Below are 57,671 nucleotides of genomic sequence, written 5' to 3'. Positions count from 1 at the left end.
GCGCAGTTTGATATCGACCCGATGATCGCCGGTATCATTACCCTGGGCTTTATCTATGGGGCCTATTTCACCGAGACCTTTCGCGGCGCGTTTATGGCGGTGCCGAGAGGGCATATTGAAGCCGCGACGGCCTTTGGCTTTACCGGTGCGCAAACCTTCCGCCGTATTCTGTTCCCCGCCATGATGCGCTATGCGCTGCCGGGCATTGGTAACAACTGGCAGGTTATTCTTAAAGCGACCGCGTTGGTCTCGCTGCTGGGGCTGGAAGACGTGGTGAAAGCCACCCAACTTGCCGGGAAAAGCACCTGGGAGCCGTTCTACTTCGCCATCGTCTGTGGCTTGATTTATCTGCTGTTCACTACCGTTTCCAATGGCGTGTTGCTGCTGCTCGAACGCCGCTACTCCGTGGGCGTCAAGAGGGCTGACCTGTGATTGAGATCATTCAGGAGTATTGGAAATCGCTGCTGTGGACCGATGGTTATCGCTTCACCGGCGTGGCGATTACGCTGTGGCTGCTGGTGCTGTCGGTGGTGATGGGCGGCGTAATGGCGCTGTTCCTGGCGATTGCACGCGTCTCCAGCAATAAATACATCAAGTTTCCGGTGTGGCTGTTTACCTATATTTTCCGCGGTACGCCGCTCTACGTGCAGCTGCTGGTGTTTTACTCCGGTATGTACACGCTCGAAATTGTGAAAGGCACCGAGCTGCTCAACGCGTTCTTCCGCAGCGGCCTCAACTGTACGGTGCTGGCGCTGACGCTCAATACCTGCGCTTACACCACCGAAATTTTTGCCGGGGCGATTCGCTCGGTACCGGCAGGAGAAGTGGAAGCGGCTCGCGCTTACGGCTTTTCGTCGTTTAAGCTTTATCGCTGCATCATTCTGCCGTCGGCTCTGCGCATTGCGCTGCCGGCCTACAGCAATGAGGTTATCCTGATGCTGCACTCGACGGCGCTGGCGTTTACCGCCACCGTGCCCGACCTGCTCAAGATTGCGCGCGATATCAACTCGGCAACCTATCAACCCTTTACCGCCTTCGGCATTGCGGCGGTGCTTTATTTGGTCATCTCTTATGTGCTGATTAGCCTGTTCCGCAAAGCGGAAAAGCGCTGGTTACAGCACATGAAACCGTCTTCTACGCACTGAGAATATGATGTCTGATAAAAAACTAAACGTAATCGACCTGCACAAACGCTATGGCGAGCACGAGGTGCTGAAGGGCGTATCGCTGAAGGCGAACGCCGGGGATGTGATAAGCATCATCGGCTCTTCCGGTTCCGGCAAGAGTACCTTTTTGCGCTGCATTAACTTCCTTGAGAAGCCAAGCGAAGGCACCATTATTGTTAACGGCGAGAACATTGGTCTGGTGCGCGATAACGACGGCCAGCTGAAGGTGGCGGATAAAAACCAGCTCCGTCTGCTGCGCACGCGCCTGACGATGGTGTTTCAGCACTTCAACCTGTGGAGCCATATGACGGTGCTGGAAAACGTCATGGAAGCGCCGATTCAGGTGCTTGGCTTGAGTAAACAGGAAGCGCGCGTACGCGCGGTGAAGTACCTTGCAAAAGTGGGTATCGACGAGCGCCAACAGAGTAAATACCCGGTGCACTTGTCCGGCGGTCAGCAGCAGCGTGTTTCTATCGCCCGTGCGCTGGCGATGGAGCCGGAAGTGCTGCTGTTTGATGAACCGACTTCAGCGCTTGACCCAGAACTGGTGGGTGAAGTGCTGCGCATTATGCAGCAGCTGGCGGAAGAGGGGAAAACCATGGTGGTGGTGACCCATGAAATGGGCTTTGCTCGTCACGTTTCCTCGCACGTGATTTTCCTGCATCAGGGCAAAATTGAGGAAGAAGGCAATCCGGAAGAGGTGTTTGGTCATCCAAAAAGCCCACGCTTGCAGCAGTTCCTGAGCGGTGCGCTCAAGTAAGTCTTAATCGCCCTCACGCGTGCGTGGGGGCATTTTCCCGCCGATAGACCCAATCATCGTAATCTTTGCCGTTCAGCCGATAGGCTTTTGTAAGCACCTGCGTGCGGATAAAACCGTGCTTTTCCAGTAGCCTTGCCGAACCTTGATTATCGCCTAGCACCCAGGCATTGATGGCCCATAGGCCAAGCTGCTGAAAGCCATAATCGCATATTGCACCGAGCGCCTCGCTGGCAAACCCTTTACCTTGCGCTTCTGTGAGTAGCGCGTAGCCGACATCCGCCTCATGGGGATTTTTACTGCTGATCTGCAGCCCTATATCGCCAAGCGGTGTACCGTTTTCATCACGGATAACAAAGATTGCGGGGGAGTTGCAGCGTCGGGTAAAAATTGCACGTATCGCCGCTTCGTCCAGCACTTCCCCCATAAACTGCATCACCGCATGGTTTTGTCGCAGCTGAAGAAAGAAGGGCCAATCGCCTTCGTTAAAGGGGGAAAGCCGTAGCCGCAGGGTGGTGAGGATTGCCATTTTCCTATGCCATTAAGCCAAATCTGAAGCCGTACTTTAGCATCGGCGGCGAGGGAGTGGTACGGAATATATAAGGTGATAGACACATGCTATCACCGTTTCGAGGAGTATTAATGGGCGAGAATATCGCCCAGCGCTTCGTCTAAATCGTACCAGCGAAACGCGAACCCGGCGGCTTCCAGCCGTTTGGGGAGCGCGCGCTGACCGCCCAGCACCAGCACCGAAGATTCGCCCATCAGCAGGCGGATAACGGTAGCGGGAACGCGAAGAATCGCCGGGCGATTTAGCGCCTGACCAAGGGCATGAGAAAACTGTTCGTTGTGCACCGGGTAAGGTGAAACCATGTTGAAAGGCCCGCGTAAATCGTTATCCAGCAGCCACAGAATACCGTTGACCATATCGTCGATATGGATCCACGCCAGATACTGCCTGCCGTTGCCGATAGGGCCGCCGAGGCCGAGCTTAAACGGCGGCAACATTTTGCCAAGAATCCCGCCTTTTGGCGCCAGCACCACCCCGGTACGCAGCAGGCATACTCGGGTGCGGTCGCTCTGCGCTGTGCAGGCAATTTGCTCCCAGCGCGCGCATAGCTTATGGGTAAATTCGTTATGCGGCGGCTCTTCTTCCGTCACCACGACTTCACCAAGGTCACCGTAATAGCCGGTGGCCGATCCAGAAATCAGTACCGAAGGAGGGGTTGTGCTCGCCTGGATCAAATCGCTAATCCGCTGGGTGATACCCCAGCGGCTGTCGCACAGTTTCTGCTTTTGCTGCGCCGTCCAGCGCTTGTCGGCGATAGGTTCACCGGCAAGATTGATAACGGCGTCAATGCCGTCGAGCGATGAGATATTCTGTAGCCCTGACCAAAGCTCAACGCGCGGGTCGAGCGTCTGGCGGGCTTTCTCCGGCGAGCGGGTCACGACGCAAACCGTATGCCCAAGCGTCAGTAAACGCGGAACTAAATGGCGGCCAATCAACCCGGTGCCGCCGGTAATCAGAATTTTCATGCCACCTCCCGAAGGGAGCGCTTAGCGTTGCCAGCTCAGGGTAATGGATACCGAATCGGCGTAGCGCAGCGCGTGAACTTTATCGACTTCCACTTCAGCATAAGTGACCCAGTGATGTTCGCGTGCGATATCGAGCACATCCTGAGTTAATTTTTCCAGCAAAGAGAAACGGTTATTCTCAACGTGACGAATTATGCTTTTGGTGATGGTGCGGTAGTTCAGCGCATCGTTAATGTCTTCGCTATTGCGTGATTTGTCCGCCGGGTAGCGAATCTCAAGATTGATAACCACGTCCTGGCGGTTGGCAATCTCCTCTTCCTTAATGCCGATAAACGTACGCAGGCGTAAATTTTTGATGCGAATGATGGCGTCAGACTGAGACATTGCAGGTGTTCTCCGTAATTTTTGTTTTCCTCTACATCATACACTAAAGCATCTTCAGCGCGGCAGCGTCTGGCGCGCGTTCAGTTCGTGCGCCAGTTCAATAAATGCGCGGAGAGCGGGAAGCACGTGCCGGTGCCCCGGATAATAAAGGCGCAGGCCACCAAAGGTTGGGCACCACTCATCCAGCACGCTGATAAGTTTGCCGCTGCGGAGTTCGTCCTGAATAAACCATTCCGAAATAAACGCCAGTCCCAGCCCGGCGAGCGCAGCGCGGTGGATGGCCTGCATTTCGCTGACGATTATCCGCGGAGGAATATTCACGGTAAATTTTTGCTGATGGTACTCAAGCTCCCAGTGGTAAACGCCACCGTGGGACATGCGCATGCCGATGCTCTGATGCTGCTGGAGGTCGTCAGGCGAACGTGGCGTACCGTGGCGCGCGAAGTAGTCCGGCGAACCCACAATCAGCATGCGTGCATCGGGCGTCAGGGCGACGGCAATCATATCCTGCGGGACGGACTCGGCGAGACGGATGCCCGCGTCAAACCCTTCTGACACGATGTCGATAAGTCGTGATTCGGTGGTGATATCAAGTCGCATCTGCGGGTAGCGTTGCAGATAAGTTTCAAACAGCCGGAATAGCAGCGACACGCATTCGCGCGGGGCGTTGATGCGCAGCGTCCCCATTGGGTTTCCCGGCTCTGCGGCAATCTCCTCGGCGGCGCGCTGAATTTCCGCCAGCGCGGGAGCAATACGTGAAACATAGCGCTGACCCTGTTCCGTCAGCGCGACGCTGCGGGTCGTACGGTTGAAAAGCCGGACGTTAAGCCGCGACTCCAACCCGGCGACGGCATTGCTGACGGCAGTCGCCGACATGCCTAACTCGCGCGCGGCGGCGCGGAAGCTTTGTCTGCGGGCGACGGCAAGGACAATTTCCAGTTCGGTAAGGCCGCTACGATGCATGATTATCCCGATTTTCGTGACAGGTCGTCCATATTATACCCTCTTATCGCAATGATGCGCCGTTCCTATACTGTGAAACATCCAAGGCGTAGAGAACCGAATCATGTTGCACATCGACAAAATTTATATCAACGGCGAGTTTGTTACCCCACACGGCAGCGAGCTTTTTGACCTGTTCAACCCCGCGACCGAAGCGGTTATTGGCCAGGTTCGTCTGGCGGATGAAGACGATACTCGGCGTGCCATTGTGGCGGCGAAAGACGCTTTTCCGGCCTGGTCGCGGACGACTCGTGAAGAGCGCATTGCGGTGCTGGAGAGAATGTACCTGGCCGTACGGGCACGAGAAGCGGACCTGCTGGAAGCGCTTATTACCGAGTACGGCGCGCCATCGGCCCGCGCAAACTGGATGGCGGCCTGGCCGGCCCAGACGATTCGCTGTGCCATCGATGCACTGAAACAATTTAGCTTTGAAGAGCGGGTAGGGCGCGCAACAGTGGTAATGACCCCGGTCGGGGTGGCCGGTCTGATTACCCCGTGGAACAGCGATGCCGGTTTTATCTGCAGCAAGCTGGCGACCGCGATGGCTTCTGGCTGCACTGCGGTTATCAAACCGAGTGAAATGAGTGCCTGGCAGACGCAAATTATTACCGAAGCGCTGCATGCCGCCCGGATTCCGGCGGGTGTGTTTAACATTGTCACCGGGCGGGGTGAGGTGGTGGGAGAAACCATCAATCACCATCCCGACATCGCCAAAATCTCCTTTACCGGCTCGACTGTGGTAGGCAAACACATCGTGGAAAGCGGTGCCCGTACGCTCAAACGCGTCACGCTGGAACTTGGCGGTAAATCGCCTACGGTTATCCTCGATGATGCGGACGTGAAAACGGCGGTGCATCTGGCGCTGGAGGCCGGGTTTATGAATAGCGGGCAGGCGTGCATTGCCGGGACGCGTATTCTGGTGCCTGCCTCACGTCAGGCGGAGTTTGAACACGCGTTTGTCGACGCTATTACCGCGTTCACCGCTGGCGACCCGAGAGACAGCCAGACGGTGATTGGCCCGATGGTCAGCCAGAAACAGTGGCTGCGCGTGCAGGGCTATATTCAGCTCGGCCAGCAAGAAGGCGCGCGAATTCTGGCCGGTGGTGAAGGGCGAATTGCGGGCAAGGAAACCGGCTGGTTCGTGAGGCCTACCATTTTTACCGACGTGAATAACCAGATGCGAATCGCCCGCGAGGAGATCTTTGGGCCGGTGCTGGTGTTGATCCCCTATCGTGACGAGGCTGAAGCGCTGGCGATTGCCAACGATACCGACTACGGCCTTAACGCCATGGTACTGAGCGGCTCACGCGAACGTGGTGAAGCGCTGGCGTTGCAGATTGAGTCAGGTCGCGTGATGGTCAACACGCTTGAGCATGAGCCGCTGGCGCCGTTTGGTGGCGTTAAGCAATCGGGGCTAGGTCGTGAGATGGGTAAATGGGGAATGCAGGCCTATCTGGAGCCGAAAACGCTGGTCGTGGGGTGATTGCAAAATCCTCATGTTGCGGGCAAGTGACATAGTCTGTCAGACAGGCTATGTTGGCTATTATGTTGGATGGGCGCGTCCTGCGCCCATCGTTCGTGCATCTCTTGCCTGTGATTGAGGACGCTATGAGCCAGCCTGTGATAACGCTTTGGTCTGATTCTGATTTTTTCTCGCCTTACGTGATGTCCGTCTATGTCGCCCTGCAGGAAAAAGGGCTGCCGTTTACCCTCAAAACCGTCAACCTTGGTCTGGGTGAACACCTTCAGCCGGGTTGGCGAGGCTATTCAGCGACCCGTCGCGTTCCCTTGCTGGATGTTGATGGTTTTGAGCTGAGCGAATCGTCCGCCATTACCGAATATCTTGATGAACGATTCGCGCCGCCGGAGTGGGAGCGTCTCTACCCTCACGACCTCCAAAAACGCGCCCGTGCGCGCCAGATTCAGGCATGGCTTCGCAGTGACCTGATGCCCATCCGCGAAGAACGATCCACGGCGGTCATTTTCGCCGGAGAGAAAAAAGCACCTTTGACTGAAGCAGGACGCAAAAGCGCGGCTAAACTGTTTGACACCGCCAGTGTATTACTCGCTGATGACCGCCCAAACTTGTTTGGCGAATGGTGTATTGCCGATACCGACCTGGCGCTAATGCTTAATCGCTTGATACTGAACGGTGACGATGTGCCGGATAGACTGGCAGACTACGCGACATTCCAGTGGCAGCGGGCCTCCGTGCAGCGTTATGTTGCACTCTCGGCCAAACGGGCAGGCTGAAAAAAGTGTGAAAATCCATTATGATGGCAAGGTTATCATTGTGGGGATTTGATTAATGAAACTGATGTTTGCATCGGATATTCATGGTTCGTTACCGGCCACGGAACGGGTACTGGCGCGCTTTGCTGAGAGCGGTGCGCGCTGGTTGGTTATTCTGGGCGATGTGCTCAATCACGGGCCGCGTAACGCGCTGCCGGATGGTTACGCCCCGGCCCAGGTTGCCGAGCGACTGAACACGGTCGCTGACCGCATTATCGCGGTTCGCGGTAACTGCGATAGCGAAGTCGACCAGATGCTGTTGACGTTTCCTATCACCGCCCCCTGGCAACAGGTGCTCACTGAAACACAGCGCCTGTTTTTGACCCACGGGCATCTTTATCACCCTGACAATCATCCGCCGCTGGCGGCTGGCGATGTATTGGTTTATGGCCATACACACCTGCCAGTCGCAGAAAAACGAGGCGACATATTCTTATTTAATCCTGGTTCGGTTAGCATTCCTAAAGGCGGTTTTGCCGCGAGCTTCGGGATGCTTGACGAGGGTAAGCTGCAAGTTTTCGCACTCAATGATCAACAGGTTATTGCAGAGGTTGCCATTAACCCGTAAGTTACCCATCAATCATAAAACGCGCCGTAAGAGCGCTTTCAATTTAAGGTTTACGGATGGTCGAGCAGAATCATTTGGCAAGCACGGAATGGGTCGATATTGTCAACGAAGACAATGAGGTCATCGCGCAAGCGAGCCGTGAACAGATGCGCGCACAGTGTCTGCGTCACAGGGCAACCTACATCGTCGTTCACGACGGTATGGGGAAAATTCTGGTGCAGCGCCGTACGGAGACGAAAGACTATCAGCCAGGTATGCTGGACGCCACCGCTGGGGGTGTTGTTCAGGCTGATGAACCGCTGCTGGAGTCCGCTCGCCGCGAAGCGGAAGAAGAGTTAGGTATTGCTGGCGTGCCGTTTGCCGATCACGGGCAGTTCTACTTTGAAGATAAGAACTGTCGCGTCTGGGGAAGCCTGTTCAGCTGCGTTTCTCACGGGCCGTTTGCGCTACAGGAAGAAGAGGTGAGCGAAGTTCGCTGGATGACGCCGGAAGAGATCACCGCGCGCTGCGATGAGTTTACTGATGATTCTCTGAAGGCGTTGGCGCTGTGGATGACCCGCAATGCCAATAACGAAGCCCACGCTGAAGAAGAAGCGGAATAAGCGCGACCAAAAGACAGATACAAAAAATCCGGAGCGGCTTCCCGTCTCCGGATTTTTTTTGCCTTTGAACCGCCTGCGAACGGGCGGAATAAGTATTGGTGCTGCTGCTATGAAGTCTGGATCGCGGTCATGACTGCCACGAAAATTATCTCAGCTATTTTTGCACAAAAAAACACTATCCACTGTCTCATCTTTAATTTTCTGACTGATGACCTTACCACCCATACCAAGGGATAGTTATTATCGGATATCATATTTCCATCAACAGAAATTATCCCCCTGATATCTGTCGTTGGTGGTGCATAAATATATATCACATTATTGTTTTTGATATGACTCAGCAATGCCCGTCCGTCTATTGTTTTCTGGCACTAATGCAAAACTATTTCTGGAGAAAACAATATGATTATTAGCACTGATTTAATTGTGAACGGCGATTTCGAAAATACGACTGATAAAGTATGGGTTCTTTCTGGTTCGTCTCAGATTGAATATGAAGGTGATGCAGAAAATCATTACTGTGAGATCAACTCTACTGCATCAATTATGCAAACCATTACCTTAAAACCGAATACTAAGTATCAGGTACAAGTGGATTGCCGCGGCAATGCCACCGGAACGCTTTCGCTAGTGACGCTGGGGCTCTATCCAGTGACGCTGGGTGAGTGGAAAATTAATACGGCAAAAAATGCGGAATGGCATACAGAAACTTATTCATTTACCACACAGGATTTCGAAGGTGGTGCACGCCTGCATATTCAGGTGCCGTGGAATTCGGCTGGTGCGCCAGTTGATGTTGATAATGTTAAATTGCTGGAAACCGAATTCGAGTGCCATGCTCCGCAATGGGTTGATTTAGTTGACCAGGCCGATGGTACAGAGATTTTTGAGTTCCAGTCTCGCTCTGATGTGAATACCCAACACTATCAACTATATCGTGATGGTGTAATGATCATGGATTATCCGCAGGTAGAATCAGATGTTATCTATGATACCGATAAAATGGGTATTAATAGTGTGTTTATTCTAAAAGCAATTGATGATAACAGTGGTGAAAGCTACGTCGTCTTTGAAGGTACGGAAAAAGATCTGTATGAGAGCGGCGTTATTGAGGTTGATGATATCTAATATCTTCATGTAAATAAAAAGCCCCGCGCAGAAATGCACGGGGCTTTTTTTACAACGGTAAGATTAGTGCTGTTGCTGTGAAGACTGGATCGCGGTCAGAGCGATGGTGTAGACGATATCGTCTACTAGCGCACCACGAGACAGGTCGTTCACCGGCTTGCGCATACCCTGCAGCATCGGCCCGATGGAGATCAGGTCGGCAGAACGCTGTACCGCTTTGTAGGTGGTGTTACCGGTGTTCAGATCCGGGAAGATGAACACGGTAGCGCGACCTGCAACCGGAGAGTTCGGCGCTTTGGATTTCGCAACGTCAGCCATTACCGCAGCATCGTACTGCAGCGGGCCGTCGATCATCAGGTCAGGACGTTTTTCCTGTGCCAGACGAGTCGCTTCACGTACTTTCTCTACGTCGCTACCTGCACCAGAGGTACCGGTGGAGTAGGAGAGCATCGCAACGCGCGGTTCGATACCGAAGGCAATCGCGGATTCAGCGGACTGAATAGCGATTTCTGCCAGCTGTTCTGCGGTTGGATCCGGGTTGATTGCGCAGTCGCCGTAAACGTAAACCTGTTCTGGCAGCAGCATGAAGAACACGGAAGACACCAGAGAGCTGCCCGGTGCAGTTTTGATAAGCTGCAGCGGCGGACGAATGGTGTTCGCAGTCGTGTGGACCGCACCGGAAACCAGACCGTCAACGTCGTCTTGTTCCAGCATCAGGGTACCGAGAACCACGTTGTCTTCCAGCTGTTCGCGGGCAACGGTTTCGGTCATACCTTTGTTCTTACGCAGTTCGACCAGGCGAGCAACGTAGCTTTCGCGAACCACTTCTGGGTCAACGATTTCAACGCCAGCGCCCAGTTCAACGCCCTGAGACGCTGCAACACGGGTGATCTCGTCTGGGTTACCCAGCAGCACGCAGGTTGCAATACCGCGTTCAGCACAGATAGCAGCCGCTTTAACGGTACGTGGTTCGTCGCCTTCCGGCAGAACAACGCGTTTGCCTGCTTTACGTGCCAGCTCGGTCAGCTGGTAGCGGAACGCTGGTGGAGACAGGCGACGGCTGTGTTCAGAGGTCGCAGTCAGGGAATCGATCCACTCTGGATTGATAAAGTTTGCTACGTATTCCTGAACTTTCTCGATGCGCTCGCGGTCATCAACTGGAACTTCCAGGTTGAAGCTCTGCAGGCTCAGAGAGGTCTGCCAGGTGTTGGTGTTCACCATGAATACCGGCAGGCCGGTTTCGAATGCACGTTCGCACAGTTTAGTGATGCGCGCGTCCATTTCGTAGCCGCCGGTCAGCAGCAGGGCACCGATTTCCACGCCGTTCATGGCGGCGAGGCACGCTGCAACCAGAACGTCAGGACGGTCTGCGGAAGTCACCAGCAGGGAACCTGCACGGAAGTGCTCCAGCATGTGCGGGATGCTGCGTGCGCAGAAGGTGACGGATTTCACGCGGCGAGTATTGATGTCGCCTTCGTTGATCACGGTCGCATTCAGGTGACGTGCCATATCGATAGCACGAGTCGCGATCAGGTCAAAGCTCCATGGTACCGCGCCGAGAACAGGCAGGGTGCTGGTGGTTTTCAGCTGATCGGCATCGATTTTAACCACTTTCGCTTTGGAAGAGTCGTCGAAGATCTCGGACAGATCCGGGCGAGTACGGCCCTGTTCATCAACCGGTGCGTTCAGTTTGTTAACGATAACGCCGGTGATGTTGGTATTTTTCGCGCCACCGAAGCTGTTGCGAGTCAGTTCAATGCGCTCGTTCAGCTGTTCTGGGGTATCGGTACCCTGAGACATGACGAAGACGATTTCTGCGTTCAGCGTTTTCGCGATTTCGTAGTTCAGAGACTGAGCAAACTGATGCTTACGGGTTGGGACCAGGCCTTCAACCAGAACCACTTCAGCATCTTTGGTGTTAGCGTGGTAGTTAGCGATGATCTCTTCCATCAGCACATCTTTCTGATTGCTGGAGAGCAGGGCTTCTACGTGGCTCATCTTCAGCGGTTCAGCTGCTGTGGTGGTAGATGAGTTAGCGCGAACGATAGTGGTCGTCTGGTCAGGTGCATCGCCACCGGTGCGCGGCTGAGCGATTGGCTTAAAGACGCTCAGACGAACGCCTTTGCGTTCCATAGCACGGATAACGCCAAGGCTGACGCTGGTCAGGCCGACGCTGGTTCCGGTAGGGATCAGCATAATAATACGGGACACGGTTTATCCTCTTTCGTTACCGCCAGTTTCAGGCGGGATACAAAACAGCACCGCCAGCTAGGCTGGCGGTGTGATATTAGGCAGTCAGACGGCTCGCGTCTTGTGCGATGACCAGTTCTTCGTTGGTCGGGATAACGATGGCAGGACGGGTGCCTTCTTTGTTGATGAAGCCAGACTTGCCGAAACGGGCAGCCAGGTTACGTTCGTGATCAACTTCGAAGCCCAGAACGCCCAGTTTGCCCAGGGACAGTTCGCGAACCATTGCGGCGTTTTCACCGATACCACCGGTGAAGATAACCGCGTCCAGACGACCTTCCATCAGTGCAGTGTAAGAACCGATGTATTTCGCCAGACGGTGGCAGTAAACGTCCATTGCACGTTTAGCGTCAGCTTTTTCTTTGTAGTTGTCTTCTACATAACGACAGTCGCTGGTCACTTCGGTCAGACCCAGCAGGCCGGACTCTTTGGTCAGCATCTTGTTGATCTGGTCGATGCTCATGCCCAGAGTGTCATGCAGGTGGAAAATGATTGCCGGGTCGATGTCGCCAGAGCGAGTACCCATGACCAGGCCTTCCAGCGGGGTCAGACCCATGGAGGTATCAACGCATTTACCGTTACGAATAGCAGATACAGAACCGCCGTTGCCCAGGTGGCAAGTGATGATGTTCACTTCTTCAACCGGCTTGTTCAGTACTTTAGCGGCTTCCTGAGTCACATAGAAGTGGCTGGTGCCGTGTGCGCCGTAGCGACGAACGCCGTGCTCTTTGTACAGGCTGTACGGCAGAGCATAAAGGTAAGATTCTTCCGGCATGGTCTGATGGAACGCGGTGTCGAACACAGCAACGTTCTTGTCTTTCAGGTTAGGGAAGGATTTCAGCGCTTCAGCGATACCGATCAGGTGAGCCGGGTTGTGCAGCGGTGCGAAGGACGCAGAGTCTTTGATACCCTGGATAACGGAATCGTCGATCACAACGGAGCTGGTGTACTTCTCGCCGCCGTGTACGATACGGTGGCCGATTGCGGTCAGCTGAGCGGACAGTTCTGGTTTTTGTGCCAGAATAGTATTAACGATGAAGTTCAGCGCTTCACTGTGAGCGGCGCCTGCACCTAAAGCGGCCTCTTGTTTACCGCCATCCATTTTCCACTTGATACGTGCTTCTGGAAGATGGAAACATTCGGCTAAACCAGAGAGGTATTCTTCACCGTTCACTGCATCAATGATGGCAAATTTCAGGGAGGAGCTACCGCAGTTCAGAACCAGTACTAACTTACTCGACATGGAAGTACCTATTTATGATACGTGGCTAAAAAAACGTCAAAGAGTCATAAGCGTAGCGCAGGATGACATCGACATTTATGATTAACATCATGCCCAGAACACTTTTCAGGCATGATCTAAGAAATACATATTGATTCTAAGTCATTTTGCATAATTTTCCGCCAATGGCAGAATATGCGATAATTTGATATGCCGGAGCGTATAGGATCGCGCTATCTCAGGCTGGCACAGGATACCCGATTGCAGGGTGTATGCCAAAATTTTTTGAACGATGTCATACTCAGTTGTTGTTTTAAAAAATATTTTAATTTTTATGTGTGAAGTTGAGGTAAGCCATGTCGACACCCGAGCAACGCCCGGTTAGTTTCTTCAGTTTGTTTAGCCGTGGGCAGTATTATGCAAAGACGTGGCCGCTGGAAAAACGTCTCGCGCCGGTGTTTGTTGAAAACCGCGTGATCCACGCAACGCGCCATGCCATCCGGCTGATGCCGCCGCTGGCCATTTTTACGCTGTGCTGGCAAATCGCCCTTGGTGGGCAGCTTGGCCCGGCGGTCGCCACCGCGTTATTTGCGCTTAGCCTGCCGATGCAGGGGCTGTGGTGGTTGGGTAAACGTTCCGTCACGCCGTTGCCTCCTTCTATATTACAGTGGTTTTATGAAGTGCGTGGCAAGCTGCAGGAGGCGGGGCAGGCGCTGGCGCCGGTTGAAGGCAAGCCGGATTATCAGGCGCTAGCTGACACGCTTAAGCGCGCCTTCAAACAACTGGATAAAACTTTCCTCGATGATTTGTAATTGAGGGCGAAAAACGCATATAAAAGAAGACACAAACATTGTGTCTTTTTTTATGCTGCAAAGCGCAACAGGAGTCGAAGAATGGAAATGACCCATGCTCAACGTCTGATTTTGTCTAATCAGTACAAGATGATGACTATGCTTGATCCCGACAACGCTGAGCGCTACCGCCGCTTGCAGACCATTATCGAACGTGGTTATGGTTTGCAGATGCGTGAACTGGACAGGGAATTTGGGGAGCTCAAAGAAGAGACCTGTCGTATTGTTATCGACATTATGGAGATGTACCACGCGCTGCACGTCTCCTGGACCAACCTGAAAGACGCCGATACCATCGATGAACGCCGCGTCACCTTCCTCGGCTTTGATGCGGCTACCGAAGCGCGTTTCCTCGGCTATGTGCGCTTTATGGTCAACGTTGAAGGTCGTTATACCCACTTCGATGCGGGCACCCACGGCTTCAACGCGCAGACCCCGATGTGGGACAAATACCAGCGCATGCTGAACGTCTGGCACGGCTGCCCGCGCCAGTATCATCTGAGCAGCAACGAAATCAATCAGATAATCAATGCCTAAGGAGACCGACGTGCAGTGTAAAGGTTTCCTGTTCGATCTGGACGGCACGCTGGTTGATTCGCTGCCGGTGGTGGAACGTTCCTGGCAGTTCTGGGCCGAAAGCTATGGCGTAGACCCACAGGCGGTGCTGGATTTTATTCACGGTAAGCAGGCCATCACCACGCTGCGCCACTTTATGCCGGGCAAGTCGGAAGCGGAAATTCAGGCTGAGTTTCTGCGCCTGGAGCATATTGAAGCGACCGACCTTGACGGAATCCAGGCTCTGCCGGGGGCTCTTGAGCTGCTGGAACATCTGGAAGCTAACGCAATTCCATGGGCGATTGTCACCTCGGGCTCTATTCCCGTAGCCCATGCGCGTCACCGCGCTGCGGGTCTGCCGCAACCGGCAGTGTTTGTCACCGCCGAACAGGTCAAGCGCGGTAAACCGCAGCCGGATGCTTATCTTTTAGGCGCTGAGCTGCTGGGTATCGCTGCACGGGATTGTCTGGTGGTTGAAGATGCGCAGGCTGGCGTGCAGTCGGGTCTGGCGGCCGGTTGTCATGTGGCGGCCGTCAACGTGCCACCGGAAACGCCTGAACTGCGCGAAGTTGATTTTGTGCTCTCTACGCTTGCGACGTTATGCGTTGAGAAACTGCCGGATGGCACCATCAACGTCACGCAGAATGCATGATCTTATGATTTAGCCCCACACCGTTGGGGCTTTTTTCTGTCACTATGGTCAACGCCTTATAGTTGAAAACCTTACCGATTATCTGATGACAAGGAAATGTTGTGAACGGTGAACTGATTTGGGTGCTCTGTCTGTTAGCGATTGCGGTTGTGCTGTTTGCCACCGGCAAAGTACGCATGGATGCGATTGCTTTGGGCATTATTGTCGCTTTTGTTCTTAGTGGTACGCTCACGCTGAGTGAAGCTTTTTCTGGCTTCAGCGATCCTAACGTCATTCTGATTGCCGCACTGTTTATCATCGGCGATGGGCTGGTGCGAACCGGCGTGGCAACCAACATGGGGTCCTGGCTGGTACAAGCGGCAGGCAGCAGTGAAACCAAAATGCTGGTCTTCCTGATGCTGACTGTGGCCGGGCTTGGCGCATTCATGAGCTCGACGGGGGTCGTGGCGATTTTTATCCCGGTGGTGCTTAGCGTCTCGGCACGCATGAATATTTCGCCTTCACGTCTGATGATGCCGCTCAGCTTTGCCGGCTTGATTAGCGGCATGATGACGCTTGTGGCTACACCGCCCAACCTGGTTATCAACAGTGAGCTTATCCGCGAAGGGCTGGAGGGGTTTAGCTTCTTCAGCGTCACGCCAATAGGTTTGGTGGTATTGGTGCTCGGCGTTCTTTATATGCTGGTGATGCGCTTTATGCTTAAAGGCGATGAAGGCAACCTGACGCGCGATGGCCGCAAGCGTAGTACTTTCCGCGATCTGATTCGTGACTATCATCTTACCGGCCGCGCGCGCCGCCTCGCTATTCGCCCCGGCTCCCCGATGATTGGCCAGCGTCTGGACGACATGAAACTGCGTGAACGCTACGGCGCTAACATTATCGGCGTGGAGCGCTGGCGTCGTTTTCGGCGGGTGATTGTGAACGTGAACGGGGTCTCTGAATTTCGCGCCCGCGACGTGCTGCTGATTGATATGTCCGCCGCGGAAATTGACCTGCGCCAGTTCTGCAGCGAGCAGCTGCTGGAGCCGATGGTGCTGCGCGGTGAATACTTCTCTGACCAGGCGCTTGATGTCGGCATGGCGGAAGTGTCGCTTATCCCGGAGTCGGAGCTGCTGGGGAAAACCGTGCGTGAAATGGGCTTCCGTACCCGCTATGGCCTGAACGTGGTCGGCATGAAACGCGACGGCGAGGCGCTGGACGGCTCGGTGGTTGATGAGCCATTGCAGCTTGGTGATATCGTGCTGGTGGTGGGCAACTGGAAATTAATTAGCCAACTGGGGCAAAACGGCCGCGACTTCGTGGTGCTGAATCTTCCCGTCGAGGTGAGCGATGCTTCCCCGGCTCACAGCCAGGCGCCTCACGCGATCTTCTGCCTGGTTCTGATGGTCGCGCTGATGCTGACTGATGAAATTCCCAATCCCATTGCGGCGATCATCGCCTGCCTGTTGATGGGGAAATTCCGCTGTATTGATGCCCAGAGCGCCTACAAATCGATTCATTGGCCGAGCATTATTTTGATTGTCGGCATGATGCCGTTCGCCCTCGCGCTGCAAAAAACCGGCGGTGTGGATCTGATTGTGAAAGGGCTGATGGATATCGGCGGCGGGCAGGGGCCTTATCTGATGCTCGGCTGTCTGTTCGTGATGTGCGCGGCGATTGGCCTGTTTATCTCGAATACGGCGACGGCGGTACTGATGGCGCCTATTGCGCTGGCCACGGCAAAAACGATGGGCGTGTCGCCCTATCCGTTTGCGATGGTGGTCGCGATGGCCGCATCCGCGGCGTTTATGACGCCGGTTTCCTCTCCGGTGAATACGCTGGTGCTGGGGCCGGGGAAATACAGCTTCAGCGATTTCGTCAAAATCGGCGTGCCGTTTACCGTGCTGGTGATGATTGTCTGCGTGGTGCTGATTCCGATTTTGTTCCCGTTCTGAGGCTCACCGGCGGGCCGGGCTACAAGTTGAAGGTAGCCAGGTCGAGCGCAGCGACGCCGGGAACGTAGACAATTACAGCGGTGAATCCTGGCTTATTTCATCGAGCGAAAGATGGAAGCTCGGCACAAACACCGCCATAAAGTAGTCCATCTCCTCGCTGCGGCGTGAGGCCAGCGTCTTCTCCAGACGGCCTTTTGCCAGCAGGAATTCGTTGTTTCCCGCCGACAACTCCTCCAGACACTTCAGATAAGCACACAGCGCGTCAGCCTGTTTCACGATCGCTTTTTCTTCATCGCTGCTCTGATGCTCGTCGATAAGCGGCGCAAAAATATCGTGCAGCTCTTCCGGCACCATATCGATAAGCTTCTGCTGGGCGATTTTCTCGATGGCTTTGTATTCCTGCGCAATCTGCGAATTGAAATACTTTACCGGGGTAGGCAGATCGCCGGTTAACACCTCAGAGGCGTCGTGATACATCGCCAGCAGCGCAATGCGTTCGGCATTAACCTGACCATTGAATTTACGGTTTTTAATCGCCGCGAGGGCATGGGCGACCATGGCAACCTGCAGACTGTGTTCAGAGACGTTTTCGGTGCGCACATTGCGCATCAGCGGCCAGCGGTTGATTAACTTGAGGCGGGAGAGGTGGGCAAAAAAATGACTCTGATTCATAACAACCCTTACGCGTTAACAACAGTAAAGGCATTGTGCGCAGAGATGACCGCCGGATGCAAATTCCAGCGGTCATGAGCCGCATTAAAGCTGATGGTAGCCAGACAGGAAGCGGCCAAAGCGGGTAATCGCCATTTCCAGATCGTCTTCACGCGGCAGGGTCACGATACGCACGTGATCCGGCCACGGCCAGTTAAAGGCGGTACCTTGAACCAGCAGTACTTTTTCCTGTAGCAGGAAGTCCAGCACCATGCGCTGATCGTCATGAATGTTAAAACGTTTAGCATCAATTTTCGGGAACATATACAACGCACCCTTTGGTTTCACGCAGGAGACGCCAGGGATTTCATTGATAAGCTCCCACGCACGGTTGCGCTGCTCGTACAGACGACCGCCCGGCATGATGAATTCGCTAATGCTCTGATAGCCACCTAACGCAGTCTGAATAGCGTGCTGTGCCGGGACGTTGGCGCACAGACGCATGGACGCCAGCATTTCCAGCCCCTCAATATAGCCTTTAGCATGTTTTTTAGGTCCGTTCAGCACCATCCAGCCCTGACGGAAACCGGCGACACGGTAGGTTTTGGACAAACCGTTAAAGGTAATGGTCAGCAGATCCGGCGCTAACGCCGCGATCGAATGATGCTGGGCTTCGTCGTAGAGGATCTTGTCGTAGATTTCATCGGCGAAGATTATCAGGTTGTGCTCGCGGGCGATCTCAACAATCTCCAGTAGCAGCTCTTTGGAATACACTGCGCCGGTTGGGTTGTTCGGGTTAATGATGACAATCCCGCGGGTACGTGGGGTAATTTTGGCGCGAATATCGTCTAAGTCCGGGAACCAGTCGGCGGATTCATCGCACAGGTAGTGCACCGCTTTGCCGCTGGAGAGGGACACCGCTGCCGTCCACAGAGGATAATCCGGTGCGGGAACCAGCATTTCGTCACCGCTGTTCAGCAGTGCCTGCATCGCCTGGACGATAAGTTCAGATACGCCGTTGCCGATGTAAATGTCTTCTACCGTCACGTCGCGCATGCCGCGTGCCTGGTAGTGCTGCATGATGGCTTTACGGGCGGAGTACAGCCCTTTGGAGTCGCAGTAACCCTGTGCGGTAGGCAGGTTGCGGATCACGTCGACCAGAATCTCATCCGGCGCGTCAAACCCGAAAGGTGCTGGGTTACCGATGTTAAGTTTGAGAACTTTATTGCCTTCTTCTTCAAGGCGTTTTGCCTCTTTAAGAACCGGGCCACGAATGTCGTAACAAACGTTGTCTAACTTGCTGGATTTTTCAATCGGAGACATGAACCTTTAACCTTTTTAGCTGTTATTGCCACTCCCTGCCGTGGAAGTCAGCACGGAACAATGTACTCCGCATCCCCGTGGTTTTGAAGGGTTAACAGTAGAAGATTTCGTGCTTCCTTCGTTGTTGGTACATTCTTTTTCGCCACTCTTTGGTGACTATCGTTGCGTGATGTTTTGTTAATTTATTGTTCAATAGATTAAATCACTGCTGCTGCGGCAATATGCAGCTTTTATCGCTGTTAAAAAGAAAATGGTTTAGCTTAGGTGCTAATATTGCTGGATATACTTTAAGCATTCTTCAACATTTTTAATTTTTAATTAAATAATGACGAATAAGGATTAGAGATGATACTCATTTTTGTGAAGTTGATGTTAAGGATGGCTTATGATCAATATTAATATTTTCTTATATTTTGAAAAGTAATGCCGGTGATTTGTTAGTTTTCTTAAATTGTTTTGATTCTAAACCTTTTTCGTTATTGAGATAGATCTTATTTAGGCTTATAAATTCTATGGTTTTCAGTTAATATGGAAAAGAGCGTCAGACTCCCATTAGCAGTTTTTGTTGATGATTATCAAGATTGATATCATAACTTGATGTTATTCATTGGATTTATTGGCTTCTTTTATAAGTCCTGTTTTCTCTCTGAAGCATTATCGCGATGTCGCTACCTACAACTTCTTACGCGAGACGGTTATCAGGGTGAAAAGGATTATTAGCCTCTGGGTCGAAGGATATATTGCAAAAGGAACTGTTGCTCACGGTAGTAACAGAAAATTTAATACTGACACTCATCAGGCAGTCATTCGTCAATGATTGGTGAAAGATGATTTAAAAGGATTTGCCTGAACTTTTGAGTGCAGCATCAATAAGGCAGGTCGGTCCCCGAACCTGTAAGTGGATTAATATGATAAATGCCAATCGTCCGATACTGAATCTCGATCTCGATCTGCTGAGAACCTTTGTTGCTGTAGCCGACCTAAGCACTTTCGCAGCGGCGGCGGCGGCAGTTTGCCGTACCCAATCCGCCGTAAGCCAGCAAATGCAGCGTCTGGAGCAGTTGGTGGGTAAGGAACTGTTTGCCCGTCATGGGCGTAACAAACTGCTTACCGAACATGGCATCCAACTGCTGGGCTACGCGCGTAAAATCCTGCGTTTCAACGATGAAGCATGCACATCGTTAATGTTTAGCTCTCTTCAGGGACAGCTGACTTTAGGGTCGTCTGATGAATCTGCCGATACCATCTTGCCGTTCCTGTTAAACCGCATCAGTTCGGCCTATCCGAAGCTGGCGCTTGACGTACGAGTCAAACGGCATGGCGAGATGGCCAGTATGCTAAGCAATAAAGAGATCGATCTGGCGCTGACGACTCATCCATTGGAAGGCTTCGAGTCGACGATTCTGCGTACCTCGCCTACGCTTTGGTACTGTGCGGCAGAATTTACGTTGCGCCAGGAAGAGCCGGTACCGTTGGTACTGCTGGATGATCCTAGTCCGTTCCGCGATATGATTATTAAGACCCTGGATGCCGCCGGCATTGCGTGGCGACTGGCGTATGTCGCTTCAACGCTTTCAGCCGTTCGCGCGGCGGTCAAAGCGGGGTTGGGCGTCACCGGCCGACCGGCTGAAATGATGAGCCCGGATCTGCGTGCGCTTGGCAAAGGTGAGGGCATGCCCGATCTGCCGGAGACCGAGTATATGCTGAGCTACAACGTAGCCAGTGAAAACGAGCTGGCGCAGATGATTTTCCAGTCCCAGGAGCAGCGGTACGAACCCTGGCCGAACGGTGGGAGCTATACCACTGAAGGGGGAGATAATTCCCTCATACATGAAAGGGATTTGGATTAACAATTCGCTTGAAATGTAGTAACAAAATGTAAATGTAAAAAAGAATCGTAGACGATGAAAAGCGTGTTTGCGGTTCTTTTTTCGTACTTCTGCGTAGATAGTTTAAAAATAAATCTAATAATGTGAGAGTAATCATGTAATTAGAAATATTTTTACCCTCAACTATCCTATCATCATACCTAAAGTCTTATCTCCTGCTAATGTTAAAAAAACGGATAGATTGTTGCCGTTTTTCGGGTCGAATTAACAAAAGCGTGTCTTAGATCAAGAAAATACTCCTCATTGGGGGGAGGAATCATTAGTAAATCCTGTCAAAATAGAAGGGTAATTCTTGTCATTGCTACAAAACGGACACGATTCAACAACAGGTAAACCGCAGGGTCTATTGAGCTGAATCAAATCAAAGGGCACGTAATGTTAATGAAATGCTTTTGATGTAAATTAATGTGAGGAAACTTTTGTTAAAGTTGACAAAAGGTTATAGAAAGGAGTAAAAAACCTCAACATTTTGCGGTCTATGTTTCGAATTGGGCTGTTTGTAGGTTTTTTAATCCTCCCCATGAATCGATGTAGCGTCCATCTGCCGGTAAGAGCAGAGGTGGTAATGCTACCTATTTGGTAAAGCTTTGTGTATGTCAACATCCACTGAAATCATCGCCCATCATTGGGCATTCGCTATCTTTCTGATCATTGCCATTGGCCTGTGCTGCCTGATGTTAATCGGCGGTTGGTACTTGGGTGGTCGCGCACGCGCAAGAAGCAAAAACACTCCGTTTGAATCGGGTATCGACTCCGTTGGCTCCGCACGTTTGCGTCTGTCGGCGAAGTTCTATCTGGTCGCCATGTTCTTCGTCATCTTCGACGTGGAAGCGCTTTACCTCTACGCCTGGTCAACGTCCATTCGCGAAAGCGGTTGGGTTGGCTTTATCGAGGCCGCCATTTTCATATTTGTGCTGCTGGCCGGTCTGGTTTACCTCGTTCGCATTGGCGCGCTTGATTGGACGCCTGCGCGTTCTCGCCGCACGCTGGCTAACCCAGAATCCGACAGCGTCACTAACCGTAATACGCAGTAAAAGCGAGGCAATAAGATGGATTATACGCTCACCCGCATAGATCCTAACGGTGAGAACGACCGTTATCCCCTGCAAAAACAGGAGATTGTTACCGATCCCCTGGAGCAGGAGGTGAACAAAAGCGTGTACATGGGGAAACTCGAACACGCGCTTCACGACATGGTCAACTGGGGCCGTAAGAACTCAATCTGGCCTTACAACTTCGGCCTTTCTTGCTGCTACGTTGAAATGGTGACGTCATTCACTGCGGTGCATGACGTTGCGCGTTTTGGTGCGGAAGTACTGCGAGCGTCCCCACGTCAGGCTGACCTGATGGTGGTTGCCGGTACCTGCTTCACCAAGATGGCTCCGGTTATTCAGCGACTGTACGACCAGATGCTGGAACCGAAATGGGTTATCTCAATGGGCGCCTGTGCCAACTCCGGCGGCATGTACGATATCTACTCCGTCGTGCAGGGCGTGGATAAATTCATTCCTGTCGACGTGTACATTCCAGGCTGCCCTCCGCGTCCGGAAGCTTACATGCAGGCGCTGATGCTGCTGCAGGAATCCATTGGTAAAGAACGTCGCCCACTGTCGTGGGTCGTTGGCGATCAGGGCGTTTACCGCGCCAACATGCAGTCGGAACGCGAGCGTAAACGCGGCGAACGTATTGCTGTGACGAATCTTCGGACGCCGGACGAGATTTAATTTGCGCCTGCGGGCGGTGGCATCTTTTCGACTTCGCAAATCAATATACAACAGCGCGAAGGCCACCCCGGCAGTCACCACGGACCTTTTGCAATGGTGAACAATATGACCGATTTAACCGCGCAAGACGCAGCCGCATGGCAAACCCGCGATCACCTTGATGATCCGGTCATCGGCGAGTTGCGCAACCGTTTTGGGCCGGATGCTTTTACCGTTCAGGCCACTCGCACCGGGATACCCGTTGTTTGGGTTAAGCGCGAACAGCTGCTCGAAATTGTCGACTTCCTGAAGAGATTGCCAAAGCCTTACGTCATGCTTTTCGATCTCCACGGCATGGACGAACGTCTGCGTACGCACCGCGAAGGTTTACCTGCCGCGGACTTTTCCGTTTTCTACCACCTGATCTCAATAGACCGCAATCGCGATATCATGCTCAAGGTGGCATTGTCTGAAAACGACCTGAACGTCGCGACAATCACCAAACTTTTCCCGAACGCCAACTGGTATGAGCGTGAAACCTGGGAAATGTTTGGCATTACCTTTAACGGCCACCCGAATCTGCGTCGCATCATGATGCCGCCGACCTGGGAAGGCCATCCGCTGCGCAAAGACTACCCGGCGCGCGCCACCGAATTCGACCCGTTTGAGCTGACCAAAGCCAAGCAGGATCTGGAAATGGAAGCGCTGACCTTCAAACCGGAAGAGTGGGGTATGAAGCGCGGGACCGAAAACGAGGACTTCATGTTCCTCAACCTCGGCCCGAACCACCCATCTGCGCACGGTGCATTCCGTATTATCCTGCAGCTTGATGGCGAAGAGATTGTCGACTGCGTACCGGACATCGGCTATCACCACCGTGGCGCCGAGAAGATGGGCGAGCGTCAGTCCTGGCACAGCTACATTCCGTACACCGACCGTATCGAGTACCTCGGCGGCTGCGTGAACGAAATGCCGTACGTGCTGGCGGTAGAGAAGCTGGCGGGTATTACCACGCCGGACCGCGTGAACGTGATTCGCGTGATGCTCTCCGAACTGTTCCGCATCAACAGCCACCTGCTGTACATCTCGACGTTTATTCAGGACGTCGGCGCGATGACCCCGGTCTTCTTCGCCTTTACCGACCGTCAGAAAATCTATGACCTGGTAGAAGCGATTACCGGTTTCCGTATGCACCCAGCCTGGTTCCGCATCGGCGGCGTGGCGCACGACCTGCCTCGTGGCTGGGATCGTCTGCTGCGTGAATTCCTTGAGTGGATGCCGAAGCGTCTGGACTCCTACGAGAAAGCCGCACTGCGTAACACGATTCTGAAAGGCCGCTCCGTCGGCGTTGCTGCTTATACCGCGAAAGAAGCGCTGGAGTGGGGCACCACCGGTGCTGGCCTGCGTGCCACCGGTATCGGCTTCGACGTGCGTAAATGGCGTCCATATTCTGGCTATGAAAACTTCGACTTCGAAATCCCGACCGGCGGTGGCGTTTCTGACTGCTACACCCGCGTGATGCTGAAAGTGGAAGAGCTGCGCCAGAGCCTGCGTATTCTTCAGCAGTGTCTCGATAACATGCCGGAAGGCCCGTTCAAGGCGGATCACCCGCTGACCACGCCGCCACCGAAAGAGCGCACGCTGCAGCACATCGAAACCCTGATCACCCACTTCCTGCAGGTTTCCTGGGGCCCGGTTATGCCAGCACAGGAATCCTTCCAGATGGTGGAAGCGACCAAGGGGATTAACAGTTACTACCTGACCAGCGACGGCAGCACCATGAGCTACCGCACCCGTATCCGTACGCCGAGCTATGCGCACCTGCAGCAGATTCCGTCGGCGATCCGTGGCAGCCTGGTATCAGACCTTATCGTCTATCTGGGTAGTATTGATTTTGTTATGTCAGACGTGGACCGCTAATTATGCACGAGAATCAACAACCACAAACCGAGGCTTTTGAGCTGAGTGCGGCAGAGCGTGAAGCTATTGAGCACGAGAAGCACCACTACGAAGACCCGCGTGCGGCGTCCATCGAAGCGCTGAAGATCGTTCAGAAACAGCGTGGCTGGGTGCCGGACGGTGCGATTTACGCGATAGCCGAAGTGCTGGATATTCCGGCGAGTGACGTAGAAGGTGTCGCCACCTTCTACAGCCAGATTTTCCGCCAGCCGGTTGGCCGTCATGTGATTCGCTACTGTGACAGCGTGGTGTGTCATATCACCGGCTATCAGGGCATTCAGGCCGCGATTGAGAAGAAGCTCGACATCAAACCGGGTCAAACCACCTTTGATGGTCGCTTCACCCTGCTGCCGACCTGCTGCCTGGGCAACTGCGACAAGGGGCCGACCATGATGATTGATGAGGACACTCACAGCCATCTGACGCCGGAAGCCATTCCTGACCTGCTGGAGCAGTATAAATAATGAAAAATATTATTCTGACTCCCGAAACCCATCCGCTGACCTGGCGTCTTCGCGACGACAAGCAGCCGGTGTGGTTGGAAGAGTATCAGGCGAAAAATGGTTATGCCGGTGCGCGCAAAGCGCTCTCCGGGATGGCCCCGGACGAAATCGTCAACCAGGTGAAAGACGCTGGCCTGAAAGGGCGCGGCGGCGCGGGCTTTTCCACCGGTCTGAAGTGGAGCCTGATGCCGAAAGACGAATCCATGAACATCCGTTACCTGCTGTGTAACGCCGATGAAATGGAGCCGGGCACCTATAAAGACCGCCTGCTGATGGAACAGCTGCCGCACCTGCTGGTGGAAGGCATGCTGATCTCCGCGTTCGCCCTGAAAGCGTATCGCGGGTACATCTTCCTGCGCGGTGAATACATTGAAGCCGCACAGCACCTGCGCCGCGCCATTGCGGAAGCTACCGAAGCGGGCCTGCTCGGGAAAAACATTCTCGGCACCGGTTTTGACTTCGAGCTGTTCGTGCACACCGGGGCTGGGCGCTACATCTGCGGTGAAGAAACCGCGCTGATTAACTCCCTTGAAGGCCGTCGTGCTAACCCACGTTCCAAGCCGCCGTTCCCGGCGAGCTCAGGCGTTTGGGGTAAACCGACCTGCGTCAACAACGTGGAAACCCTCTGTAACGTCCCGGCTATTCTGGCCAACGGCGTTGAGTGGTATCAGAACATCTCCACCAGTAAAGATGCCGGTACCAAGCTGATGGGCTTCTCCGGGCGCGTGAAAAACCCGGGCGTCTGGGAACTGCCGTTTGGCACCACCGCGCGTGAAATCCTTGAAGACTACGCTGGCGGCATGCGTGATGGCCTGAAATTTAAGGCCTGGCAGCCGGGCGGCGCAGGGACTGACTTCCTGACCGAATCGCACCTTGACCTGCCGATGGAATTTGAAAGCATCGGTAAAGCGGGCAGCCGTCTGGGTACGGCGCTGGCGATGGCCGTCGACCACGAGATCGGTATGGTACCGCTGGTGCGTAACCTGGAAGAGTTCTTCGCCCGTGAGTCCTGCGGTTGGTGTACGCCATGCCGCGACGGCTTGCCGTGGAGCGTCAAAATTATGCGCGCCCTTGAGCGCGGTGAAGGCCAGCCTGGCGACATCGAGACACTTGAGCAACTGTGTCGATTCTTAGGGCCGGGTAAAACCTTCTGCGCGCATGCGCCTGGTGCGGTTGAGCCGCTGCAGAGCGCCATTAAATATTTCCGCGAAGAATTCGAAGCAGGCATCAAGCAGCAGTTCAGCAACACCCATGCAATTAACGGGATTCAGCCGAACCTGCTAAAGACGCGCTGGTGATTCCCACAAACTCATTCAGGCAGCCAACGCAGAGGCAGCCTGAATGAAGAAGTGGTAACGATTTTTTAATTTGGAAGCACGCTAATGGCTACGATTCATGTAGACGGCAAAGAATACGAGGTCAACGGAGCGGACAACCTGCTACAGGCATGTCTCTCTATGGGCCTTGATATTCCATACTTTTGCTGGCACCCGGCGCTTGGGAGCGTCGGTGCTTGCCGCCAGTGTGCGGTGAAGCAATATCAGAACGCGGAAGACACGCGTGGCCGCCTGGTGATGTCCTGTATGACACCGGCATCCGACGGCACCTTTATTTCTATCGACGACGCAGAAGCGAAGCAGTTCCGCGAGAGCGTGGTGGAGTGGTTGATGACTAACCACCCGCACGATTGTCCGGTCTGTGAAGAGGGCGGTAACTGCCACCTTCAGGATATGACCGTGATGACCGGCCATAGCTTCCGTCGCTATCGCTTTACTAAGCGTACCCACCGTAACCAGGACCTGGGGCCGTTCATCTCTCACGAAATGAACCGCTGTATCGCCTGTTACCGCTGTGTGCGTTACTACAAAGACTACGCAGACGGTACCGATCTTGGTGTGTACGGCGCGCACGACAACGTCTACTTCGGCCGTCCAGAAGACGGAACCCTGGAAAGCGAATTCTCCGGTAACCTGGTTGAAATTTGCCCGACCGGCGTATTTACCGATAAGACGCACTCCGAGCGCTACAACCGTAAGTGGGACATGCAGTTTGCGCCAAGCATCTGCCAGCAGTGCTCCATCGGCTGTAACACCAGCCCGGGCGAGCGCTATGGCGAACTGCGTCGTATCGAAAACCGCTACAACGGCACCGTTAACCACTACTTCCTCTGCGACCGTGGTCGTTTCGGCTATGGCTATGTGAACCTGAAAGACCGTCCGCGTCAGCCGGTTCAGCGCCGCGGCGATGACCTCATCACCCTCAACGCCGAACAGGCGATGCAGGGCGCGGCGGATATTCTGCGTCAGTCGAAGAAAGTGATTGGTATCGGTTCTCCACGTGCGAGCGTTGAAAGCAACTTCGCGCTGCGTGAACTGGTGGGTGCGGATAACTTCTACACCGGCATCGCTAAAGGCGAGCAGGAACGTTTGCAGCTGGCGCTGAAAGTGCTGCGTGAAGGCGGCATTCATACTCCTGCGCTGCGCGATATCGAATCTTACGATGCGGTACTGGTGCTGGGTGAAGACATTACCCAGACCGGCGCTCGCGTCGCGCTGGCGGTTCGCCAGGCGGTGAAAGGTAAAGCACGCGAAATGGCAGCGGCCCAGAAAGTGGCTGACTGGCAGATTGCAGCCATCCTGAACATCGGCCAGCGTGCGAAACACCCGCTGTTTGTCACCAACGTCGACGACACTCGTCTGGATGATATCGCCGCGTGGACCTACCGCGCACCGGTAGAAGATCAGGCGCGTTTAGGCTTCGCGATTGCCCATGCGCTGGACAACAACGCACCGGCGGTTGACGGTATCGATCGTGACCTGCAGGGCAAGATCGACGTGATCGTTCAGGCGCTGGCCGGGGCGAAAAAACCGCTGATTATCTCCGGCACCAACGCCGGTAGCGCTGAAGTGATTCAGGCGGCGGCTAACGTGGCAAAAGCGCTTAAGGCTCGCGGTTCTGACGTTGGCGTAACGATGATTGCCCGCGCGGTAAACAGCGTTGGTCTCGGCATGATTGGCGGTGGTTCTCTTGATGACGCGCTGAACGAGCTGGAAAGCGGCGCTGCCGATGCGGTTATCGTGCTGGAAAACGACCTGCACCGTCATGCGGCTGCTAGCCGTGTGAACGCCGCGCTGGATAAAGCCCCGCTGGTGATGGTGATTGACCATCAGCGTACGGCGATTATGGACCATGCACACCTGGTGCTCTCGGCGGCAAGCTTTGCCGAAAGCGACGGTACGGTCATCAACAACGAAGGCCGTGCTCAGCGCTTCTTCCAGGTGTATGACCCAAGCTACTACGACAGCAAAACCATCATGCTGGAAAGCTGGCGCTGGCTGCACTCGCTGCACAGCACCCTGGAAAACCGTCAGGTTGACTGGACCCAGCTGGATCACGTGATTGACGCTGCCGTCGCCGCACTGCCGCAGCTGGCTGGCATTAAAGATGCCGCGCCGGACGCGACCTTCCGTATTCGTGGTCAAAAGCTGGCACGTGAACCGCACCGTTACAGCGGCCGTACGGCAATGCGCGCGAATATCAGCGTGCACGAGCCGCGTCAGCCGCAGGATAAAGACACCATGTTCGCCTTCTCCATGGAAGGGAACAACCAGCCGGGCGCACCGCGTTCGCAGATCCCATTCGCATGGGCTCCGGGCTGGAACTCCCCGCAGGCATGGAACAAGTTCCAGGCCGAAGTGGGCGGCAAACTGCGTCACGGTGACCCGGGCGTACGTCTGATTGAAGCGTCGGCAAACGGTCTGGATTACTTCACTACCGTACCGGCAGGCTTCCAGGCTGAAGCCGGGAAATGGCGCGTGGCCCCGTACTACCATCTGTTTGGTAGCGACGAGATGTCACAGCGTGCGCCGGTGTTCCAAAGCCGCATGCCGCAGCCTTATATCAAGCTCAACCCGGCCGATGCCGCGGCGCTTGGCGTAAACGAAGGCGCGAAAATGGCGTTCAGCTTTGATGGTCAGACGGTCACGCTGCCGCTGGTGATTTCCAGCGGGCTGGTGGCAGGGCAGGTTGGTTTGCCGATGGGCATGCCGGGCATAGCTCCTGTGCTTGCGGGCGCGCGTCTTGAAAATCTGCAGGAGGCACAGCAATGAGTTGGTTAACGCCGGATCTGATTGAGATCCTCCTTAGCATCGTCAAGGCCGTGGTCATCCTGCTGGTGGTTGTCACCTGCGGGGCGTTCATGAGCTTCGGCGAACGTCGCCTTCTGGGCCTGTTCCAGAACCGCTACGGGCCAAACCGCGTGGGCTGGGGCGGTTCGCTCCAGCTCGTTGCCGACATGATCAAAATGTTCTTTAAAGAGGACTGGGTTCCGAAATTTACGGACCGCATGATCTTTACGCTGGCACCGGTTATCGCCTTCACCTCGCTGCTGCTGGCCTTCGCCATTGTGCCGGTCAGCCCAAGCTGGGTGGTCGCCGACCTCAACATCGGGATTCTGTTCTTCCTGATGATGGCAGGTCTCGCGGTCTACGCGGTACTGTTCGCTGGCTGGTCGAGCAACAACAAATACTCCTTGCTGGGGGCGATGCGTGCGTCTGCGCAGACCCTGAGCTACGAAGTGTTCCTGGGTCTGTCTCTGATGGGTGTGGTGGCGCAGGCCGGTTCATTCAACATGACCGACATCGTCAATAACCAGGCTCACCTGTGGAACGTCATTCCTCAGTTCTTCGGCTTCATTACCTTTGCGATTGCGGGCGTAGCGGTATGTCACCGTCACCCGTTTGACCAACCGGAAGCCGAGCAGGAACTGGCCGATGGTTACCACATCGAATATTCCGGTATGAAATTCGGTCTGTTCTTCGTGGGTGAGTATATCGGTATCGTCACCGTGTCAGCGCTTATCGTGACGCTGTTCTTCGGTGGCTGGCAAGGCCCGTTCTTACCGCCATTCATCTGGTTCGCGCTGAAAACCGCGTTCTTCATGATGATGTTCATTTTGATTCGTGCGTCGTTACCGCGTCCTCGTTATGACCAGGTAATGTCCTTCGGCTGGAAAGTATGCCTGCCGCTGACGCTCATCAACTTGCTGGTAACGGCGGCTGTCATTCTCTGGCAGCAGCCATAAGGGGCTATAGACCATGACCTTAAAAGAATTACTCGTAGGCTTCGGCACCCAGGTACGCAGTATCTGGATGATCGGCCTGCATGCGTTCGCCAAACGCGAAACGCAGATGTACCCGGAAGAGCCGGTCTACCTGCCGCCGCGCTATCGTGGCCGTATCGTGCTGACGCGCGATCCGGACGGCGAAGAGCGCTGCGTTGCCTGTAACCTTTGCGCGGTAGCCTGTCCGGTTGGCTGTATCTCTCTGCAGAAAGCAGAGACCAAAGACGGCCGCTGGTATCCGGAGTTTTTCCGCATTAACTTCTCACGCTGCATTTTCTGCGGTCTGTGCGAAGAAGCGTGCCCGACCACGGCGATTCAGTTGACCCCGGACTTCGAACTGGGTGAATACAAGCGTCAGGATCTGGTGTACGAAAAAGAGGATCTGCTGATTTCCGGTCCGGGCAAATACCCGGAATATAACTTCTACCGGATGGCGGGTATGGCAATCGACGGCAAAGATAAGGGCGAAGCAGAGAACGAAGCTAAGCCTATCGACGTCAAGAGCCTGTTACCGTAAGGAGAGGGGCAATGGAATTCGCTTTTTATATCTGTGGCCTGATTGCTGTCCTCGCGACCCTGCGAGTGATTACGCACACTAACCCGGTACACGCGCTGCTGTATCTGATTGTCTCGCTGCTGGCTATCGCCGGGGTGTTCTTCTCGCTGGGCGCGTACTTCGCCGGGGCGCTGGAGATCATCGTTTATGCGGGCGCCATCATGGTGCTGTTCGTCTTCGTGGTGATGATGCTGAACCTGGGCGGCGCTGAAGTTGCTCAAGAACGTCAGTGGCTGAAGCCGCAAATCTGGATTGGCCCGGCGGTACTGTCCGCCGTGCTGCTGGCGGTGATGGTGTACGCCATCATGGGCCTGAATGACCAGGGCATTGAAGGTAACGCTATCAGTGCGAAAGAAGTCGGTATCGCCCTGTTCGGGCCGTACGTGCTGGCGGTTGAACTGGCATCGATGCTGCTGCTGGCGGGCCTGGTTGTGGCCTTCCATATCGGTCGTGAAGACCGCATGGGCGAAGTGCTGAGCAACCGTGCTGGCGATAGCGCGAAAAGGAAAACGGAGGAACACGCATGATTCCTTTACAACATGGGCTGATCCTCGCGGCGATTTTATTCGTGCTGGGTTTAACCGGTCTGGTTATCCGCCGCAACCTGCTGTTTATGCTGATTGGGCTGGAAATTATGATTAACGCCGCCGCGCTGGCCTTCGTGGTCGCCGGCAGTTACTGGGGCCAGACCGACGGTCAGGTGATGTATATCCTCGCCATTACGCTTGCCGCTGCGGAAGCGAGTATTGGCCTGGCGCTGCTGCTGCAGCTCCATCGTCGCCGCCAGAACCTGAACATCGATTCAGTAAGTGAGTTGCGCGGATGAACATGCTTGCCTTAACCATTATTTTCCCGTTCATTGGTTTCGTTCTGCTGGCCTTCTCCCGTGGGCGCTGGTCAGAAAACCTGGCCGCCACCGTAGGGATGGGGTCGATTGGTCTGTCGGCGCTGGTGACCGCGTACGCAGGCGTCGACTTCTTCGCCAACGGCAAGCAGGCGTTCAGCCTGCCGCTGTGGACGTGGATGTCCGTCGGTGATTTCAACATCGGTTTCAACCTGGTGCTGGACGGCCTGTCGCTGACCATGCTCTCCGTGGTAACCGGCGTGGGCTTCCTGATCCACATGTTCGCCTCCTGGTATATGCGCGGTGAAGAGGGCTACTCTCGCTTCTTCGCCTACACCAACCTGTTTATCGCGAGCATGGTCGTTCTGGTGCTGGCCGATAACCTGCTGTTGATGTACCTCGGCTGGGAAGGCGTGGGCCTGTGCTCCTATCTGCTGATCGGTTTCTACTACACCGATCCGAAGAATGGCGCAGCGGCAATGAAAGCCTTCGTTGTGACCCGTGTCGGTGACGTATTCCTGGCGTTCGCGCTGTTCATTCTCTACAACGAGCTGGGCACGCTGAACTTCCGCGAAATGGTTGAACTGGCGCCGGCGCACTTCGCGGCAGGCAACAACATGCTGATGTGGGCAACCCTGATGCTGCTGGGCGGTGCGGTTGGTAAATCCGCGCAGCTGCCGTTGCAGACCTGGCTTGCAGACGCGATGGCTGGCCCAACCCCAGTATCTGCGCTGATCCACGCGGCGACCATGGTCACCGCCGGCGTTTACCTGATTGCGCGTACGCACGGCCTGTTCCTGCTGACGCCGGAAGTGCTGCATCTGGTCGGTATTGTTGGGGCGGTCACGCTGGTGCTGGCAGGCTTTGCCGCGCTGGTACAAACCGACATCAAACGCGTTCTTGCTTACTCCACCATGAGCCAGATTGGCTACATGTTCCTGGCGCTTGGCGTACAGGCGTGGGATGCGGCGATTTTCCACCTGATGACTCACGCGTTCTTCAAAGCGCTGCTGTTCCTGGCGTCCGGCTCGGTGATTCTGGCCTGCCATCATGAACAGAACATCTTCAAGATGGGTGGCCTGCGTAAGTCGATTCCGCTGGTGTACGCCTGCTTCCTAGTCGGTGGTGCCGCGCTCTCCGCGCTGCCGCTGATTACCGCGGGCTTCTTCAGTAAAGACGAAATCCTTGCCGGTGCGATGGCCAACGGTCATATCAATCTGATGGTAGCGGGCCTGGTCGGTGCGTTCATGACCTCGCTCTATACCTTCCGTATGATCTTCATCGTCTTCCACGGTAAAGAGCAGATCCACGCGCACGCAGGGAAGGGGATTACCCACCACCTGCCGCTGATTGTGCTGATGATCCTGTCGACCTTTATCGGCGCGCTGATTGTGCCACCGCTGCACGGCGTACTGCCGGCGACGACTGAACTGGAACATGGCCGCGTGCTGACGCTGGAAATCACGTCAGGTGTGGTAGCGATTGCCGGTATCCTGATTGCCGCATGGCTGTGGCTGGGCAAACGCACGTTGGTGACCTCCATCGCCAACAGCGCGCCTGGCCGTCTGCTGGGGACCTGGTGGTATAACGCCTGGGGCTTTGACTGGCTGTACGACAAGGTGTTCGTGAAGCCGTTCCTTGGCATCGCCTGGCTGCTGAAGCGCGACCCGCTCAATGCCTTGATGAACATTCCCGCTATCCTCTCCCGCTTCGCAGGCAAAGGCCTGGTGCTGAGCGAGAACGGGTACCTGCGCTGGTATGTTGCGTCAATGAGCATCGGTGCCGTGGTGGTGCTGGCGTTGTTGATGGTATTGCGTTAATTCGTTGGGGAGGAGCTTCCTCCCCATGAAAATGTCGTGCTGTTTTCCTGTTCTGGTAGGCATTGTCGCCTCCGGATAGATTAATAAGGAAATGAATTGCCATGTTATTACCCTGGCTAATACTGATTCCCTTTATCGGCGGTTTCCTCTGCTGGCAGACCGAACGCTTTGGCGTGAAGATGCCGCGCTGGATAGCGCTGATTACCATGGGACTGACGCTGGCGCTTGGCCTGCAGCTGTGGCTGCAGGGCGGCTACTCACTCACCCAATCCACCGGCCTGCCGCAGTGGCAGTCTGAGTTTATTCTGCCGTGGATCCCACGCTTTGGTATCAACGTCCACCTGGCGCTCGACGGTCTGTCGCTGCTGATGGTGGTCCTGACCGGTCTGCTGGGTGTGCTGGCGGTGCTCTGTTCCTGGAATGAAATCCAGAAATACCAGGGCTTCTTCCACCTCAACCTGATGTGGATCCTGGGCGGCGTAATCGGCGTGTTCCTGGCCATCGACATGTTCCTGTTCTTCTTCTTCTGGGAGATGATGCTGGTGCCGATGTACTTCCTGATCGCGCTGTGGGGCCACAAGGCATCCGACGGTAAAACGCGTATCACGGCGGCTACCAAGTTCTTCATCTATACCCAGGCGAGCGGTCTGGTGATGCTGATTGCCATCCTGGCGCTGGTGTTCGTTCACCACAACGCGACCGGCGTATGGACCTTCGACTATCAGGACCTGCTGAAGACGCCAATGTCCCACGGCGTGGAGTATCTGCTGATGCTCGGCTTCTTCATCGCCTTCGCGGTGAAAATGCCTGTCGTGCCGCTGCACGGCTGGCTGCCTGACGCGCACTCGCAGGCACCAACCGCAGGTTCCGTTGACCTCGCCGGTATCTTGCTGAAAACCGCGGCCTACGGTCTGCTGCGCTTCGCGCTGCCGCTGTTCCCGAACGCGTCTGCCGAGTTCGCGCCTATCGCCATGTGGCTGGGTGTGATTGGTATCTTCTACGGCGCATGGATGGCGTTCACGCAGTACGACATCAAACGTCTGATTGCCTACACCTCCGTTTCCCACATGGGCTTCGTGCTGATTGCTATCTACACCGGCAGCCAGCTGGCGTATCAGGGCGCGGTCATTCAGATGATTGCGCACGGTCTGTCCGCAGCCGGCCTGTTCATCCTGTGTGGTCAGCTTTACGAGCGTCTGCATACCCGCGACATGCGTCAAATGGGCGGTCTGTGGAGCAAAATTAAATGGCTGCCTGCGCTGTCGCTGTTCTTCGCGGTCTGTACGCTGGGGATGCCGGGTACTGGTAACTTCGTCGGCGAATTCATGATCCTGTTCGGCAGCTACCATGTCGTTCCGACGATTACGGTGATTTCGACCTTCGGTCTGGTGTTCGCCTCTGTTTACTCGCTGGCGATGCTGCACCGTGCGTACTTTGGTAAAGCGAAGAGTGAAATCGCGGCAAAAGAACTGCCAGGGATGTCGCTGCGCGAGCTGTTTATCGTCCTGTTGCTGGTCGTGCTTCTGGTTCTGCTGGGCTTCTATCCGCAGCCGATTCTGGACACGTCACATTCTGCGATGAGTAACATCCAGCAGTGGTTTGTTAATTCTGTTTCTACTACAAGGCCGTAATTCGCCATGACAATAACTCCACAACAACTGATCGCGCTATTACCGCTGCTGATCGTCGGCTTGACGGTGGTGGTTGTGATGCTCTCCATTGCGTGGCGACGCAATCACTTCCTCAATGCCACGCTGTCGGTCATTGGTCTTAACGCCGCGCTGGTCTCGCTCTGGTTTGTTGGCCAGGGTGGTGCAATGGACGTCACGCCGCTGATGCGCGTTGACGCTTACGCGATGCTTTACACTGGCCTGGTGCTGCTGGCGAGCCTTGCGACCTGTACCTTTGCCTATCCGTGGCTTGAGGGCTATACCGACAACAAAGAAGAGTTCTACCTGCTGGTGCTGATTGCGGCGCTGGGTGGCATTCTGCTGGCGAACGCCAACCACCTGGCGGCGCTGTTCCTCGGTATTGAACTGATTTCCCTGCCGTTGTTTGGTCTGATTGGTTACGCGTTCCGCCAGAAACGTTCTCTGGAAGCGAGCATCAAGTACACCATTCTGTCCGCCGCCGCATCGTCGTTCCTGTTGTTCGGTATGGCGCTGCTGTATGCGCAGTCCGGTGACCTGTCGTTCCTGGCGCTCGGTAAGAGCCTCAGCGACAACATGCTGCACGAACCGCTGCTGCTGGCAGGCCTGGGGATGATGATTGTTGGCCTCGGCTTTAAACTGTCTCTGGTACCGTTCCACCTGTGGACGCCGGACGTTTATCAGGGTGCGCCTGCGCCGGTATCTACCTTCCTGGCTACCGCCAGCAAGATTGCTATCTTCGGTGTCGTGATGCGTCTGTTCCTGTACGCGCCGGTTGGCGATAGCGAAGCGGTACGCGTGGTGCTGGGCCTCATCGCCTTCGCCTCCATCATCTTCGGTAACCTGATGGCGCTGAGCCAGACCAATATCAAACGTCTGCTCGGTTACTCCTCCATTTCTCACCTCGGTTACCTGCTGGTGGCGCTGATTGCGCTGCACAGCGGCGAGATGTCGATGGAAGCCGTTGGCGTTTATCTGGCGGGTTATCTGTTCAGCAGCCTCGGCGCATTCGGCGTTGTCAGCCTGATGTCGAGCCCATACCGTGGCCCTGATGCAGATTCTCTGTACTCCTACCGTGGTCTGTTCTGGCACCGTCCGATTCTGGCCGCCGTGATGACCGTGATGATGCTGTCTCTGGCCGGTATCCCGATGACCCTTGGCTTTATCGGTAAGTTCTACGTGTTGGCCGTCGGTGTCCAGGCGCACCTGTGGTGGCTGGTTGGCGCGGTGGTGGTTGGTTCCGCGATTGGCCTCTACTACTATCTGCGCGTTGCGGTGAGCCTGTACCTGAGCGCACCGGAAAAACCAAACCGCGATGCGCCGTCTAACTGGCAGTACAGCGCGGGCGGTATCGTGGTGCTTATCTCCGCACTGCTGGTGCTGGTGCTGGGTATTTATCCGCAGCCGCTGATTAGCATTGTGCAGAAAGCGATGCCGTTGATGTAATCCATCGTTACCGATGTGAAAAAACCCCGCGATGCGGGGTTTTTTATTGCCGGATGGTTCTCACAAGCTTAATCGCACCACGTAGGCTTATTTTCGTGCACGCTACGGATACTGGCGTGGATCTCTTCCGGCACGATGCGCGTCAGGGAGAGCGGCGGCAGATTGTGTGGGTCAACGTAAGCGACATCCAACGATTCATGGCTGACGGCAAGCTCGCCGCCCAGCGTCTCGCACAGGAAAATCAGCTTGTAGACATGCCAGGGGTAAGGCGGGTGGCCATGCTGATTGCGATCCCACACGCCGAGCAGACGGCTCACTTTCACCTCAAGCCCGGTCTCTTCGCGCACTTCACGCTCCACCGCTTTCGTAGGGCTATCGCCAATATCAGCCCAGCCGCCCGGCAGGCTCCAGCCTTTATCGTCGGCTTCCTGCACCATCAACAGCTTGCCTTCATGCAGAATAATCGCGCGGACGTCGGTTTTCGGCGTGGCATAGCCGGTATCTACTTTATGCAGGTTTTGCAGCGTTTCTACGGGGAGATCAAAACGCGCGGTTAATAATCGTTCTGCAATTCCCATCAGGTCTTCATAGCGTTCGCGGTCGTAGACGTCCCTGGTGTAGGTTAGCCCGGTCTGGGCAAGCGCCTGCAGGCGTTGGGCAATAAGCGTTAGTTCGTTCTCGTTGAGTACTTCTGACATGCTTCCTCCCGTTGTGTCTTCCGGTAAGTGTGCCGGAAAACGGTCTTTGTAGGATACCTGGCGCGGTTACTCGTGCGTTAGGGAGAATGAAATGTTGCTTCATTGTTACCTGGTAAATCCGGCTAAACGCTTCTATAGTCGAGACAGTTTCCCCGCAACAGGACTCACTAATGCGTTTTAACGGATTGACCAAAGGCTTTTTCATTTTCATTCTCGCGCTCGTGACCTGGGCATTCTTTGATGTATTGTCGCCGTACTTTTCCGCGATTCTGTGGGCCGCGATCCTCACCGTTGTCTTTAACCCGGTGAAAAACAAACTGCGCAGCGCACTGGGCGATCGTAACGGACTGGCCTCGCTGCTGACTATCGGCATTATCTGTCTGATCGTTTTTATTCCACTAATGGTGATCCTCTCCTCGCTTGCGCTCGAACTGAATGTGGTTTACACCAAGCTACAGGAGAACAACACGCGCTTCCCGCAGGTGATAGCCAGCCTCTTTTCCCATCTTCCGCACTGGGCGCGCGGATTTCTGATAGAGCACAACCTGGATAACGTCGCCCAAATCCAGAAAAAACTCTCCGAGGTGGCGCTGGCCGGTGGGCAGTACCTCGCCGGAAGCGCGTTCCTGATTGGTAAAGGCACCTTCGGTTTTGCTATCAGCTTCGGCATCATGCTCTACCTGCTGTTCTTCTTACTGAAAGACGGGCCGTATCTGGTGCGCCAGATCCTCGACTCACTCCCGCTAACTGATTTTGTGAAGCAGCACCTGTTTGCCAAGTTTGTTGGCGTAACACGAGCAACGGTCAAGGGCACGGCGGTGGTCGCGGTGGTGCAGGGGACGCTCGGCGGCATTGCCTTCGCCATTGTCGGCATTGACGGCAGCGTACTGTGGGGGGCGCTGATGGCCTTCCTCTCTCTGGTGCCTGCCGTGGGCTCGGCGATTATCTGGGTGCCGGCAGCGATTTTCCTCTTTGCTACCCAGCAGGTGTGGCAGGGGCTGTTTATCGTCGGCTTCTTCGTGATTATTGTTGGGCTGGTGGACAACATTCTGCGTCCGCTGCTGGTGGGGAAAGACACCAAAATGCCGGATTACCTGATTCTTATCACCACCATTGGCGGCATGGAAATTTACGGTATTAACGGCTTTGTGATAGGGCCGCTTATCGCCGCGCTGTTCCTCGCCTGCTGGAATCTCTTCTCCGGGCGTGACCACGCGGGGAATGTGGAGGGGCTTGACGAAGAATTTATCGAAGAGGGCAAGAATCCGCCCGAGGTATGATGATCACGAAATAGCAAAAGGCGGCCTGAGGTCGCCTTTTTATTCTCACGAGAAATCAGGCGTTTCCTATAATTTCAATCATGCCCCGTGATTTCAGGTTATAGAAGGAACCGACAGGTGAGAATTGCCACAATAACCAACTGGGCCTACGGCGCAACGGTATGCCTGACGATTGTTTCCGGTATCGTCATGCTGATGGCCTCCAGCGCGGATAACGCCGAACGGCAGGCGGTGCAGCAGCGTCTGGTGTTCGATCGGTTGACGGATGAAATTGAGAGCAATGCCTGGTCGCTCTCTGACCTGGCTCGTCTGTACGTGGTGAATAAAGACCCTGAGGTGCTGAGCGAATATCACCAGCGGGAAAAGCAGCAGGTGGAGATTGAACAGCGCCTGTCGAAACTCAAAGATGCTGGTGCGACGGGTGAAGAGCTGGTGTTGCTGCATGAAGGGCTACAGATTGTCGATGGCCTTCAGGACGAACAACAAACCGCGCTTGCCAACTTAGCGCATGAGGAGGCACCGATTGCCGTCTCGCTGCTGTATGGCAAAATCTACGAGCAGGAGCTCGACCGTGCGCAGGAGCGCATGGATCATTTCCGCCAGATGCTTGATACTCGTGCGTTGCGTGCGGTTCAGGAAGCAACCCGCGACTCCCGCATCCTGCGCACGCTATCCGAAGTGATGGTCGGGCTGACGGCGCTGCTATTTTTATTTGTCCTCGGCTTTATTTTAAAACGCCGCGTGCTGCGCCCGGTGGTGCGGCTCAGCGATGTGGTGCATCGACTGGCCTCTCAGGACTACGCCGTTGATACGCCGAACTTTAAACAGATTGATGAAATCGGCGATATGGCACAGGCGATCCGCATTTTCCGCGAAAACGGCCTGGTGCGACAGCAGCTTGAACGGCAGCGCGATGCCGACTGGGCGATACGTGAACTGCTGGCGCGCATGACTCAGCGCCTACAAGGGTGCGAGTGTTTTGACGACGTGGTGAACGTGGCGGAACTCTTCGCCCCCAATATTGCGCCAGGGGTAGCGGGAAGGCTCTATATCCTCGACAAAGACCCGTGGCAGATGCGCTGCGTGGCCTCCTGGCTATCGCCACAGGGCGAACCGACGCCGTTCCATCCGGATGAGTGCTGGGCGGTGCGCCGCGGGCAAAGCCACCCGCCGGTACACGGCGAGCCGGATATCGGTTGCTACCACCTCCCTGAATCGTGTCTTGACCATACGCTGTGCGTGCCGTTGATTGCCCAGGGCGAGGCCATCGGCCTGCTCTCTTTCCAGAATCTCAACGAAGAAACCACGCCTTCCCGGGCTTACCTGGAGCTGATGGCAGAAGCGCTTGGCCTGGCGTTAGCTAACCAGCGCCTGCGCGATGCGTTACTGGAAAAAGCGCTCTACGACCCGCTGACCGGCCTGCGTAACCGTCACCATCTGGAGGATACTTTGCGGACGCAGATGGGGCTCGCGGTCCGTAATGATGATCCGATAAGCTGCCTGATGATTGACATCGACCACTTCAAAAACATCAATGACCGCTTCGGCCACGAGGCGGGTGACGGCGTGATTAAAAGCGTCGCCTCCACCATTCAGCGTGTAGTGCACGACCGCGGCATGGCGTTCCGCTACGGCGGCGAAGAGTTTCTGGTGCTGCTCTACGATATGGATGACGACGGTGCTAACCGCATCGCCCGCGAGATTTTCGACGGCGTGCGTGAACTGGTGCTACGCTTTAGCGGCGCGGAGATTGGCCACGTGGACGTTTCCATCGGCGTGGCAAGCTACCCGCAGCACGCCCAGAGCGATAACCTGCTGCGTGCCGCGGACGTGGCGCTGTATCGGGCGAAGGAGCTGGGTAGGTCGCGGATTGTGAGTTTTGGGTCGCTGGCGGGGTAATGCATTTTTTACGATGAGAGTCATATTGGTAAGGCACGCCGAAACGCAATGGAATAATGATGGGATCATTCAGGGGCATAGCGATAGCCCGTTAACGCCGCGCGGACAGCGTGAAACGTCATTGTTACTGGAAGCGCTTTTGGAAAAAGCGTACCCCATCGACCGTATTTACGCCTCTCCACTGGGACGCGCGTGGCAAATGGGGCTGAGTCTTGCTGAGGGACTCTGCTGCCCGCTGTTGGCGGAAGCTGCGCTAAAAGAGCAGGGATTTGGTCACTTTGAAGGGATGTACTCAGCTGATTTAATTCGCCATTATCCCAATGAAGCTGAGGCGTTATTTCGGCTTGATGCTAAGTACTGCCCACCCGGTGGTGAATCTTTGCTGACGGCGACCCGACGTCTTATGTACTTCTTGCAGCATATACAGAACGCGGCAGAACACCAGACGATATGTCTTGTTTCCCATGGGCATATTCTTCAGGGCGTGCTGGCAATGCTGAAAGAAGGCAATATTGATAATTTCCCCCGCTATTCCCAACCTAACGCGAGCTACTCTGTTTTTGAGCTGGATGAGGGGAAATGTACGGCGCTGCAATGGGGGATTGCTACGCATTTGCTACGGACTTCGCCTGCACCAGACAATCCGGTTTGATCCTGTCCTATCTACCAGGTTTCTCAACTTAAACTTGGGTTGATACAACTAATCAGTAAGTTGGGAGCATTGCTATCAATTTCATCGAGTTGTTATGAGTGAACACTAAAGCCATTTTGTTCTGCTATTTTCCACGCTGAAGCAAACTCAGTTGGTGTTGGCGGGATAATATCAAACCAGTCAAAATTAAATACTTTTTCTCTCTGTTTATGTAAGTCACCTGTCGTATCAAATCCATCTCCAGGTAATCCTGTCTCAGAATTTACAACCAATACACTTAATGGCGGTAATTTGTTTTGAGCACAAAAGTGAAGAATATGCCCTAGCTGGCGATCCAGCGTACCTGCACCTTTATAACCAAGAATATTAGCAATCTCTCCATATGTAGTTATCTTACGTTCATAAGCGAATCCGATAAGAATTTGCCATATTTGCAATGCTCTATTCTCAAGGGTGTTTTTTTCAGAAAAATATTGGATCATAGATTCCTCTTCAGAGTTATGAAAAACATAATATGGCAGACTAAATAAGCGCAGCGTTATGTGTGTCCCGCGACTACAGGGTGCACACTGTTTGCGATAGCTTTTCCTTGAATAGGATATCATGATCAAGGTTGTCTGCCATTACCCAACTTTTAGTAGCGCGGGGTTATAGAGTGGGGATATCTGCCAAAGACAGCAATTTGTTCATAGCAGCCCCTTCGGGGTTGGCACCTTAGTGCTATCATCTGACGTTGTATTTTTTAATGCTAATACCCTTGATATTGTATATACCTGTTCGTTTAATTCGCTTGCCCTTTTTGTCCGTAATGGTGGCTGTGAGTGTGCTACAGCGGATAGAATGACGTTCATCAATCACCAACCGAATTGCTTCTGAAGGATCTTCCACCTCTACGAGATCATCAGTCTTATTCAAGCCGAATGGCACAAGGTGGAATGCGGTTTTTCCCGATGATTTTCTGGTTATCTTTACAGGGTAAAGCACATCACCACTTTTATGGATCAATTCAAGGCGTTCAGTGTAAATCATGGCAATCTCCTTAGTTTGTCTGCATGAATGTACAAACTGAAGATAGGAGATACAACAAAAAAAGATAGGTAAAGCTAAAATAGCCTAACTCGACACATAATCTATTGAATTAAATATGTATTTTTGCAGTGGGTATGTAAAAACTGTAATCTTGACTAACCTCAGATTCAGTTAAAGTGATCTTCTGCCTATAACTCAAGACACACTAATTTAAATATGAATTCCGAACTTCCGCTCCTCCCTCAACGCGAATTTTACCGACTCCATCGCCCATCCCACTTTTTTTTGCCAGCAAACATGGCTTAAGCGGATTTACCACAAAGCTCGCTAAACAATTATCCAAAGAAAACATACGGGTAACCGGATTATATCCACCGGATTTTGACGTGGCTGGGTTTGATGTGCCTGTCGATAATCTATCCCGAATGGGGGAGCGTCTTATGAATGGGCGCTCTATCTGGGAAACGATTCGTTTTGTGCTGACCCAGCCTCGCAGTTGCCACATCGGTAGCATCTGCTTTCAAGGGCCAACTCGTGAAGATTTGCGAGAATAGGGGCTGAATCTGGGTCTACAGTTAGTCTATCGTCCCTTTTCTAAGCCACTCACATCATGACTCTTTCTTTCAGTACTTACTTTCGCGCGCGTTTGCGTTTATTGGTTGCTATTCTGGCTGGCGTAATCTGCTTTTTCACCCTTCCATCCGGGCTGGGTTATCTGCAACGGTTGTTGATTAGCTGGAATGTGCTGGCGTGGCTGTATCTGTTCTTTATGTGGTTTTTGATGCTACGTACCGATGTTCGGGATATTCCGCGTATAGCCAGAATGCAGGACGAGAGCGCGGGGTTGGTGTTGGGTATGGTGATCATTGGCTGTCTGGTCAGCATCCTGGCGATCCTGATTGAGCTGACTTCGCTTAAACATCTTGCCGGAACACCGCGCGTGCTGCATCTGCTGTTAACCGGTGCCACGCTGACGGTATCCTGGGCCTTGCTTCCCACCTCATTTGCCATGCATTACGCTCACCACCACTATCTGCATCGGAGTGAAGAGGTTACGCCGATGATCTTTCCGGAAAAGCCCGGCGAACCGGGTTACTGGGATTTTCTCTATTATTCCTTCACCATCGCCGTCGCGTCACAAACCGCTGATGTAGCGACGGGGAGCACCGACATGCGGCAAATTACATTGCTCCATTCGGTTATCTCTTTTGTGTTCAATCTGGCGATTCTGGGCCTGTCGGTGAACGTTGGCGCGGGGTTGCTGAGCTAAACGCCGCACCATTTCGGGTAAACGGCTAGCCAATGTCAGTGACGGCTATCGCGCTGAAGGTCTCTCATGCCGACTGGTGCTGGAGGCCGCCCTATGGCGACCTCCCTCATCTCAACGCCTGTATCCTCAATCAGCGTGCGGCTATTTTGCCAACGTAAATGTGTTGAGATCGATGTGATGACTAAAGTGTGCGTTAATCTCATTTTGGTGAGAAACGGCAATCACCGTGGTATCCGGTAACCGTTGTTTTACCAGTCGCAGCATGGTCTGCGCCGCATCGGCGTCAAGATTGCTGGTGGCTTCATCCAGATAGAGCACGTCAGGCTGATACAAGATTGCCCGGGCGAACGCCAAACGCTGGCGCTGGCCGCCGGAGAAGAGCGACTCCCAGTTCCGTTGGCTATGCAGAGCCTCCTGCCATTCGCCTAACCCGACGTCCTCAAGCAGCGCGCTAAGCTTTGCATCGGTAACATCGGAGCCTCCCGGATAGCAGAGAATTTCCGCCAGCGAACCTTGCCCAAGGTAGCTTTTTTGCGGCAGCAACAGCGTTTTTCCTTGCTGACTCTGCCATTCGCCGCTAAACCACGGCCAGACGCCAGTGAGGGTGCGCAGCAGCGTGGATTTCCCCAGTCCGCTGCGGCCGCTGAGCTTACTCCAGCTTCCGGGCGGGCAGCTAAACTGAATGCCCTCCATCAGGAGAGTGCCTTCCGGTGTCGCGAGGGTTAATCCACCGACGTTCAACTCGCGGCCGACGTCCGGTGCAGGATGTGGATACTGACAGGCTTCAATTTCTCGCTTGAACTGCTCCAGACGGTGCATGCTCGCCGACAGTTCAATCAGCGCGGTGTAAACCCGGATAAACCAGCTTAATGCGCCATGTACCTGCCCGAAGGCGGAGCGGACCTGCATTAAACCACCGAGGGTGATGGTTTTTGCCATAAACAGCGGCAGGGCAGCAAAGACAGGGACGATGAGGCTGACGCGGCTGTAGCCGGTGGTGAAGAAACCGAGATTACGTTCACGATCCATCAGCTGACGCCAGTTACCGACGATGGCCTCAAAGGCGCGGCTGAGCTGTTTTTGCTCCCAGCTTGCGGCCTGGTAGAGTGCAATTTGTTCTGCGTTATCCTGCTTACGCAAGAGCGAAGCGCGGAAGTTTGCTTCGTTACGCTGTTTTTGCACATTCAGTCGATGCAGCGGCTTACCAATCGCGTGCGTTACCACGCTGCCAATAAGCGTATAGGCGAGCGCCACCCACACCAGATAGCCGTGCAGCGTCACCTCTATCCCCCACAGCGTAAAATGCTGTACGCCGGAAAGATGCCAGAGGATCGTGACAAACGACATCAGCTGAGCGCTGGTTATCAGGAACGACACGCTAAGGCTCACCGTTTTATCCACGAAGGCATTGATGTCCTCGGCGATACGCTGATCGGGGTTATCAATATTGCCGCGTAGCGCCATACGGTAAAAGGCCTGTTTTGCCAGCCAGCTTTGGGTCAGTTCGGCGGTTAACGCTTTACGCCAGCGGATAATCAGCAGCTTGGTAAACCAGCCCTGATACACGAACACGCCAATGTAAATCAAAATATAGACGCAGTAATCTTTCACCAACTGATAAACCAGCGAGCCGTTAAACTCACCAAGGGCATCGTAAAAGTTCTTGCTCCAGTTATTGATTAGCACGTTCAGCCAGACAATCGAACCGCCGAGGGCGACGATCAGCGCCAGCAGTCCCCAGGCCTGTAGGCTTCCGCGGCCACGCCAGAACGATGCGCTTAGTTCGCACAGCAGCATGACTTTACGTTTCATGGGCGCGTCTCCAGCGGCAGGGCGATATACACCGCTTCATTGGGTGTATCTGACAGTAGCTGTGCGGCCTTTCTGACGGCATCAGGGGTAATGGCTTCGGCCAGCGTGTTCAGGCCAGAGAGGTAAGCCGGGCTGTTAAAGTGGGCGTAGCTCAGTATCAAACGACGCTGCAACGTGAGCAGATCCTGCTCGCGACCTTCCTCAGACCGACGGAACTGTACTCGCTGAGCTTGTACCGCGTCGTCGGTAATGGTGAGCGTTTTCATGGCCGATGTTGCAAGACGGGCGAGCTCGCGTGCGCGTTCCGGTGAGGTGGTGAAACGAATCTCGGTCTCGACGCGGCTACTCTGATCGTTAAGTTCACTGTTGAAGCGCATGTTGTAGATACCGCGAGCGTCGTCGCGCAGTACGGTCTTCAGGTGTTGATTCATCAGATTACGAGCGATACTCACCTGCACGGCAAGCGCAGGAGACCAGGGGGCTGAGGTAAAGCGCCAGATCGACACATCGGCCTTAGGCTCCACGTTGATAGCGGATACGGTTTCGCGCTGCCCGGCTTGCTGGAGATAGTCCGCTGCACTGAGAGCGCGGTCGCGCGGAATACCGGCCAGATAACGGGTAACGGTGGCTTTAAGCGTCGGCGCTGGCATATCGGCGAGCATGTACCAGGTGACCGGCGCACGGGTAGCCGTCAGCCACTGGTCGCGCAGCGCATCGGGGGCCAACGCGTCAAGCTCGGCGGCAGTGGGGCGGACAAACGCCGGATCGCCGAAGCGCAGGCGGGTGATCTCTTTTTCACGTCGTGCAGAGCTGGAACCTTCTTCCATCGCCTGACGACGAGAGAGCGCAATCAGGTTCGTTTTTAGCGCCATTGCATCAATGCCCGGTGTGAGCTGTATCGCCTGGTAATATTGGAAAAGGGTGTCAATATTGGTTTTTTTGGCCTGACCGGAAATCTTGAGCCACCGGGCCTGAGAATCGATGCTCAACGATATGCCATGGGACGAAATCCACTGCTGTGTGGCTTCGCTGTCCCAGCCTTGTGGTGCGACCAACTGCGCGGCGATTTGTGCCTGCCATGGCTTCAGGCCAGTGCTCATAAAGCCCGCCTGGCTTAGTGCGGTCAATACCAGATTGTCTTTCGCCAACGGCGTTTTCAACCAAATCACGCGATCGCCGTTGCTGAGTGTCCACTCTTCAACCTGTTCCTGCGGGTAGCTTTTTTCAGTGACGATCGCGCCGCTAAGCGGTGTATCCGGGAGGACGGACGGCGTGCTGGCACTCTCTACTGGCGGTGGCGTTGGCGTGCGGCTTTGTACCTGCTTCTCAATGGCCGCAATGGTTTTTGCCTCCGGTAATGGGTAGGTCGTTTTTCCTGGGAAGGTAAACTGTATCAGCGTATCCGGTGCCGTCAGCCACTGGCGTAGACGTCCGTTAACGTCATCAAGCGTCAGGGTTTCGAGCGCGCTCTGGGCCGCTTTGCCGCGAGACTGGCTGTCAAAATAAGGGCTTTTATTTAACCAACTGGTGCTGAGTATTTTGACCCAGTCGCTAAAGGTGCGGGTCTCGGTTTTCTGACTCATCAGTTTGGCCTGGGCCAGCATTTTCTGGCGCTGCTGTTCAAATTCCTGGCGGTCAAAACCGTAGCGCAGTAGGCGTTCACGCTCTTCAAACAGTGCTTTTGCCCCATCGAGATGATGGCCTGGCGTCACGTCAGCGAACAGCGCAAACGCAGTGGCGTGGCGACTGATGTCTGATTTCCGCGCGACCATGTTATCGACCCGATCGGCCAGTTCCTTACTTTGGCGCTTGAGCTGACGCGAGAGCAGCGTAGTAACCGTCTGGTTAATCAATCGTTCCCGATAGTTCTCGATACCAAACCCATTGTTTTCGTGGAAGCGAGTGACCAGCGAGACCTGGCTCCCCCCGCTTTCACTGTCCTGCAGGCGCACCAGACGTTGCTGCGGTTTTAATACCGGTTCAGCGCCTTCAAGTACCGGCAGCGGTACCGCCGGGGTAGCGGCAAACTGCTGCTCAATCTGTTTTTTCACCTGTTCGATATCAATATCGCCTGTAATCATCAGACGGATGGCGTTAGGGTGATACCAGCGCTGATAAAAGGCCTGAAGCTGGCTTGCTGGAGTATGACGAATGGACGCTTCGGTACCGATCATCGGACGTTCAGGATAGAGGGAACCCTCGCGAACGGCGGCAACGCGCTGTTGGTTCATCCGTTCCGCCACGCCCAGTTTTCCGCGCCATTCGGCGAGGATCACGTTGCGTTCGTCGTCGAGATCGTGCTGGGTGAGCAATGACTGACTGGTCATCTGGCTCAGGGCGTGCAGTGCCAGAGGCAGCTCTTTTACACCCGCCGGTGGGCTGAACATATACTGAGTACGCTCGTAATTAGTGACGGCATTGTAGTGCAGGCCGCGCTGCCAGCCGTGCTGACTCAGCGCTGCGGAGACGCCCTGCGGCCAGTCGCGGCTGGCACGATAGGCCATGTGTTCCACCATGTGTGCCACGCCGGACTGACTGTCGGTTTCGTTGAGCGAGCCGGCATCGACGGTAAGGCGAATATCGACGCGCCCTTTTTCAGTGGCAATAGGAATCAGCGTGTAGTGCAGGCCGTTTACCAACTGGCCCTCTACAATCGTGGGCAACGGGCTGGCTGGTTCGGCAGCATGTACCGGGAGTCCCGCCAGCACAAAGGCCATCGCGACGCAGACGCCGCGAAGGTAAGATGACAACATTATGATTTTCCTTATAAAATACGCAGGCGTGATGCCGCCTGCGCCGTCGTGTATTACCAGCTATAGGCGACACCGAGCCAGAACTGGCGGCCCGTTTTGTAGGTCAGCGTTTTACTGGTTTTGTTGCCGGTTTGGGTGGCTTCAATGACGTTATCGAGCACGTTCAGCACATCAAGCGTCAGCTCAACGGACTGATGCTCAAACGTTGGCTGTCGCCAGGCGAAGCGCCAGTCCCAGGTGAAGTAATCTTTGTATTGCGTTTTGTTGTAGCGGGTAGCGCTGCCGGTGTAGTTGCCGCACGGCAGGCCACTATTCGGGCAGGTGACCGTTTCGGTGGTGTAGCCTTCGTAGCCAGCGGTATAGCGCAGACTCTGGTTCCAGTTGAGGTTCAGCGCTGGCAGCCAGGTATTGATATTGACGAACGCGTTCCACGGCGAGTTGAAATCCAGCGCATCCATGTCGGCTTTTTCCATCAACTTGTTGTTGAAGATAACCATGGTGTCGTCCGTGTCGCTGGCATCGTACCAGGTCTGGGAACTGGACTTATTGTTGACAATGCTGGCGCCTAATGACCAGCTCAGGTCGGCCACGCTGAAGTGGTAAGGGCTAATGGGTTCGGCGCTCAGCGACCAGGTCGTGCCTTCGGTTTTGGCATTATTGCTCAGGATGTAGTAACGATCGCCGTTGGCATCGGTCGTGCTTTCGCGGCCAAACTGGTCGCGGCCTTTACGGTTGACCCATTTCACCGTCCACACGGTATCCAGTACGCGCTGAGATAACCCCAGCGACACTTCATCGCTGTAAGGCGTTTTGAGGTCGGAGATATCGTAATCAATACTGGCCGATTTTTGCTCGCCGGTGACCCACGGGCTAAGCGCGTCGGCGCGGGTTTGAATATAGTAGGTGCCGATGCCGTTGCGTAGTTTATAGGCCAGCAGATTTTGCCCGTAGTAACGGTTAGCGCCACCGAACAGACGGGTACGTTTATCGCCAAACACGTCCAGCGAGGCGGCGAAACGCGGCGCGACCGTGGTATTTTTCAGGAAGTCGTCATACTGCACGCGTACGCCGGGAGTCAGTTCCAGACGCTGAATATTGACGCTATCCTGCAGGTAGAAGGCATAATCGTTATAGCTGCCCTGTACCGAACGCTCCGGGTAAAGGGTCCGGCTTTTAAAATACTGCTCGCCGCCGATACAGAAGTCATCGCCGCTCTGGCAGACCGTGCTGCTGCTAATCGTAGCAGCGCCGCGGTTGGCATAAACGTCGCCGAACCGGCGATAGCGCGCCTGATACATATCCATTTCCCAGCCTGCATCAATCTGGTGGCTCATGCCGAAAAGCGAGAAGGGATTTAACTCTGCATCTTGTTTAAGCGTGGTGGTGGTTTTATCGGTACCGTAGTTACCGTAGCCGCCAATATTGGCCGTTTGAGCATTCGCCCCGGGCGCGCCGCTTCCCCAGTTAATGGCGTCTGAAACAAAGTTTTTCGACAGGTAGTAACGATACCAGGTACGGTAGTTACTGGACTCCTGTTCGATTTTATTTTGTTCGTATTGATAGCCTGCCAGGCTGGTTATTTTCCCCCAGTCTGCCATGTGCTCCCACTCAATATTGGCACGCCAGCCACCGCCGCTATTGGTAAATCCGCCGTCTTTAACGTCTGATTTGTAATAGGTCAGTTCGTGGGGCGAATACATGCCGGTTAAGCGGAAGATATCGCCGTTCTCGGCAAACCAGGTGCCTTTTAATAAGTAGTTCTCGGCGACACGCTTTTGATCCGTCCACTGGTTCATGTTGGTATGAAACTGAGGAATAGTCGATTGCTGACGGCTATAGGAGAAAATAAAACCGGCACTATCATTGATTGGCTGATTAAAAGTGGCCGTATAGAAATTCTTGGTGAAGTTAGGTTGGTTATAGAATTTTGTTGCCTGGTTAAAATCTTCTTTGTCTGTTTCGCTGATATGGTATGAGGTCCAGGCACTGCGGGTACTACGCCAGGAAATTTTGCCGGATGCGCGATCGAGTGACGGATCTTTTAACCGCGCGTCGACCACACCGCCGGTGAAGTTGCCATATTTTGCCGATACGTTGCTATCATAAACATCCACACTATCCAGCAGATCGCTGGTAACCCAGAATGCCTGGGTACCGCCCGCTGGAAGGTCGGTAGGTGCATAGCCATCGGGGTTAGCGGTTAGGTTACCGCCGTTCGCGCCTGGGTTGATGGTGCTGTTATTCGACAAGCCATCAATCATGAAATTGTTGTTGTAGTACTTCTCACCATGAAAAGACACATTCTCCGGGGAAATTTCACCCGGGTTCAGGCTAGAGTCTGTTTGGTTAGAGAAACGGACGTTAGGATTATATTTTAATAGTTCCGTGACGCTGCCATTAGCGGTTGGCCGATCGGCTATTTGATTGGCATTGAGGGTTTGTGTCCCCATGGTCTGACTGGTTGGCGTAGAGCGTACAATAATTGTATCATCCTGCGCATCTTCTGCGGCGGCAGTATCTTTATCGACAGATTTATAATCTTCATCGGCAATACTTGTCGCTGAAAAAAGCATGAGCGGAACCATAAAACACATGGTTTTATTCATCATCTATCCCCGGAAATATTAATTAATAAGCTGTATGTGTCCGTCTAATTTAAAAATGATGGTGACGGTCTGATCGTTAATGGCGCCGGTGACGCGATAACGCCAGCGGGCGATATCGCGCCGCAGGTCGGCACTGAATACGTCGGGCGGATCTTCCGACAATATACGAATATGGGTAATGGTACCGGCGGGAGTAATATCAAATTTCACCTGAACCCGGCCTTCAATACCCATTGAACGTGCGCGGGTAGGGTAATTAACCCGGCGATGCAGAATCTGTGTCACGCTGCTCGTGGCATCGCCACCACCTTGGGCGGCCTGACCGCTGGCACTCTCGCCGCGCTGCGTTGACGGTGTGGTCGAGGTCTCTGATGTGGGAGCGGACGTCTGCCCAACCGCTTTCGGGGCTTCGGTCGTAAGCGGATGTGCTTCAGCGATTTGCGGCATTTTTGCCTTTGGTGGCGCGACTTTTTGGGGCCGTGCCGCTGGCGTTTTACGTACAGCCTGTTTTTTGGTTACGACAATCTCAGCGCGTTCAACGGGGGCAGGCTGCGGTTCATTCACAGGGGTGATTTCAGGCTCCGCCTCCAGCATCGTGACGTTATCTGGTGTTACACCGACCGGAAAAAGCATCACGGCAAGCTCTCCGCCTGCTTTACCGGCGTTATGCTGGTTCATCGGCGGGGGAGAAAAAGCGCCAGCCATGTAGAGCAGCGCAAGCGCGTGAATGCCTACGGATACGGCTATGGCAAGGCTTGCCCGACGACGTACTGGCGGCATAACCATGGCAGGATGGTGTAAAACAGCGATATCAGAAATCATCAAAATCGTTTCCCTTCGCCAGTTGCGGGTATGCATACCCGCACGATAGCGGCGTAAATAGCCGCAATATCCCCAAAGTAACTGGCGTGAATAAATTATTCTTGCAAGTGTATTTTCTATAATTATTAATTGATGCGGATCGTAATGATAAGTACTATCATTTGCAATAGAGATTTCATTCAAAAGATGAATATATTTACAAACCTCTACGAACCAGCATAACTCACTGATTCATTGAGTTATGCTGTGCACTCGGTTGAATGATGTTGTCATTACATTTTGTATTTGTTGGTAAATTGATCTAACAGGACGTTAATCGAGGCTCTGATTTTTCAAATTTTTCGAGACTGAGAGCGCCACAGGCATGGAGAGGTCGCCAGAGATTGTCATCGCACTGGATACATGATGATTAGCTACCCGCTCGGTCTCCAACCATGCTTTTTTGCAGGTTACCTGTCGCTGTGTGGTGATGTACTCGTACATGCTTAGATATTATGATGCGGAGTGGTCAAAATTAATGTTGCAGCGGAAACATGCAAAGATTATAGGGTGCATCCAAAGGCTGGGGATTAATATTACTACCATGACTTCTTTTGTTGGCGGGGAGCCCAGGAAATGTGAGGTCTTTAGATTTAGGGAAGTCACAGGGTTATTTATTCAATAATTATAAGAAGATGTCGGAATAACGGTGTTAGCATTTTTCATTTTTATTTTGACTGTTGATGCTGGACATCATTAATAAAAATGCCCAGCACCATCATTAATGTTTTACCTTACCGCATGCAGTCCACTTTCCCCACGCCCAGCCGCTTTATTCAGCACGCGCTCAATTACCGCCGCCAGTTCGTTAATTTCAAACTTCGCCACATACCCATCGGCGTTAACCTTACGAATATGGTCCTCGTTCGCGTTCCCCGATAGCGATGAGTGGATCACCACCGGAATATTGCGCAGCCGTGGGTCGGTTTTGATTTTGCGGGTCAGGGTAAAGCCGTCCATCTCCGGCATTTCGAGGTCGGTCAGCACGAGGGCGATTTTATCGCTCACCGGCACGCCTTCTTTTGCCGCTTCCTGGGCGATAAGCTCGATTTTCTCCCACGCTTCTTTGCCCGTCACGTGCAGCTGCGCGGGGATGTCCATCGCCTTCAGCCCTTTCTCCAGCATGGCGCGCGCCACCTTCGAGTCCTCGGCGACAATCGCCGTTGCGCCCGGCTTGATGTTGAACTTGCGCGGGTTCAGCTCTTTGGCGTGCAGGTCGTGATTGGAAGGGGTGATGTCGTAAAGAATTTGCTCCACGTCGATAACCATCGCCAGATTGTTGCTCTCCTGGTGATCGTCGAGGCAGGCGATGCTGGTGATGTATTTGCCGTTAACCGCTTTCTCAGCGGTATGGATTTGCGTCCAGTCGAGGCGGGTAATGTTCTCGACGGATTCGACGGCAAAGGCCTGTACGCTGCGGGCATATTCGGTAATCAGCAGAATGTTCAGGCCGGTGGCAGGTTTGCAGCCCGCCACGGCAGCGAGGTCGATAACCGGAATGATTTGATCGCGAATGTTCACCATGCCCATCAGCGGCGGCTTAATGCCGGCGGGGCGGGTGAAGCTCGGCATCGGGACGATTTCCCGCAGCTTAAAGACGTTAATACCGTACAGCTCCGAGGCGTCGCTCTGTGATGACGCGCCGAGGCGGAAAAGCAGCAGCTCAAAACGGTTGGACAGGGTCAGGTTAGCCCTGTCGTCGATCTCTTTCTGGAAGTTATCCATCATGCCCTCAGCGTAAAAAGCGTTCTCTATTAGCTGAGTTATCGGCAGGCGCGGCTAAAACGTTATCACAGCGTGAAGGTAGCGAAATCCTCGGCCAGTTCGCACGCCGGGAAATAGACCTGGCACTCGGCGAGCAGGCGGCGACAGCCTTCGGCATCGTAGCGCGAGCTGACGTGAGTCACGATGAGCCGCTTGGCGTTGGCGTCCCGCGCCAGTTGGGCGGTCTGCTCGGTTGACGAGTGTCCGCGGCTGTTGGCTTTCTCCGCCATGGCGGCTTCCAGCGTCGCTTCATGAACCATTACGTCAACATCGCGGGCCATCGCAAGGGCCGCATCGCACGGCGCGGTGTCGCCAAAAATCGCTACTTTTTTACCGGGCGTGGCGGGCGAAAGATAATCCGCGCCGTTAATCACGCGACCGTCCGCAAGCGTTACCTGCTCACCGGCTTTAAGCTGCTGGAACAGTGGGCCGGGCTCGACGCCTGCGGCAATCAGCCTGCGAGCATCCAGCGCGCCTGGCTTATCGTGCTCTTCTACGCGAAAGCCGTAGCACTCGACCGGGTGATTAAGCGGAAAGGCGGTGACGGTGCGCAGGCCGTCGTCGAGGATCTTCCCACCGCTGATTTCGACGACCTCCAGCGGGAAATCGGTCCATGAACCGCTCAGACGCAGGGTGGTTTCAATAAACTCCTTCAGCCCTTTTGGCCCGTACAGGGTGAGCGGCTGGGCGCTTCCCGACATTGAACGGCTGCAAATCAGCCCCGGCAGGCCAAAAAGATGGTCGCCGTGCAGGTGGCTAATAAAGATGCGTTCGATTTTGCCCGGATGAAAGGCGGTGTGTAGCAGTTGATGCTGCGTGCCTTCGCCGCAGTCAAAAAGCCACAGCCCCGGCTGCGTTGGGTGTTGCAGATTCAGCAGCATTGCTGTTACGTTGCGAGTCCGGGTTGGCACGCCCGCGGATGTGCCTAAAAACGTCAATTGCATAGCGCCGCGCCCCTGGCGGTAAAAATAAGGTCTAAGGAGCCTACCATGATTCGTTGGCAAGATTTGCACCATTCTGAATTAACCGTCCCGACGCTGTACGACCTGCTGAAGCTGCGCAGCGAAGTCTTCGTGGTGGAACAGGCCTGCGCGTATCTGGATATCGACGGCGACGATCTGGTGGGTGAAAACCGCCATCTGCTGGGCTGGAAAGACGATAAGCTGGTGGCCTACGCACGCATTCTGGTGAGTGAAGAGGACGTTGAACCGGTGGTGATTGGCCGGGTGATTGTCAGTTCCGAAGTGCGCGGTGAACGTCTGGGCTATCAACTGATGGAACGCACGCTGGCAAGCTGCCAGCAGCATTGGCCGCAGCGGGCGCTGTATCTTGGCGCGCAGGCGCATCTGCGCGACTTCTACGGCCATTTTGGGTTTATCACTGTCACCGACGTCTACGACGAAGATGGTATTCCGCACGTGGGGATGGCGCGAGAAGTGGCGCAGGCATAACCCCAAATCCCGTCTATAGTGAAAGGCAAAGAGCGTTGATTTTCAGTGCGATATTGCCTCGTTACGTTTCCGCTCCCTAATCGTGGGTACTGCTTTTTATAACAAGTACCCCGTATACTATGTGGTTTTTATGATAGGGAGGTTTGCGTGCGATCCATTCTAGCGGCGTTGCAGAGCCTGTCAGGGCTGCTGACAGACGATTTTCCAGCGTTGCCCGGCACGCAAAGTATTGAAGTCTCTTTCCCCCTGAGCGATGCCTTTGACCCGCTTGCCTGGCTTAGCGGGCAGGCGGTCTGGCCGCAGTTCTACTGGCAGCAGCGCAGCGGTAAAGAAGAGATTGCCGCGCTGGGTGCGGTCAAAACCTTTATCTCCCTGGCCCAGGCCAATGATTTTCTGCACACCCTTGAACGTGACGACCTGCGCATCTGCGGCGTGAACGCCTTCGACCCGAAGGTCGGGCAGCTATTCCTGCCTCGTCTGGAGTGGCGGCGCGAAGCCGGACGGGCCACGCTTCGCATCAACCTGTGGAGCGATAGCTCGCTTCAGCAGGATGCCGAGCAAGCGCGGGCATGTCTGGCATTGCTTACAACCCATCACGCTTCGGCGGAACTGGCGTTGCACCAGGAAAGCGAAACCTATCGCCCCGGCAAAGAGGGCTGGTGTCGGCTGATTGAGCAGGCTACCCAGGCGATTCGCGACGGCGCATTTAGCAAAGTGGTGCTGGCACGGGCAACGGATCTGGTCTTTAGCGGCGCACCGAACGCCGGGGCTCTGATGGCCGCCAGTCGCCGGGTCAATTTCTCTTGCTATCATTTCTATATGGCGTTTGACGCGCAGCGGACGTTTCTCGGTTCATCGCCGGAGCGTTTATGGCGGCGGCGTGGAACGGCGCTGCGTACCGAAGCGCTGGCGGGCACCGTGGCGGCGCACGACGATGCGGCAACCGCAAACCGGCTGGGCGACTGGCTGATGCATGATGACAAAAACCAGCGGGAAAATAGCCTGGTGGTGGAAGATATCTGCCAGCGCCTGCAAGGGCTGACGCAAACGCTCGACGTGCTGCCAGCGGAAATCGTACGTCTGCGCAAGGTGCAGCATCTTCGCCGCTGTATTCAGGCGGAGTTGACCGCGGCCGACGACACGCGCTGCCTGCTGCAACTGCAACCCACGGCGGCGGTGGCGGGGCTGCCTCGTGCGCTGGCGCTGGACTTTATTGACCGCTTTGAGCCGTTTACCCGGGAATGGTACGCCGGGTCGGCGGGCTATCTTTCTCGTCGGCAGAGTGAGTTCTGCGTGACGCTGCGCTCGGCGAAGGTGGAAGGCAATACGGTGCGGCTGTATGCCGGTGCCGGCATCGTTGATGGCTCCGATCCTGAACAGGAATGGCAGGAAATCGAAAATAAAGCGGCGGGTCTGCGTTCTTTGCTGTTCCCTGAATAGAACATTACCGATTCATATCAAAATCCTACTGGGTCGTAGAATTTATACTGAGTCGATTATTTGATACCGGACAACTTCATGTCAGTAAGCGCATTTAACCGACGCTGGGCGGCGGTGATCCTCGAAGCATTAACCCGTCACGGCGTGCGGCACGTTTGCATTGCGCCCGGGTCTCGTTCAACACCGCTTACGCTTGCGGCAGCGGAGAATCGCACCTTTATTCATCATACCCATTTTGATGAGCGTGGCCTCGGACATCTGGCGCTGGGGTTGGCGAAGGTCAGTAAGCAGCCGGTGGCGGTCATTGTGACCTCCGGCACGGCGGTGGCGAACCTCTATCCGGCGCTGATTGAAGCGGGCTTAACCGGTGAAAAAATTATTCTGCTCACCGCCGACCGCCCGCCAGAGCTGATTGACTGTGGCGCGAATCAGGCTATTCGTCAGCCGGGTATGTTTGCCTCGCACCCATCCAGCACCCTTTCGTTACCGCGCCCGAGCCAGGATATTCCGGCCCGCTGGCTGGTCTCTGTCGTGGATGATGCGCTGGGTTCGCTGCACTCCGGCGGTGTACACATCAACTGCCCGTTTGCTGAACCGCTGTATGGCGATATGGACGACACCGGCCTTGCCTGGCAGCAGGCGCTGGGAGACTGGTGGCAGGGTGAAAAACCCTGGCTGCGCGAAGCGCTGCATCAGGAGAGTGCCGTTCAGCGCGACTGGTTCTTCTGGCGACAAAAGCGCGGCGTGATTGTCGCCGGGCGGATGGATGCGGAAGAGGGCAAAAAGGTGGCCGAATGGGCGAAAACCCTGGGCTGGCCGCTGATTGGCGACGTGCTTTCGCAAACCGGGCAGCCGCTGCCGTGCGCGGATCTCTGGCTCAGTAACCCGGCCGCCATCAGCGAGCTTGAACAGGCGCAGATTGTGGTGCAGCTCGGTAGCAGCCTGACCGGTAAACGCGTGCTGCAATGGCAGCTTGCCTGTGAGCCGGACGAATACTGGCTGGTCGACCCGCTTTCCGGCCGCCTCGACCCGGCGCACCATCGCGGTCGCCGTCTGGTGAGCAACATTGCCCAGTGGCTGGAAAAACACCCGGCGGAGAAACGCGCGCCGTGGACCACCGTTATCCCTACGCTCTCCGAACAGGCATGGGAGGCCGTTGCCGCGCAAAGTGAGCACTTCGGCGAAGCGCAGTTAGCGCACCGCATTCGCCGCTATCTCCCGGAACAGGGCCAACTGTTCGTTGGCAACAGTCTGGTGGTGCGTTTAATTGACGCCTTAGGCCAGCTTCCGGCGGGCTACCCGGTTTACAGCAACCGCGGTGCCAGCGGCATCGATGGCCTGATTTCCACTGCGGCGGGCGTACAGCGCGCCAGCGCACGGCCGACGCTTGCTATCGTTGGCGATCTGTCGGCGCTCTATGACCTCAACGCGCTGGCGCTGCTGCGCCAGGTGTCCGCACCGCTGGTGCTGATAGTGGTCAACAACAACGGCGGGCAGATTTTCTCTCTGCTGCCAACGCCAGTGGAAGAGCGCGAGCGCTTCTACGCGATGCCGCAAAACGTTCACTTCGAGCATGCGGCGAAGATGTTTGGCCTACGCTATCAGCAGCCAGAAGATTGGGCGTCGCTGGAAACGGCGTTGAGCACCGCCTGGCGCACGCCAGCAACCACGGTGATTGAGCTGGTGGTTAACGACACCGACGGCGCGCAAACGCTGCAACATCTGCTGGCGCAGGTCAGCAAGCTATGATCCTGCACGCCGTAGCCGAGCAGGGAGAACCCACGCAGCCGTGGCT

Annotated in this window: 50 protein-coding genes and 1 pseudogene (1 of these 51 running past the window's edge); 34 read left to right on the top strand and 17 right to left on the bottom strand. The window is 54.7% G+C overall.

Annotated elements, in window-relative coordinates:
* The 3 genes in view from GKAS_RS05480 to hisP are tightly spaced (at most 7 nt apart) and all read left to right on the top strand, a layout consistent with a single transcriptional unit that may run on beyond the window.
* Positions 1-432, top strand: the 3' portion of a protein-coding gene (locus GKAS_RS05480; protein ID WP_035892513.1) for a histidine ABC transporter permease HisQ. Its footprint begins 255 nt before the window's first position; only the last 432 of its 687 coding nucleotides appear in the window; its start codon lies beyond the left edge, outside the window; its stop codon occupies positions 430-432.
* Positions 429-1,145 (top strand): ABC transporter permease, encoded by a 717-nt coding sequence (locus GKAS_RS05475; RefSeq protein ID WP_035892511.1) that lies wholly within the window; start codon positions 429-431, stop codon positions 1,143-1,145. The genes GKAS_RS05480 and GKAS_RS05475 overlap by 4 nt, the downstream gene beginning before the upstream one ends.
* 7 nt (positions 1,146-1,152) lie before the next feature.
* A complete protein-coding gene (gene hisP / locus GKAS_RS05470; RefSeq protein ID WP_035892510.1) occupies positions 1,153-1,926 on the top strand; it encodes a histidine ABC transporter ATP-binding protein HisP in 774 nt (257 codons plus the stop codon).
* A gap of 13 nt (positions 1,927-1,939) precedes the next feature.
* Here hisP and GKAS_RS05465 read toward each other — a convergent pair whose 3' ends face one another.
* From GKAS_RS05465 to GKAS_RS05450, 4 genes are all read right to left on the bottom strand, one after another.
* Positions 1,940-2,452 (bottom strand): GNAT family N-acetyltransferase, encoded by a 513-nt coding sequence (locus GKAS_RS05465; RefSeq protein ID WP_035892508.1) that lies wholly within the window; start codon positions 2,450-2,452, stop codon positions 1,940-1,942.
* A gap of 110 nt (positions 2,453-2,562) precedes the next feature.
* On the bottom strand, positions 2,563-3,459 hold the full coding sequence (locus GKAS_RS05460; RefSeq protein WP_035892507.1) for a TIGR01777 family oxidoreductase: 897 nt from the start codon (positions 3,457-3,459) through the stop codon (positions 2,563-2,565).
* Between the two features lie 21 nt (positions 3,460-3,480).
* Positions 3,481-3,843, bottom strand: a complete 363-nt coding sequence (gene folX / locus GKAS_RS05455) for a dihydroneopterin triphosphate 2'-epimerase (protein WP_035892505.1) — start codon at positions 3,841-3,843, stop codon at positions 3,481-3,483.
* Positions 3,844-3,897: 54 nt separating this feature from the next.
* Complete coding sequence (locus tag GKAS_RS05450) at positions 3,898-4,806, bottom strand: LysR family transcriptional regulator (RefSeq protein WP_035892503.1); 909 nt, start codon at positions 4,804-4,806, stop codon at positions 3,898-3,900.
* Positions 4,807-4,909: 103 nt separating this feature from the next.
* Between GKAS_RS05450 and GKAS_RS05445 the strand changes: the two genes are divergently transcribed.
* The 5 genes from GKAS_RS05445 to GKAS_RS05425 all read left to right on the top strand — a co-directional run bounded on the left by GKAS_RS05445 (position 4,910) and on the right by GKAS_RS05425 (position 9,435).
* Positions 4,910-6,328, top strand: coding sequence for an aldehyde dehydrogenase family protein (locus GKAS_RS05445; RefSeq protein ID WP_035892502.1), 1,419 nt, complete (start codon positions 4,910-4,912; stop codon positions 6,326-6,328).
* A 125-nt stretch (positions 6,329-6,453) separates the two neighbouring features.
* Positions 6,454-7,098, top strand: coding sequence for a glutathione transferase (gene yfcF / locus GKAS_RS05440; protein WP_035892500.1), 645 nt, complete (start codon positions 6,454-6,456; stop codon positions 7,096-7,098).
* 55 nt (positions 7,099-7,153) lie between these two features.
* On the top strand, positions 7,154-7,705 hold the full coding sequence (yfcE, locus tag GKAS_RS05435; RefSeq protein WP_035892499.1) for a phosphodiesterase: 552 nt from the start codon (positions 7,154-7,156) through the stop codon (positions 7,703-7,705).
* A 56-nt stretch (positions 7,706-7,761) separates the two neighbouring features.
* Positions 7,762-8,307 carry an NUDIX hydrolase YfcD gene (gene yfcD / locus GKAS_RS05430; protein WP_035892498.1) on the top strand — a complete coding sequence of 182 codons (546 nt, stop codon included), beginning with the start codon at positions 7,762-7,764 and terminating at the stop codon, positions 8,305-8,307.
* Positions 8,308-8,709: 402 nt separating this feature from the next.
* Positions 8,710-9,435, top strand: coding sequence for a carbohydrate binding domain-containing protein (locus tag GKAS_RS05425; RefSeq protein WP_035892497.1), 726 nt, complete (start codon positions 8,710-8,712; stop codon positions 9,433-9,435).
* 63 nt (positions 9,436-9,498) lie between these two features.
* On the opposite strand, the gene pta is transcribed toward GKAS_RS05425, so the two are convergent.
* On the bottom strand, positions 9,499-11,646 hold the full coding sequence (pta, locus tag GKAS_RS05420) for a phosphate acetyltransferase (RefSeq protein ID WP_035892496.1): 2,148 nt from the start codon (positions 11,644-11,646) through the stop codon (positions 9,499-9,501).
* 76 nt (positions 11,647-11,722) lie between these two features.
* The gene (gene ackA, locus GKAS_RS05415) at positions 11,723-12,925 is read right to left on the bottom strand and encodes an acetate kinase (protein WP_035892493.1); all 1,203 of its coding nucleotides are present in this window, start codon (positions 12,923-12,925) and stop codon (positions 11,723-11,725) included.
* Between the two features lie 335 nt (positions 12,926-13,260).
* On the opposite strand from ackA, the gene yfbV reads away from it, so the two are divergent.
* The 4 genes from yfbV (at position 13,261) to GKAS_RS05395 (ending at position 16,896) form a co-directional block, all read left to right on the top strand.
* Positions 13,261-13,716, top strand: a complete 456-nt coding sequence (yfbV, locus tag GKAS_RS05410; RefSeq protein ID WP_035892492.1) for a terminus macrodomain insulation protein YfbV — start codon at positions 13,261-13,263, stop codon at positions 13,714-13,716.
* An 81-nt stretch (positions 13,717-13,797) separates the two neighbouring features.
* On the top strand, positions 13,798-14,292 hold the full coding sequence (locus GKAS_RS05405; protein ID WP_035892491.1) for a YfbU family protein: 495 nt from the start codon (positions 13,798-13,800) through the stop codon (positions 14,290-14,292).
* Positions 14,285-14,962, top strand: a complete 678-nt coding sequence (locus GKAS_RS05400; protein ID WP_072011354.1) for a sugar phosphatase — start codon at positions 14,285-14,287, stop codon at positions 14,960-14,962. The genes GKAS_RS05405 and GKAS_RS05400 overlap by 8 nt, the downstream gene beginning before the upstream one ends.
* Before the next feature lie 101 nt (positions 14,963-15,063).
* Complete coding sequence (locus GKAS_RS05395) at positions 15,064-16,896, top strand: SLC13 family permease (RefSeq protein WP_035892489.1); 1,833 nt, start codon at positions 15,064-15,066, stop codon at positions 16,894-16,896.
* A 72-nt stretch (positions 16,897-16,968) separates the two neighbouring features.
* On the opposite strand, the gene yfbR is transcribed toward GKAS_RS05395, so the two are convergent.
* Both yfbR and alaA read right to left on the bottom strand, forming a co-directional pair.
* Complete coding sequence (gene yfbR, locus GKAS_RS05390) at positions 16,969-17,568, bottom strand: 5'-deoxynucleotidase (protein ID WP_035892488.1); 600 nt, start codon at positions 17,566-17,568, stop codon at positions 16,969-16,971.
* Between the two features lie 84 nt (positions 17,569-17,652).
* A complete protein-coding gene (gene alaA / locus GKAS_RS05385) occupies positions 17,653-18,870 on the bottom strand; it encodes an alanine transaminase AlaA (RefSeq protein ID WP_035892486.1) in 1,218 nt (405 codons plus the stop codon).
* Between the two features lie 908 nt (positions 18,871-19,778).
* Here alaA and lrhA point away from each other — a divergent pair.
* The 14 genes from lrhA (at position 19,779) to nuoN (ending at position 36,361) form a co-directional block, all read left to right on the top strand.
* On the top strand, positions 19,779-20,720 hold the full coding sequence (lrhA, locus tag GKAS_RS05380; protein ID WP_035892485.1) for a transcriptional regulator LrhA: 942 nt from the start codon (positions 19,779-19,781) through the stop codon (positions 20,718-20,720).
* 626 nt (positions 20,721-21,346) lie between these two features.
* Positions 21,347-21,793: an NADH-quinone oxidoreductase subunit NuoA gene (nuoA, locus tag GKAS_RS05375; protein WP_035892484.1), complete on the top strand. Its 447-nt coding sequence runs from the start codon at positions 21,347-21,349 to the stop codon at positions 21,791-21,793.
* Between the two features lie 15 nt (positions 21,794-21,808).
* Positions 21,809-22,483 carry an NADH-quinone oxidoreductase subunit NuoB gene (gene nuoB, locus GKAS_RS05370; RefSeq protein WP_002913178.1) on the top strand — a complete coding sequence of 225 codons (675 nt, stop codon included), beginning with the start codon at positions 21,809-21,811 and terminating at the stop codon, positions 22,481-22,483.
* Positions 22,484-22,576: 93 nt separating this feature from the next.
* A complete protein-coding gene (nuoC, locus tag GKAS_RS05365) occupies positions 22,577-24,382 on the top strand; it encodes an NADH-quinone oxidoreductase subunit C/D (protein ID WP_115073849.1) in 1,806 nt (601 codons plus the stop codon).
* Between the two features lie 2 nt (positions 24,383-24,384).
* A complete protein-coding gene (gene nuoE, locus GKAS_RS05360) occupies positions 24,385-24,885 on the top strand; it encodes an NADH-quinone oxidoreductase subunit NuoE (protein ID WP_035892483.1) in 501 nt (166 codons plus the stop codon).
* On the top strand, positions 24,885-26,222 hold the full coding sequence (gene nuoF, locus GKAS_RS05355) for an NADH-quinone oxidoreductase subunit NuoF (protein WP_035892481.1): 1,338 nt from the start codon (positions 24,885-24,887) through the stop codon (positions 26,220-26,222). Before nuoE ends, nuoF begins: the two co-directional genes overlap by 1 nt.
* A gap of 84 nt (positions 26,223-26,306) precedes the next feature.
* A complete protein-coding gene (nuoG, locus tag GKAS_RS05350; RefSeq protein ID WP_035892480.1) occupies positions 26,307-29,033 on the top strand; it encodes an NADH-quinone oxidoreductase subunit NuoG in 2,727 nt (908 codons plus the stop codon).
* Positions 29,030-30,007, top strand: coding sequence for an NADH-quinone oxidoreductase subunit NuoH (gene nuoH, locus GKAS_RS05345; RefSeq protein WP_035892479.1), 978 nt, complete (start codon positions 29,030-29,032; stop codon positions 30,005-30,007). Before nuoG ends, nuoH begins: the two co-directional genes overlap by 4 nt.
* A gap of 13 nt (positions 30,008-30,020) precedes the next feature.
* The gene (gene nuoI / locus GKAS_RS05340; RefSeq protein WP_000172742.1) at positions 30,021-30,563 is read left to right on the top strand and encodes an NADH-quinone oxidoreductase subunit NuoI; all 543 of its coding nucleotides are present in this window, start codon (positions 30,021-30,023) and stop codon (positions 30,561-30,563) included.
* Between the two features lie 11 nt (positions 30,564-30,574).
* A complete protein-coding gene (nuoJ, locus tag GKAS_RS05335) occupies positions 30,575-31,129 on the top strand; it encodes an NADH-quinone oxidoreductase subunit J (protein WP_035892478.1) in 555 nt (184 codons plus the stop codon).
* Positions 31,126-31,428 (top strand): NADH-quinone oxidoreductase subunit NuoK, encoded by a 303-nt coding sequence (gene nuoK, locus GKAS_RS05330; RefSeq protein WP_035892477.1) that lies wholly within the window; start codon positions 31,126-31,128, stop codon positions 31,426-31,428. Before nuoJ ends, nuoK begins: the two co-directional genes overlap by 4 nt.
* A complete protein-coding gene (gene nuoL, locus GKAS_RS05325; protein ID WP_035892476.1) occupies positions 31,425-33,266 on the top strand; it encodes an NADH-quinone oxidoreductase subunit L in 1,842 nt (613 codons plus the stop codon). The genes nuoK and nuoL overlap by 4 nt, the downstream gene beginning before the upstream one ends.
* A gap of 101 nt (positions 33,267-33,367) precedes the next feature.
* Complete coding sequence (gene nuoM, locus GKAS_RS05320; RefSeq protein WP_035892475.1) at positions 33,368-34,897, top strand: NADH-quinone oxidoreductase subunit M; 1,530 nt, start codon at positions 33,368-33,370, stop codon at positions 34,895-34,897.
* Positions 34,898-34,903: 6 nt separating this feature from the next.
* Entirely contained in the window at positions 34,904-36,361 is a 1,458-nt protein-coding gene (gene nuoN / locus GKAS_RS05315) for an NADH-quinone oxidoreductase subunit NuoN (RefSeq protein ID WP_035892474.1), read from the top strand.
* A gap of 68 nt (positions 36,362-36,429) precedes the next feature.
* Here the strand turns inward: nuoN and GKAS_RS05310 are convergent, their stop codons facing one another.
* Positions 36,430-37,059, bottom strand: coding sequence for an NUDIX hydrolase (locus GKAS_RS05310; RefSeq protein WP_051910726.1), 630 nt, complete (start codon positions 37,057-37,059; stop codon positions 36,430-36,432).
* Positions 37,060-37,229: 170 nt separating this feature from the next.
* Between GKAS_RS05310 and GKAS_RS05305 the strand changes: the two genes are divergently transcribed.
* From GKAS_RS05305 to GKAS_RS05295, 3 genes are all read left to right on the top strand, one after another.
* Positions 37,230-38,339 (top strand): AI-2E family transporter, encoded by a 1,110-nt coding sequence (locus GKAS_RS05305; RefSeq protein WP_035892473.1) that lies wholly within the window; start codon positions 37,230-37,232, stop codon positions 38,337-38,339.
* Between the two features lie 117 nt (positions 38,340-38,456).
* Positions 38,457-40,238, top strand: a complete 1,782-nt coding sequence (locus GKAS_RS05300; RefSeq protein ID WP_035892472.1) for a diguanylate cyclase — start codon at positions 38,457-38,459, stop codon at positions 40,236-40,238.
* A gap of 13 nt (positions 40,239-40,251) precedes the next feature.
* Entirely contained in the window at positions 40,252-40,890 is a 639-nt protein-coding gene (locus GKAS_RS05295) for a histidine phosphatase family protein (RefSeq protein WP_035892470.1), read from the top strand.
* A 92-nt stretch (positions 40,891-40,982) separates the two neighbouring features.
* Here GKAS_RS05295 and GKAS_RS05290 read toward each other — a convergent pair whose 3' ends face one another.
* Positions 40,983-41,372 (bottom strand): MGMT family protein, encoded by a 390-nt coding sequence (locus tag GKAS_RS05290; protein WP_035892469.1) that lies wholly within the window; start codon positions 41,370-41,372, stop codon positions 40,983-40,985.
* Positions 41,373-41,613: 241 nt separating this feature from the next.
* A complete protein-coding gene (locus tag GKAS_RS05285; protein ID WP_035892468.1) occupies positions 41,614-41,919 on the bottom strand; it encodes a hypothetical protein in 306 nt (101 codons plus the stop codon).
* 250 nt (positions 41,920-42,169) lie between these two features.
* Here GKAS_RS05285 and GKAS_RS25245 point away from each other — a divergent pair.
* Both GKAS_RS25245 and GKAS_RS05280 read left to right on the top strand, forming a co-directional pair.
* Positions 42,170-42,473 (top strand): annotated as a pseudogene (locus tag GKAS_RS25245) (deoxygluconate dehydrogenase); the annotation flags it as partial.
* A 56-nt stretch (positions 42,474-42,529) separates the two neighbouring features.
* On the top strand, positions 42,530-43,189 hold the full coding sequence (locus GKAS_RS05280) for a DUF1345 domain-containing protein (protein ID WP_035892466.1): 660 nt from the start codon (positions 42,530-42,532) through the stop codon (positions 43,187-43,189).
* 141 nt (positions 43,190-43,330) lie between these two features.
* On the opposite strand, the gene GKAS_RS05275 is transcribed toward GKAS_RS05280, so the two are convergent.
* From GKAS_RS05275 to rbn, 6 genes are all read right to left on the bottom strand, one after another.
* Positions 43,331-45,001: an ABC transporter ATP-binding protein/permease gene (locus tag GKAS_RS05275; protein ID WP_035892465.1), complete on the bottom strand. Its 1,671-nt coding sequence runs from the start codon at positions 44,999-45,001 to the stop codon at positions 43,331-43,333.
* On the bottom strand, positions 44,998-47,754 hold the full coding sequence (locus GKAS_RS05270) for a M16 family metallopeptidase (protein ID WP_051910725.1): 2,757 nt from the start codon (positions 47,752-47,754) through the stop codon (positions 44,998-45,000). The genes GKAS_RS05275 and GKAS_RS05270 overlap by 4 nt, the downstream gene beginning before the upstream one ends.
* A gap of 53 nt (positions 47,755-47,807) precedes the next feature.
* The gene (locus GKAS_RS05265) at positions 47,808-50,360 is read right to left on the bottom strand and encodes a TonB-dependent receptor plug domain-containing protein (RefSeq protein WP_035892463.1); all 2,553 of its coding nucleotides are present in this window, start codon (positions 50,358-50,360) and stop codon (positions 47,808-47,810) included.
* 18 nt (positions 50,361-50,378) lie between these two features.
* Positions 50,379-51,365, bottom strand: a complete 987-nt coding sequence (locus tag GKAS_RS23435; RefSeq protein WP_147281529.1) for a TonB family protein — start codon at positions 51,363-51,365, stop codon at positions 50,379-50,381.
* Positions 51,366-51,950: 585 nt separating this feature from the next.
* Positions 51,951-52,946: a chemotaxis protein gene (locus tag GKAS_RS05255; protein ID WP_035892462.1), complete on the bottom strand. Its 996-nt coding sequence runs from the start codon at positions 52,944-52,946 to the stop codon at positions 51,951-51,953.
* A 65-nt stretch (positions 52,947-53,011) separates the two neighbouring features.
* Positions 53,012-53,929: a ribonuclease BN gene (gene rbn / locus GKAS_RS05250; RefSeq protein ID WP_035892461.1), complete on the bottom strand. Its 918-nt coding sequence runs from the start codon at positions 53,927-53,929 to the stop codon at positions 53,012-53,014.
* A gap of 45 nt (positions 53,930-53,974) precedes the next feature.
* Here rbn and GKAS_RS05245 point away from each other — a divergent pair, with 45 nt between their 5' ends.
* The 3 genes from GKAS_RS05245 to menD all read left to right on the top strand — a co-directional run bounded on the left by GKAS_RS05245 (position 53,975) and on the right by menD (position 57,625).
* Entirely contained in the window at positions 53,975-54,436 is a 462-nt protein-coding gene (locus GKAS_RS05245) for a GNAT family N-acetyltransferase (protein ID WP_035892459.1), read from the top strand.
* Positions 54,437-54,583: 147 nt separating this feature from the next.
* A complete protein-coding gene (gene menF / locus GKAS_RS05240) occupies positions 54,584-55,876 on the top strand; it encodes an isochorismate synthase MenF (protein ID WP_035892458.1) in 1,293 nt (430 codons plus the stop codon).
* 78 nt (positions 55,877-55,954) lie between these two features.
* Positions 55,955-57,625 carry a 2-succinyl-5-enolpyruvyl-6-hydroxy-3-cyclohexene-1-carboxylic-acid synthase gene (menD, locus tag GKAS_RS05235; protein ID WP_035892457.1) on the top strand — a complete coding sequence of 557 codons (1,671 nt, stop codon included), beginning with the start codon at positions 55,955-55,957 and terminating at the stop codon, positions 57,623-57,625.
* The last annotated feature ends 46 nt before the right edge of the window (positions 57,626-57,671 follow it).

This window comes from Kluyvera ascorbata ATCC 33433 (genome assembly GCF_000735365.1).
In the GTDB taxonomy this organism is placed as follows: Bacteria; Pseudomonadota; Gammaproteobacteria; order Enterobacterales; family Enterobacteriaceae; genus Kluyvera; species Kluyvera ascorbata.
Note: the sequence above shows the minus strand (reverse complement) of the source record. Positions and strands in the feature narration are given on the sequence as shown.

Bases quoted from the DNA above. Each gene is read 5' to 3' on its own strand.
- hisP (WP_035892510.1), top strand. From the start codon at position 1,153: ATGTCTGATAAAAAACTAAACGTAATCGACCTGCACAAACGCTATGGC.
- GKAS_RS05465 (WP_035892508.1), bottom strand. From the start codon at position 2,452: ATGGCAATCCTCACCACCCTGCGGCTACGGCTTTCCCCCTTTAACGAA.
- GKAS_RS05460 (WP_035892507.1), bottom strand. From the start codon at position 3,459: ATGAAAATTCTGATTACCGGCGGCACCGGGTTGATTGGCCGCCATTTA.
- folX (WP_035892505.1), bottom strand. From the start codon at position 3,843: ATGTCTCAGTCTGACGCCATCATTCGCATCAAAAATTTACGCCTGCGT.
- GKAS_RS05450 (WP_035892503.1), bottom strand. From the start codon at position 4,806: ATGCATCGTAGCGGCCTTACCGAACTGGAAATTGTCCTTGCCGTCGCC.
- GKAS_RS05445 (WP_035892502.1), top strand. From the start codon at position 4,910: ATGTTGCACATCGACAAAATTTATATCAACGGCGAGTTTGTTACCCCA.
- yfcF (WP_035892500.1), top strand. From the start codon at position 6,454: ATGAGCCAGCCTGTGATAACGCTTTGGTCTGATTCTGATTTTTTCTCG.
- yfcE (WP_035892499.1), top strand. From the start codon at position 7,154: ATGAAACTGATGTTTGCATCGGATATTCATGGTTCGTTACCGGCCACG.
- yfcD (WP_035892498.1), top strand. From the start codon at position 7,762: ATGGTCGAGCAGAATCATTTGGCAAGCACGGAATGGGTCGATATTGTC.
- GKAS_RS05425 (WP_035892497.1), top strand. From the start codon at position 8,710: ATGATTATTAGCACTGATTTAATTGTGAACGGCGATTTCGAAAATACG.
- ackA (WP_035892493.1), bottom strand. From the start codon at position 12,925: ATGTCGAGTAAGTTAGTACTGGTTCTGAACTGCGGTAGCTCCTCCCTG.
- yfbV (WP_035892492.1), top strand. From the start codon at position 13,261: ATGTCGACACCCGAGCAACGCCCGGTTAGTTTCTTCAGTTTGTTTAGC.
- GKAS_RS05405 (WP_035892491.1), top strand. From the start codon at position 13,798: ATGGAAATGACCCATGCTCAACGTCTGATTTTGTCTAATCAGTACAAG.
- GKAS_RS05400 (WP_072011354.1), top strand. From the start codon at position 14,285: ATGCCTAAGGAGACCGACGTGCAGTGTAAAGGTTTCCTGTTCGATCTG.
- yfbR (WP_035892488.1), bottom strand. From the start codon at position 17,568: ATGAATCAGAGTCATTTTTTTGCCCACCTCTCCCGCCTCAAGTTAATC.
- alaA (WP_035892486.1), bottom strand. From the start codon at position 18,870: ATGTCTCCGATTGAAAAATCCAGCAAGTTAGACAACGTTTGTTACGAC.
- lrhA (WP_035892485.1), top strand. From the start codon at position 19,779: ATGATAAATGCCAATCGTCCGATACTGAATCTCGATCTCGATCTGCTG.
- nuoB (WP_002913178.1), top strand. From the start codon at position 21,809: ATGGATTATACGCTCACCCGCATAGATCCTAACGGTGAGAACGACCGT.
- nuoC (WP_115073849.1), top strand. From the start codon at position 22,577: ATGGTGAACAATATGACCGATTTAACCGCGCAAGACGCAGCCGCATGG.
- nuoE (WP_035892483.1), top strand. From the start codon at position 24,385: ATGCACGAGAATCAACAACCACAAACCGAGGCTTTTGAGCTGAGTGCG.
- nuoF (WP_035892481.1), top strand. From the start codon at position 24,885: ATGAAAAATATTATTCTGACTCCCGAAACCCATCCGCTGACCTGGCGT.
- nuoG (WP_035892480.1), top strand. From the start codon at position 26,307: ATGGCTACGATTCATGTAGACGGCAAAGAATACGAGGTCAACGGAGCG.
- nuoH (WP_035892479.1), top strand. From the start codon at position 29,030: ATGAGTTGGTTAACGCCGGATCTGATTGAGATCCTCCTTAGCATCGTC.
- nuoI (WP_000172742.1), top strand. From the start codon at position 30,021: ATGACCTTAAAAGAATTACTCGTAGGCTTCGGCACCCAGGTACGCAGT.
- nuoJ (WP_035892478.1), top strand. From the start codon at position 30,575: ATGGAATTCGCTTTTTATATCTGTGGCCTGATTGCTGTCCTCGCGACC.
- nuoK (WP_035892477.1), top strand. From the start codon at position 31,126: ATGATTCCTTTACAACATGGGCTGATCCTCGCGGCGATTTTATTCGTG.
- nuoL (WP_035892476.1), top strand. From the start codon at position 31,425: ATGAACATGCTTGCCTTAACCATTATTTTCCCGTTCATTGGTTTCGTT.
- nuoM (WP_035892475.1), top strand. From the start codon at position 33,368: ATGTTATTACCCTGGCTAATACTGATTCCCTTTATCGGCGGTTTCCTC.
- nuoN (WP_035892474.1), top strand. From the start codon at position 34,904: ATGACAATAACTCCACAACAACTGATCGCGCTATTACCGCTGCTGATC.
- GKAS_RS05310 (WP_051910726.1), bottom strand. From the start codon at position 37,059: ATGTCAGAAGTACTCAACGAGAACGAACTAACGCTTATTGCCCAACGC.
- GKAS_RS05305 (WP_035892473.1), top strand. From the start codon at position 37,230: ATGCGTTTTAACGGATTGACCAAAGGCTTTTTCATTTTCATTCTCGCG.
- GKAS_RS05295 (WP_035892470.1), top strand. From the start codon at position 40,252: ATGAGAGTCATATTGGTAAGGCACGCCGAAACGCAATGGAATAATGAT.
- GKAS_RS05290 (WP_035892469.1), bottom strand. From the start codon at position 41,372: ATGATCCAATATTTTTCTGAAAAAAACACCCTTGAGAATAGAGCATTG.
- GKAS_RS05285 (WP_035892468.1), bottom strand. From the start codon at position 41,919: ATGATTTACACTGAACGCCTTGAATTGATCCATAAAAGTGGTGATGTG.
- GKAS_RS05280 (WP_035892466.1), top strand. From the start codon at position 42,530: ATGACTCTTTCTTTCAGTACTTACTTTCGCGCGCGTTTGCGTTTATTG.
- GKAS_RS05275 (WP_035892465.1), bottom strand. From the start codon at position 45,001: ATGAAACGTAAAGTCATGCTGCTGTGCGAACTAAGCGCATCGTTCTGG.
- GKAS_RS05270 (WP_051910725.1), bottom strand. From the start codon at position 47,754: ATGTTGTCATCTTACCTTCGCGGCGTCTGCGTCGCGATGGCCTTTGTG.
- GKAS_RS05265 (WP_035892463.1), bottom strand. From the start codon at position 50,360: ATGAATAAAACCATGTGTTTTATGGTTCCGCTCATGCTTTTTTCAGCG.
- GKAS_RS05255 (WP_035892462.1), bottom strand. From the start codon at position 52,946: ATGGATAACTTCCAGAAAGAGATCGACGACAGGGCTAACCTGACCCTG.
- rbn (WP_035892461.1), bottom strand. From the start codon at position 53,929: ATGCAATTGACGTTTTTAGGCACATCCGCGGGCGTGCCAACCCGGACT.
- GKAS_RS05245 (WP_035892459.1), top strand. From the start codon at position 53,975: ATGATTCGTTGGCAAGATTTGCACCATTCTGAATTAACCGTCCCGACG.
- menD (WP_035892457.1), top strand. From the start codon at position 55,955: ATGTCAGTAAGCGCATTTAACCGACGCTGGGCGGCGGTGATCCTCGAA.